At 52.4% G+C, this 57,671-nt stretch carries 56 protein-coding genes and 1 riboswitch (2 of these 57 cut by a window edge); of the genes, 26 read left to right on the plus strand and 30 right to left on the minus strand.

From position 1 onward, the window contains the following. The 5 genes from hybA to yghX form a co-directional block, all read right to left on the minus strand. On the minus strand, window positions 1-769 hold the 5' portion of the coding sequence (hybA, locus tag N7268_RS01775; protein ID WP_260861603.1) for a hydrogenase 2 operon protein HybA. It extends 218 nt beyond the left edge of the window; only the first 769 of its 987 coding nucleotides appear in the window; the start codon lies at window positions 767-769; its stop codon lies off the left edge, out of view. 2 nt (window positions 770-771) lie between these two features. Continuing rightward, the gene (hybO, locus tag N7268_RS01780; RefSeq protein ID WP_198905792.1) at window positions 772-1,890 is read right to left on the minus strand and encodes a hydrogenase 2 small subunit; all 1,119 of its coding nucleotides are present in this window, start codon (window positions 1,888-1,890) and stop codon (window positions 772-774) included. 190 nt (window positions 1,891-2,080) lie between these two features. Then, on the minus strand, window positions 2,081-2,368 hold the full coding sequence (locus N7268_RS01785; RefSeq protein ID WP_198905790.1) for a DUF2623 family protein: 288 nt from the start codon (window positions 2,366-2,368) through the stop codon (window positions 2,081-2,083). 95 nt (window positions 2,369-2,463) lie between these two features. Next, the gene (locus N7268_RS01790; protein ID WP_260861604.1) at window positions 2,464-4,104 is read right to left on the minus strand and encodes a methyl-accepting chemotaxis protein; all 1,641 of its coding nucleotides are present in this window, start codon (window positions 4,102-4,104) and stop codon (window positions 2,464-2,466) included. 214 nt (window positions 4,105-4,318) lie between these two features. Then, window positions 4,319-5,206 (minus strand): YghX family hydrolase, encoded by an 888-nt coding sequence (yghX, locus tag N7268_RS01795; protein WP_260861605.1) that lies wholly within the window; start codon window positions 5,204-5,206, stop codon window positions 4,319-4,321. A 155-nt stretch (window positions 5,207-5,361) separates the two neighbouring features. On the opposite strand from yghX, the gene N7268_RS01800 reads away from it, so the two are divergent. Beyond that, window positions 5,362-6,402 (plus strand): aldo/keto reductase, encoded by a 1,041-nt coding sequence (locus N7268_RS01800; protein ID WP_260861606.1) that lies wholly within the window; start codon window positions 5,362-5,364, stop codon window positions 6,400-6,402. Between the two features lie 64 nt (window positions 6,403-6,466). On the opposite strand, the gene N7268_RS01805 is transcribed toward N7268_RS01800, so the two are convergent. After that, entirely contained in the window at window positions 6,467-6,970 is a 504-nt protein-coding gene (locus N7268_RS01805) for an ESA_00282 family adhesion-associated protein (protein WP_260861607.1), read from the minus strand. Between the two features lie 104 nt (window positions 6,971-7,074). On the opposite strand from N7268_RS01805, the gene N7268_RS01810 reads away from it, so the two are divergent. Together N7268_RS01810 and N7268_RS01815 are read left to right on the plus strand one after the other, a co-directional pair. After that, a complete protein-coding gene (locus N7268_RS01810; RefSeq protein ID WP_260861608.1) occupies window positions 7,075-7,479 on the plus strand; it encodes a hypothetical protein in 405 nt (134 codons plus the stop codon). Window position 7,480: 1 nt separating this feature from the next. Then, window positions 7,481-7,900, plus strand: a complete 420-nt coding sequence (locus N7268_RS01815) for a cytoplasmic protein (protein ID WP_260861609.1) — start codon at window positions 7,481-7,483, stop codon at window positions 7,898-7,900. Between the two features lie 64 nt (window positions 7,901-7,964). On the opposite strand, the gene exbD is transcribed toward N7268_RS01815, so the two are convergent. Next, entirely contained in the window at window positions 7,965-8,390 is a 426-nt protein-coding gene (gene exbD / locus N7268_RS01820) for a TonB system transport protein ExbD (RefSeq protein ID WP_198905783.1), read from the minus strand. Between the two features lie 6 nt (window positions 8,391-8,396). Next, window positions 8,397-9,131: a tol-pal system-associated acyl-CoA thioesterase gene (gene exbB / locus N7268_RS01825; protein ID WP_198905781.1), complete on the minus strand. Its 735-nt coding sequence runs from the start codon at window positions 9,129-9,131 to the stop codon at window positions 8,397-8,399. A gap of 250 nt (window positions 9,132-9,381) precedes the next feature. Here exbB and metC point away from each other — a divergent pair, with 250 nt between their 5' ends. Together metC and yghB are read left to right on the plus strand one after the other, a co-directional pair. Next, window positions 9,382-10,569: a cystathionine beta-lyase gene (metC, locus tag N7268_RS01830; RefSeq protein WP_260861610.1), complete on the plus strand. Its 1,188-nt coding sequence runs from the start codon at window positions 9,382-9,384 to the stop codon at window positions 10,567-10,569. A gap of 131 nt (window positions 10,570-10,700) precedes the next feature. Further along, window positions 10,701-11,360, plus strand: coding sequence for a DedA family general envelope maintenance protein YghB (yghB, locus tag N7268_RS01835; RefSeq protein WP_260861611.1), 660 nt, complete (start codon window positions 10,701-10,703; stop codon window positions 11,358-11,360). A gap of 55 nt (window positions 11,361-11,415) precedes the next feature. On the opposite strand, the gene N7268_RS01840 is transcribed toward yghB, so the two are convergent. Then, a complete protein-coding gene (locus N7268_RS01840) occupies window positions 11,416-12,315 on the minus strand; it encodes an AraC family transcriptional regulator (RefSeq protein WP_260861612.1) in 900 nt (299 codons plus the stop codon). 193 nt (window positions 12,316-12,508) lie between these two features. Here N7268_RS01840 and yqhD point away from each other — a divergent pair, with 193 nt between their 5' ends. The 3 genes from yqhD to N7268_RS01855 all read left to right on the plus strand — a co-directional run bounded on the left by yqhD (window position 12,509) and on the right by N7268_RS01855 (window position 16,248). Further along, on the plus strand, window positions 12,509-13,672 hold the full coding sequence (gene yqhD, locus N7268_RS01845) for an alcohol dehydrogenase (RefSeq protein ID WP_260861613.1): 1,164 nt from the start codon (window positions 12,509-12,511) through the stop codon (window positions 13,670-13,672). 104 nt (window positions 13,673-13,776) lie between these two features. Next, window positions 13,777-14,604 carry a 2,5-didehydrogluconate reductase DkgA gene (gene dkgA, locus N7268_RS01850; protein WP_260861614.1) on the plus strand — a complete coding sequence of 276 codons (828 nt, stop codon included), beginning with the start codon at window positions 13,777-13,779 and terminating at the stop codon, window positions 14,602-14,604. A gap of 162 nt (window positions 14,605-14,766) precedes the next feature. Next, the gene (locus N7268_RS01855) at window positions 14,767-16,248 is read left to right on the plus strand and encodes a DASS family sodium-coupled anion symporter (protein WP_409929193.1); all 1,482 of its coding nucleotides are present in this window, start codon (window positions 14,767-14,769) and stop codon (window positions 16,246-16,248) included. Between the two features lie 90 nt (window positions 16,249-16,338). Here N7268_RS01855 and N7268_RS01860 read toward each other — a convergent pair whose 3' ends face one another. After that, window positions 16,339-18,564, minus strand: a complete 2,226-nt coding sequence (locus N7268_RS01860) for a YgiQ family radical SAM protein (protein WP_260861616.1) — start codon at window positions 18,562-18,564, stop codon at window positions 16,339-16,341. A gap of 199 nt (window positions 18,565-18,763) precedes the next feature. Between N7268_RS01860 and N7268_RS01865 the strand changes: the two genes are divergently transcribed. Continuing rightward, window positions 18,764-20,239, plus strand: coding sequence for a TrkH family potassium uptake protein (locus N7268_RS01865; RefSeq protein ID WP_313958366.1), 1,476 nt, complete (start codon window positions 18,764-18,766; stop codon window positions 20,237-20,239). Between the two features lie 16 nt (window positions 20,240-20,255). Here the strand turns inward: N7268_RS01865 and ftsP are convergent, their stop codons facing one another. From ftsP to N7268_RS01890, 5 genes are all read right to left on the minus strand, one after another. Then, the gene (ftsP, locus tag N7268_RS01870; protein WP_198905765.1) at window positions 20,256-21,668 is read right to left on the minus strand and encodes a cell division protein FtsP; all 1,413 of its coding nucleotides are present in this window, start codon (window positions 21,666-21,668) and stop codon (window positions 20,256-20,258) included. Window positions 21,669-21,739: 71 nt separating this feature from the next. Next, a complete protein-coding gene (gene plsC / locus N7268_RS01875) occupies window positions 21,740-22,477 on the minus strand; it encodes a 1-acylglycerol-3-phosphate O-acyltransferase (RefSeq protein WP_260861617.1) in 738 nt (245 codons plus the stop codon). Between the two features lie 195 nt (window positions 22,478-22,672). Further along, on the minus strand, window positions 22,673-24,931 hold the full coding sequence (parC, locus tag N7268_RS01880; RefSeq protein WP_260861618.1) for a DNA topoisomerase IV subunit A: 2,259 nt from the start codon (window positions 24,929-24,931) through the stop codon (window positions 22,673-22,675). A 155-nt stretch (window positions 24,932-25,086) separates the two neighbouring features. Next, window positions 25,087-26,694: an ABC transporter substrate-binding protein gene (locus N7268_RS01885; protein WP_260861619.1), complete on the minus strand. Its 1,608-nt coding sequence runs from the start codon at window positions 26,692-26,694 to the stop codon at window positions 25,087-25,089. 116 nt (window positions 26,695-26,810) lie between these two features. Continuing rightward, window positions 26,811-27,203 carry a YgiW/YdeI family stress tolerance OB fold protein gene (locus N7268_RS01890; RefSeq protein ID WP_045447592.1) on the minus strand — a complete coding sequence of 131 codons (393 nt, stop codon included), beginning with the start codon at window positions 27,201-27,203 and terminating at the stop codon, window positions 26,811-26,813. Between the two features lie 152 nt (window positions 27,204-27,355). Here N7268_RS01890 and qseB point away from each other — a divergent pair, with 152 nt between their 5' ends. From qseB to N7268_RS01910, 4 genes are all read left to right on the plus strand, one after another. Then, window positions 27,356-28,015 (plus strand): quorum sensing response regulator transcription factor QseB, encoded by a 660-nt coding sequence (gene qseB, locus N7268_RS01895; protein WP_260861620.1) that lies wholly within the window; start codon window positions 27,356-27,358, stop codon window positions 28,013-28,015. After that, window positions 28,012-29,361, plus strand: a complete 1,350-nt coding sequence (gene qseC / locus N7268_RS01900; protein WP_260861621.1) for a quorum sensing histidine kinase QseC — start codon at window positions 28,012-28,014, stop codon at window positions 29,359-29,361. Before qseB ends, qseC begins: the two co-directional genes overlap by 4 nt. A 106-nt stretch (window positions 29,362-29,467) precedes the next feature. Continuing rightward, window positions 29,468-30,049, plus strand: a complete 582-nt coding sequence (locus tag N7268_RS01905; protein WP_198905755.1) for an NAD(P)H-dependent oxidoreductase — start codon at window positions 29,468-29,470, stop codon at window positions 30,047-30,049. Window positions 30,050-30,079: 30 nt separating this feature from the next. Beyond that, entirely contained in the window at window positions 30,080-30,394 is a 315-nt protein-coding gene (locus tag N7268_RS01910) for a putative quinol monooxygenase (RefSeq protein WP_198905754.1), read from the plus strand. Between the two features lie 114 nt (window positions 30,395-30,508). Here the strand turns inward: N7268_RS01910 and parE are convergent, their stop codons facing one another. The 5 genes from parE to nudF are packed head-to-tail and all read right to left on the minus strand — an operon-like array spanning window position 30,509 to window position 34,914. Further along, window positions 30,509-32,401, minus strand: coding sequence for a DNA topoisomerase IV subunit B (gene parE, locus N7268_RS01915; protein ID WP_137360701.1), 1,893 nt, complete (start codon window positions 32,399-32,401; stop codon window positions 30,509-30,511). A gap of 28 nt (window positions 32,402-32,429) precedes the next feature. Further along, window positions 32,430-33,011: an esterase YqiA gene (yqiA, locus tag N7268_RS01920; RefSeq protein WP_198905753.1), complete on the minus strand. Its 582-nt coding sequence runs from the start codon at window positions 33,009-33,011 to the stop codon at window positions 32,430-32,432. Then, a complete protein-coding gene (gene cpdA / locus N7268_RS01925) occupies window positions 33,011-33,838 on the minus strand; it encodes a 3',5'-cyclic-AMP phosphodiesterase (RefSeq protein WP_198905752.1) in 828 nt (275 codons plus the stop codon). Before cpdA ends, yqiA begins: the two co-directional genes overlap by 1 nt. Before the next feature lie 24 nt (window positions 33,839-33,862). Further along, window positions 33,863-34,285, minus strand: a complete 423-nt coding sequence (locus tag N7268_RS01930) for a DUF1249 family protein (protein ID WP_260861622.1) — start codon at window positions 34,283-34,285, stop codon at window positions 33,863-33,865. After that, window positions 34,282-34,914 (minus strand): ADP-ribose diphosphatase, encoded by a 633-nt coding sequence (gene nudF / locus N7268_RS01935; protein WP_260861623.1) that lies wholly within the window; start codon window positions 34,912-34,914, stop codon window positions 34,282-34,284. The genes N7268_RS01930 and nudF overlap by 4 nt, the downstream gene beginning before the upstream one ends. A 205-nt stretch (window positions 34,915-35,119) precedes the next feature. Here nudF and tolC point away from each other — a divergent pair, with 205 nt between their 5' ends. The 3 genes from tolC to N7268_RS01950 all read left to right on the plus strand — a co-directional run bounded on the left by tolC (window position 35,120) and on the right by N7268_RS01950 (window position 38,596). Next, entirely contained in the window at window positions 35,120-36,604 is a 1,485-nt protein-coding gene (tolC, locus tag N7268_RS01940; RefSeq protein WP_260861624.1) for an outer membrane channel protein TolC, read from the plus strand. 148 nt (window positions 36,605-36,752) lie between these two features. Next, window positions 36,753-37,430: a DUF1190 family protein gene (locus N7268_RS01945; protein WP_260861625.1), complete on the plus strand. Its 678-nt coding sequence runs from the start codon at window positions 36,753-36,755 to the stop codon at window positions 37,428-37,430. Window positions 37,431-37,435: 5 nt separating this feature from the next. Beyond that, window positions 37,436-38,596, plus strand: a complete 1,161-nt coding sequence (locus N7268_RS01950; RefSeq protein ID WP_198905748.1) for a glutathionylspermidine synthase family protein — start codon at window positions 37,436-37,438, stop codon at window positions 38,594-38,596. A gap of 61 nt (window positions 38,597-38,657) precedes the next feature. On the opposite strand, the gene ygiD is transcribed toward N7268_RS01950, so the two are convergent. Next, window positions 38,658-39,446: a 4,5-DOPA dioxygenase extradiol gene (gene ygiD, locus N7268_RS01955; RefSeq protein ID WP_198905746.1), complete on the minus strand. Its 789-nt coding sequence runs from the start codon at window positions 39,444-39,446 to the stop codon at window positions 38,658-38,660. 147 nt (window positions 39,447-39,593) lie between these two features. Between ygiD and zupT the strand changes: the two genes are divergently transcribed. After that, window positions 39,594-40,367 (plus strand): zinc transporter ZupT, encoded by a 774-nt coding sequence (gene zupT / locus N7268_RS01960; RefSeq protein ID WP_260861626.1) that lies wholly within the window; start codon window positions 39,594-39,596, stop codon window positions 40,365-40,367. Window positions 40,368-40,435: 68 nt separating this feature from the next. Here zupT and N7268_RS01965 read toward each other — a convergent pair whose 3' ends face one another. Both N7268_RS01965 and ribB read right to left on the minus strand, forming a co-directional pair. Next, a complete protein-coding gene (locus N7268_RS01965; protein ID WP_260861627.1) occupies window positions 40,436-40,612 on the minus strand; it encodes a hypothetical protein in 177 nt (58 codons plus the stop codon). Window positions 40,613-41,070: 458 nt separating this feature from the next. Then, complete coding sequence (gene ribB, locus N7268_RS01970) at window positions 41,071-41,724, minus strand: 3,4-dihydroxy-2-butanone-4-phosphate synthase (RefSeq protein WP_038633931.1); 654 nt, start codon at window positions 41,722-41,724, stop codon at window positions 41,071-41,073. 106 nt (window positions 41,725-41,830) lie between these two features. Continuing rightward, window positions 41,831-41,980: riboswitch (FMN riboswitch) on the minus strand. A 132-nt stretch (window positions 41,981-42,112) separates the two neighbouring features. Between ribB and ubiK the strand changes: the two genes are divergently transcribed. Beyond that, a complete protein-coding gene (gene ubiK / locus N7268_RS01975) occupies window positions 42,113-42,409 on the plus strand; it encodes a ubiquinone biosynthesis accessory factor UbiK (protein WP_198905740.1) in 297 nt (98 codons plus the stop codon). Window positions 42,410-42,442: 33 nt separating this feature from the next. Here ubiK and glgS read toward each other — a convergent pair whose 3' ends face one another. Continuing rightward, window positions 42,443-42,649, minus strand: a complete 207-nt coding sequence (gene glgS / locus N7268_RS01980; RefSeq protein WP_198905738.1) for a cell surface composition regulator GlgS — start codon at window positions 42,647-42,649, stop codon at window positions 42,443-42,445. A gap of 363 nt (window positions 42,650-43,012) precedes the next feature. Between glgS and N7268_RS25155 the strand changes: the two genes are divergently transcribed. After that, a complete protein-coding gene (locus N7268_RS25155; RefSeq protein WP_409929194.1) occupies window positions 43,013-43,072 on the plus strand; it encodes a type I toxin-antitoxin system Ibs family toxin in 60 nt (19 codons plus the stop codon). Between the two features lie 121 nt (window positions 43,073-43,193). Here the strand turns inward: N7268_RS25155 and hldE are convergent, their stop codons facing one another. From hldE to N7268_RS01995, 3 genes are all read right to left on the minus strand, one after another. Next, the gene (gene hldE / locus N7268_RS01985) at window positions 43,194-44,630 is read right to left on the minus strand and encodes a bifunctional D-glycero-beta-D-manno-heptose-7-phosphate kinase/D-glycero-beta-D-manno-heptose 1-phosphate adenylyltransferase HldE (RefSeq protein ID WP_260861630.1); all 1,437 of its coding nucleotides are present in this window, start codon (window positions 44,628-44,630) and stop codon (window positions 43,194-43,196) included. Window positions 44,631-44,689: 59 nt separating this feature from the next. Beyond that, on the minus strand, window positions 44,690-47,530 hold the full coding sequence (gene glnE / locus N7268_RS01990; protein WP_260861631.1) for a bifunctional [glutamate--ammonia ligase]-adenylyl-L-tyrosine phosphorylase/[glutamate--ammonia-ligase] adenylyltransferase: 2,841 nt from the start codon (window positions 47,528-47,530) through the stop codon (window positions 44,690-44,692). 83 nt (window positions 47,531-47,613) lie between these two features. Next, window positions 47,614-48,915, minus strand: coding sequence for an inorganic triphosphatase (locus N7268_RS01995; RefSeq protein ID WP_260861632.1), 1,302 nt, complete (start codon window positions 48,913-48,915; stop codon window positions 47,614-47,616). 241 nt (window positions 48,916-49,156) lie between these two features. Here N7268_RS01995 and N7268_RS02000 point away from each other — a divergent pair, with 241 nt between their 5' ends. After that, on the plus strand, window positions 49,157-49,777 hold the full coding sequence (locus N7268_RS02000) for a TIGR04211 family SH3 domain-containing protein (RefSeq protein WP_137382547.1): 621 nt from the start codon (window positions 49,157-49,159) through the stop codon (window positions 49,775-49,777). Window positions 49,778-49,838: 61 nt separating this feature from the next. Next, complete coding sequence (locus N7268_RS02005) at window positions 49,839-51,074, plus strand: multifunctional CCA addition/repair protein (protein ID WP_198905729.1); 1,236 nt, start codon at window positions 49,839-49,841, stop codon at window positions 51,072-51,074. Between the two features lie 60 nt (window positions 51,075-51,134). On the opposite strand, the gene bacA is transcribed toward N7268_RS02005, so the two are convergent. Beyond that, window positions 51,135-51,953: an undecaprenyl-diphosphate phosphatase gene (bacA, locus tag N7268_RS02010; protein ID WP_260861633.1), complete on the minus strand. Its 819-nt coding sequence runs from the start codon at window positions 51,951-51,953 to the stop codon at window positions 51,135-51,137. Window positions 51,954-52,037: 84 nt separating this feature from the next. Then, window positions 52,038-52,406 (minus strand): bifunctional dihydroneopterin aldolase/7,8-dihydroneopterin epimerase, encoded by a 369-nt coding sequence (gene folB, locus N7268_RS02015; RefSeq protein ID WP_198905725.1) that lies wholly within the window; start codon window positions 52,404-52,406, stop codon window positions 52,038-52,040. Window positions 52,407-52,512: 106 nt separating this feature from the next. Here folB and plsY point away from each other — a divergent pair, with 106 nt between their 5' ends. Further along, window positions 52,513-53,130, plus strand: a complete 618-nt coding sequence (plsY, locus tag N7268_RS02020; protein ID WP_198905723.1) for a glycerol-3-phosphate 1-O-acyltransferase PlsY — start codon at window positions 52,513-52,515, stop codon at window positions 53,128-53,130. 30 nt (window positions 53,131-53,160) lie between these two features. On the opposite strand, the gene N7268_RS02025 is transcribed toward plsY, so the two are convergent. Next, window positions 53,161-54,102, minus strand: a complete 942-nt coding sequence (locus tag N7268_RS02025) for a LysR family transcriptional regulator (RefSeq protein WP_260861634.1) — start codon at window positions 54,100-54,102, stop codon at window positions 53,161-53,163. A gap of 210 nt (window positions 54,103-54,312) precedes the next feature. On the opposite strand from N7268_RS02025, the gene ttdA reads away from it, so the two are divergent. The 4 genes from ttdA to N7268_RS02045 form a co-directional block, all read left to right on the plus strand. After that, window positions 54,313-55,224, plus strand: a complete 912-nt coding sequence (gene ttdA / locus N7268_RS02030; protein WP_260861635.1) for a L(+)-tartrate dehydratase subunit alpha — start codon at window positions 54,313-54,315, stop codon at window positions 55,222-55,224. Next, complete coding sequence (gene ttdB, locus N7268_RS02035; protein WP_260861636.1) at window positions 55,221-55,826, plus strand: L(+)-tartrate dehydratase subunit beta; 606 nt, start codon at window positions 55,221-55,223, stop codon at window positions 55,824-55,826. Before ttdA ends, ttdB begins: the two co-directional genes overlap by 4 nt. A 49-nt stretch (window positions 55,827-55,875) precedes the next feature. Further along, window positions 55,876-57,339, plus strand: coding sequence for an L-tartrate/succinate antiporter (ttdT, locus tag N7268_RS02040; protein WP_260861637.1), 1,464 nt, complete (start codon window positions 55,876-55,878; stop codon window positions 57,337-57,339). Window positions 57,340-57,461: 122 nt separating this feature from the next. Further along, window positions 57,462-57,671, plus strand: the beginning of a protein-coding gene (locus N7268_RS02045) for an urease accessory protein UreD (RefSeq protein WP_260863517.1). 615 nt of this gene lie beyond the right edge of the window; the window shows 210 of its 825 coding nt (coding positions 1-210); the start codon lies at window positions 57,462-57,464; the stop codon falls past the right edge of the window.

Here is a 57,671-nt window from a genome sequence, read left to right on the forward strand (position 1 = left end):
CACCTTCCTTCTCACCGTACAGGTGCGGATAGTACTTCGGTACCGTATGCAGATAGGTATCGTTAGTCTGCAAGGTCTGGCGCGGATAGTGGTATTCGCTACCAGGCTTCAGTGCCAGACGTTTTTTCGCCTCAGCCATCAGCTCTTCACGGGTACCAAAAATCACTGCACCGGCAGGACAGACTTCAACACACCCAGGTAAACCGCCCTTATCCAGACGTTCAACACCTTTTTGGTTACACAGTTCACATTTGTGAAGCGCACCAAACGGGTTGTTGTAGTCATATTTCGGCACGTTGTACGGACAGGCAACCATGCAGTAGCGACAACCCGTACAGACATCTTTGTCATAGTGGACGATGCCGGTTTTCGGATCTTTTTTCAGTGCGGAGACCGGGCAAACGGAAACGCAGTTAGGATCGACGCAGTGCATACATTGCTTCTTAATGTATGCGTAGCCGTTCTCTTCCTGGTCTTTGTTAACGCCTGTTCCGCTACGCCACACCTGGATGATGTTATTGGTATACGGTGACAGTTTGTCGTTGTTTGACCAGGTCTGCTCACCTTCCGGGTTACGCGCCGGGAAGTTGATATCCTGACACTTCGTGACGCAGGCCTGGCAGCCTACGCACAGCGTTGAGTCATAGAGCATCCCCAGAGACCCTGGGATCGGCGGACGGTTTTCTGCAGCCGCATGGCTGACAGACGGCGCAGCGCCCAACAGCAATGCCCCGCTGGAGGCTGCTTTAATAAAGTTACGTCTGTTCACGGTTATTCTCCCCGTGAGTCAGCGTTATCTTTCTTTTGCTGACGCCCCAGTTCACGTACCGCCATCACACTGACGCCGGCAACCAGTCCTACTACGCCGCCCAGCAGCCCAATAGCCCCGGCAGAAACGTTGCCACCTTCTTTCATGTTGACATCCGGCTTCTCTGAACGCGGTGTCTGGTTTTCTACATGAGCGAGTTGGTGAATACCTTTGTGGAAACCGACGCCTTCTTCGTTACAGCCGTAGCAAGGGTGACCGATAGCCACTGGCCATACGCCGCCAACATCGCAGAACTGCAATGTCGAGCAGTTGCCGTAAGTTTCGGGTCCTTTACAGCCCAGATGGTAGAGGCACCAACCTTCACGGTGGCCTTCATCGCCAAATTCTTTAGCAAAGCGGCCAGCATCAAAGTGAGGGCGACGTTCGCAATGCTCGTGAATCAAGCGGCCATAGGCAAAGGTCGGACGATTTTTCGCATCCAGCTTAGGTGGCTTACCGTAGGTGATGATATGCGCGACCGTCGCGAGGAAGTTATGCGGGTTCGGCGGACAACCGGGGATATTGATGATGGTTTTGCCTGGCAGAACTTCTTGCAGGCCAACGGCACCCGTTGGGTTAACGCCTGCAGCAGCAACCCCACCCCATGCGGCACAAGAGCCGATAGCAATGATAGCTGCTGCACCTTCTGCCGCTCTACGGATGTGATCCACAATGGGCTCACCGGCAACCATGCAGTAAATACCATTATCTTTTAGTGGGATAGAACCATCTACCACCAAAACATACTGCCCTTTGTACTTCTCAAGAGCGTGATGTTTATTCTCTTCGACCTGATGGCCAAAGGCGGCGGAGAGCACCTCATGGTATTCCAGAGAGATCGTTTCCAGAACGAGGTTTTCCACTGTCGGGTGTGTCGCACGAAGCAGTGATTCAGTACAACCCGTACACTCCTGAGCACCGATCCAGATAACCGGCGGGCGCTGGGGATGGGAAACTGATTCTGCCATTTGAGCGGCGGCTTTGCTACTGAGCCCCATGGTAGCGGCCAGTGCTGCACAAAGCTTCATGAAATCACGGCGATTAATGCCGTTCGAATTGATGAGAGAATTATCTCCAGTCATTTTATTGTTATTCCGTTGCGAAGACCTGGCTTTTTATTTTGCACCATTCGCAAGTTGCTTATTGCGATCAGCGCGCCATTTACCACACTTTTTATATGGTTATGTGCATTATAATACGTCGGCAGGGCAACAAAACGAAGGTGTTAGGCCATAGTGTAATTAATTAAAGCAACGCAATACCCCTTTCGGATCAAGCTTCGAGCCGATAGCCGGCCATGAAAAACCGAATTGTTGTACTGGACTGGTTCTCTTTGAAGAAGTCCATCACCATCTCTTTATCCAGCCCGTAGCGGCGCGTCAAAATTCCTGCTTCCCACGCACTGAGCTGCCTGTCGCCCGTTTTTTCGAACATACGATGCGAGAATCCCAGAACAAAACCACGCTTGTAATCAGCACAAAAATTCGCTACTGAACGCGCGCTGTCCGCACTTGAAGCATTTAATCCGGCCATCAGGCCCTTGCCAAAATGGTTGTTCATGCTGAGTCTCCATTAGCCTTCAATCGCTATATAATAAATTATATAGCGATTTTTTAAGCAAAGACCAGCGGTATCACCGACTTTTTTACGCCAGATTAAAAGGCCACCCATTCGTCCGTTTTAGGTGTCGCAGGCGTTTTGCTTTCTTCTGAAGAGGAAGCGGTATGGGTTGAGGTGTATTGCACGTCATTTTCTGCAAGCCGGAACTGCTGTACAGCACGTTGCAGCTCTTCCGTTTGCCGCTCCAGCGCGACCGCCGCAGCGGAGACCTGTTCCACCAGCGCGGCGTTCTGTTGAGTCACGCTGTCCATTTGCGTAATGGCTACGCTCACTTGCGAGATGCCTTTGTTCTGTTCTTCAGAGGCAGAAGCGATTTGCTTCATAATGACCGTCACTTCGGTTGCGCCACGCAGAATGGCTTCCATCGTTAGTCCAGTCTCTTTGACCAGACGCGCCCCCTGATCGACACGGCGTACCGATTCGCCAATCAATGTCTCAATCTCTTTCGCCGCTCCGGCGCTGCGACTGGCGAGATTGCGCACTTCACCGGCAACCACCGCAAATCCACGCCCCTGTTCACCCGCCCTGGCGGCTTCGACGGCCGCGTTGAGCGCCAGAATGTTCGTCTGGAATGCGATGCTATTAATGACCGAGGTGATTTCTGCAATCTGTTTAGAGCTGGCCGCAATCCCGTCCATCGTATCGACCACCTGCGAAACCAGCGTGTTACCTTTACCTGCCGTTTCTGTCGCCGTGTCGGCAAGCTGGCTTGCCTCGCGCGCATTTTCAGCGTTCAGTTTTACCGTAGCGGTGAGCTGTTCCATGCTTGCCGCGGTCTCTTCCAGTGCCGCGGCCTGTTCTTCCGTGCGAGACGAGAGATCGTTATTGCCCGTAGAGATCTCCGTTGCGCCTCGCCAGATATTGTCGCTTCCCGCACGAATCGTACTCACGGCTTCACGCAGACTGTCCTGCATCGCACGCAGTAAAGGCACCAGTTGTCCCACACAGTTACGCCCAAGCTCTTCGATGGGATGGCTGAGATCACCCTGCGCAATCTGGCGGAATTGCTGGCGAATACGCGCTAACGGCTTCACCATCATTGAAACAAGGTAGCGATCGGTAAAGATAAGGATCGCAATCCCCAGGATAACAGCCGTAATAATTAAGGTCCGGATGATCGACGTTTTGCTGTCTACCATCATTCGCGTCGCGTCCAGTCTCTCGCCCGCTGTGGTATTAAACCGCTCGGCACTCGCACCAAATTCGCGACTCAACGCAGGTGTAACGGTACTGGCATGTTCCGACCACGCCGTGAGCGATCCCTGCTGAGCCATTTGCATTTGCGGGATCACGCCTTTGTCCAGCAGCGCTTGCCACTTCGCCAGTACTGCTGCTGCAACCTCAGGATCCATCGGCCCCGGAGAGAGTGTCTTCATCTCCTGGAGTTTTTTACTCATGTTATCCAGCGACTGTTGAGCCGGGGCAAAGTCTGGCGTACCCCCGCCAATTTTGACATCCACTGCACGACTTAAACGCGTCACGAAGCGAAAATACTGATCGTTCCCCTGACTGAGAACGGTCATCTGCTTAACGAGATGACGGTCAATATCATTTCCTTCTGATATGTTGGATAAAGCGTGAAGACTAAATAAACCCACTCCTGACCAGAGCAGACAAAAAAGCCCCAGTATTGCCAGCATGACAATACGGATAGTGAAGTTTTTCAGCAAATGCATAATCATTTCCTTGCCGTTGATGAGGAATTCGCCATCAGGCGAGACTTACCCTTGTTATCGGCAGGAAGCAGAGAAGATATAATGCGTTCTATATTTTTTTAGTTTTTTAAGTGCAATCCGCCCCCTTCAGGTCATATCAGTATGAATGCTAATGAAATCGGGTAGCATTATTATTCAGATAATTAATTCAATATATTAAATAATATATTGTTTTTTATCGCAAATATTTATCAAACCATGAAATAGTGCGTTTCCAGGCTAAATCAGCAGCCGCTTTATCATAACGAGGCGTTGAATCATTATGAAAGCCATGATTACCCCCAGGATAGATATACGCCTCAAAGACTTTTTTATTGGCCTTAAGCGCCGCTTCATAAGCCGGCCAGCCCTCATTAATACGCTCATCCAATGCTGCATAGTGCAATAATAAAGGCGCATTAATTTTAGGGACATCTGACGCGGGCACCTGACGGCCATAAAAAGGAACCGCACAAGCCAGTTCAGGGAAAGCGACAGCCGCGGCATTCGATACGCCGCCACCGTAGCAAAATCCGGTGATACCGACCTTTCCTGTCGCGGTTGGAAAACGCTGCATAAACTCAATCGCCGCAAAAAAGTCGTTCATCAGTTTTACGGGATCAACCTGCTGCTGCAACTCCCGGCCTTTATCATCATTCCCCGGATAACCACCAACCGAGCTTAATCCATCCGGTGCGAGAGCAATATACCCCGCCTTCGCTACCCGACGTGCAACATCCTCAATATACGGATTCAACCCGCGGTTTTCGTGTACGACAACCACGGCAGGTACTTTCCCTGTCACGTTCACGGGTTTCACCAGATAACCCCGCACATCGCCATGTCCCTCAGGTGATGGGTAAGTAATGTATTCAGCCAGAATATCAGGATCGGTAAATTCCACCTGAACCGCCTGGGCATAATTCGGTTTCAACATATTGAATAATGCCAGCGCCGTCATGCCGCCAACCGCATATTTCGCAGCAAGATTGAGGAACTCACGTTTCGATATTTTGCCGTGCGCGTAATAGTCATAGTAATCGAGTAATTCCTGCGGAAAATCTTTGGCGGTCAAACGCGGCATCGCTTCACTCCTGTTTGATGTTTTTTTAATCAAAGCACAGCGGCCTGTTTTTGCCCAGTTTTTCATCCCAGTGTGACCTGGTGAACGGGATATTCATCACCAACCCGCTAGAATAGAAACGTTGTTTCGAAATTCACCTGCACTAAGGAGATCTCATGGCCTGGTTTGCCAACCCTGAACGTTATGAGCACATGCTCTATCGCTACTGCGGTCGCAGCGGTTTACGTTTGCCCGCGCTGTCGCTGGGTTTATGGCACAGTTTTGGACACGTTCAAGCATTAGATTCACAGCGTGCCCTGCTGCGCAAAGCATTTGATTTGGGGATCACCCATTTTGATTTAGCCAATAACTACGGACCGCCTCCGGGCAGCGCAGAAGAGAATTTTGGCCGATTACTGCGCGAGGATTTTGCACAGTATCGTGACGAATTGATCATCTCCACCAAGGCAGGCTATGACATGTGGCCGGGCCCGTATGGTTCTGGCGGATCGCGTAAGTACCTGATCGCCAGCCTCGACCAGAGCCTGAAACGGATGGGGATTGATTACGTCGATATCTTCTATTCTCACCGCGTCGATGAAAACACGCCAATGGAAGAAACCGCCGCTGCGCTGGCTCATGCCGTACAAAGCGGCAAAGCGTTGTATGTCGGCATTTCGTCCTATTCACCTGAACGTACCCAACAAATGGCCGACCTGCTGCGGGAATGGAAAATCCCCCTGTTGATCCACCAACCCTCTTACAACCTGCTTAACCGCTGGGTAGACAGTAGCGGCCTGCTGGATACGCTGGAATCCAACGGCATGGGCTGTATTGCCTTCACGCCACTGGCTCAGGGTTTGCTGACGGGGAAATACCTCAATGGCATCCCGGAAGGTTCTCGCATGCAACGCGAAGGGAAAAAAGTCCGTGGGCTGACGGAGAATATGTTGTCAGAAGAGAATCTCAACAGCCTGCGTTTGCTTAATGAGATGGCGCAACAGCGTGGACAATCGATGGCGCAGATGGCGTTAAGCTGGTTACTGAAGGATAACCGGGTAACGTCAGTGTTGATTGGTGCCAGCCGCCCTGAGCAACTGGAAGAAAACGTTCAGGCATTGCACAACCTGACGTTCAGTGCCGAAGAACTGGCGCAGATCGATAAACACGTCGCCGATGGTCAGCTTAATCTGTGGCAGGCCTCATCAGACAAATAAACGTTATTCGGTAACATTGTGCCGGGGAGCGGCGTTGCCGCCCCGGCCAGAGTGAGATGAGACCTTAAACGTCTTGCGCCGTAATCTGTGGCCGCTGGTAATCCGGCCACACCAGGGCGACAAGTGTGGGATACGCTTCCAGACTGAACTCTCTGAAGCATTGGCGTAAATTGAGGACATCCAGATCGGCGTGTGGGACTTTCTCGCCGCTCAGACAGCGTTTTTTGATATTGTCGTAATACTTATAGACCGCAGAATTCAGATCGCTACAGCGCCGTTGCGCATCGAATAACCCTGGTGTTTCATTCAACTCCACCATTGTCATGCGCTTTATCGTCGAGTGGATAAAATCGATATATTCATGATTAACTCGCCAGTACCAAACCGGGGTGATCGAATTCATCAGGACTGCAAAATGATCTTCTCCCTCTTCTTTACTAAGCGTTTCAGATTGATTTACGGATGTACGGCTCTGCGCATTTTGGTTTTTATTTGCACTGCGCATCAGGAAAAGCACCCCGCCGGTAAGCAATAGCAGGGTAATAACAGAATAAAATATACTGTTCATGTACTGGCTCCATTTTTTTTGATTTTAAAATTACGCCATGCTATTGTCAACGCGACCTCTCTTATTAAAAACATCCCCTTACTGGCAGCAAAGGATATATCAACATGCTTCCCGAGCATCTTGTTCCCTCTCGTTTTCATTTATCCTCATCCCCGAATACAAATAATAACGCAGAAAATAGTGAAAATTTGACTCAGGGAAAGAAAGCGTTAAGCGATTATGAAGCTGATATTTTTATTAGCTCCACATCGACTGGCCAGCCGCGAAACATGTTATTCGATGAATGTGACCGTCATTTAAAAGAACGTCTTTTTTGTGCAGCAAAAATCGAATCCTTCGCTCGCTTGCTAAATACTCTGCAGGCGGAGGGGGACATTAACGCGCAAGAATTAAGTGAAATTTTGGCCCTGAAAACAGCGATGATAAATGAACAAGGCAATAAAATTTGGCTTAATTTAATTACGCGTGAATCGAATGCCCCCATTTTTTATTCTCTGGAACAGAAATAAAATGAAAGATGTTGAGGATAATAATGTTTATTTGGCTTTAGATAACCACAAAAGTGATGAATTTGTCTTAAAGCAAAATCTAGCCGTGTTAATCGCGAATAAAAACGCAACGCTGGAGAGCGTAGCCCAGGAAATGGGCTCAATACCCGCAGCGCTGGTGCGAATGAAATGGCAAAACCGCCGGGAAATCTATGCCCTGCAGGCGAAAGAAGAGATTTACGGAGCCGCTATAGAAGCCATCATGGCCCGACAACCAGAGTTACGTGACAAAATGATGGCCCGCCTGGAAAGTACGTACCAACATATACTCGCACGCGAAACGGCCACATTGCGCCTGACACGCAAGTTGTCTGAAGGGAGCTACGAAGCCACCAGAATCACCGCTGTCGCACTGGACGAGAACAGGCAGAGCAAGGAATAGCGAAGGGAAAAACAGCAGAAGTGAGAAGCCGGGTAAGGTGACAAGCACCACCCGGCAACGGCAATTATTTCGCTTTTACGACTTCTTCACCCACCAGTCCAATTTTCAGGAATCCAGCCTGGTGCAGCGAATCCATGACTTTCATCATCGTTTCATAGTCAACGGTCTTATCGGCACGGAAGAAGATAGTGGTATCTTTCTTCCCTTCCGTCAGCGCGTTTAATTCGCTGATCATGGTTTCATCTGTCACCTGATTGTTGCCAATAAACATAGAGTTATCAGCTTTAACTGACAGATAAACCGGTTTTTCCGGACGCGGTTGCGGTGTGCTGGTGGAGGCAGGGAGATTCACCTTCACATCCACGGTTGCCAACGGCGCAGCCACCATAAAGATAATCAATAAAACCAGCATGACGTCGATAAACGGCGTCACGTTGATTTCGTGCATTTCACCGTTATCGTCCAGGTTTTCATTAAAACTCATTGCCATGGAACATTATCCTACACGTAATTTCTGCGCAGCGCGTACCGGATGCGCAGCAGCACTTGCGCTCAGGTCCAGATCACGGCTTTGCAGCAACAGCACCTGCGCCGCGACATCGCCCAGCATCGCTTTATAGCTACCAATCTGACGTGCGAAAATGTTGTAAATGACAACTGCAGGAATTGCCGCAACCAGACCAATCGCAGTCGCTAACAGCGCTTCTGCAATACCCGGTGCCACAACGGCCAGGTTAGTCGTTTGCGTTTGAGCAATACCGATGAAGCTATTCATGATGCCCCATACCGTACCGAACAGCCCAACAAAAGGAGAGATTGCCCCAATTGTCGCCAGGTAGCCATTACCACGCCCCATCTGACGCCCCACGGCGGCAACACGACGCTCCAGACGGAATCCGGTACGCTCTTTAATCCCTTCGTTATCATCACTGCCTTCAGACAGTTCCAGTTCGTTCTGCGCTTCGTTAATCAACAACGCGCCCAGGCTTTTGCCATCGAATCCAGCGGCAATCTCACTTGCCATTTCTAAAGAGCGGGCATCAGCCAGCATTTGCTGTTCACGCTTAAGGCGGCGCTTCTGGGTAAAGAACTCAAGGCTCTTACTAAAGAAGATCGCCCAGGTGACCACTGACGCCAAAATCAGCCCAATCATCACGCACTTAACCACGATATCGGCGTGCTGATACATACCCCAGACGGAAAGATCCGTCTGCATCAAATTATTACCCACTCTGTATCTCCAGGACGCAAATCACAAAATCTGAGCGTAATCATATCAAAACGACGTCGAATTGATAGTCGTTCTCATTACTATTTACATAGTGCCGCACCTTTGGTTTCTTTTCCTTGCGCTTACGCAGTAAAAAAGTCACCAGAATCATTTTGAGATTATTTTCTTCTTTATGGCGATTCTGCAGGATGCATCCTCCTGGATTCATGGTAGTTTAGACATCCAGACGTATAAAAACAGGTAATACAACATGGCAGACAAGCATCTTGAGACCAAACTCGTTCACGCAGGACGCAGTAAAAAGTACACGCTGGGCTCCGTTAACAGTGTGATCCAACGCGCTTCTTCACTGGTATTTGAATCCGTGGAGGCCAAAAAGCAGGCCACGCATAACCGCGCGAACGGCGCGCTCTTCTATGGTCGTCGCGGAACGCTTACCCATTTCTCACTCCAGGAAGCCATGTGCGAACTGGAAGGCGGTGCGGGTTGTGCCCTTTTTCCCTGTGGCGCGGCCGCCGTTGCCAACACGATTCTGGCTTTTGTTGAACACGGCGATCATGTCTTGATGACGAACACCGCCTATGAACCCAGTCAGGATTTCTGCACAAAAATTCTTGGCAAGCTTGGCGTGAGCACGGGCTGGTTCGATCCCTTGGTTGGCGCCGATATAGTGAAATATATCCAACCGAACACTAAAGTGGTTTTTCTGGAATCACCTGGCTCCATCACCATGGAAGTACATGATGTGCCTGCAATTGTGTCTGCCGTAAGAAGCGTGGCGCCTGATGCCATCATCATGATTGATAACACCTGGGCTGCCGGCGTACTGTTCAAAGCATTGGATTTTGATATCGACATTTCTATCCAGGCGGGCACCAAATACCTGATTGGTCATTCCGATGGCATGGTAGGTACGGCGGTCGCCAATGCGCGTTGCTGGGATCAATTGCGTGAGAACGCTTATCTGATGGGGCAAATGCTGGACGCAGATACCGCTTACATGACCAGTCGCGGCTTACGCACGTTGAGTGTTCGCTTGCGTCAGCATCATGAAAGTAGCCTGCAAGTGGCTGAGTGGCTGGCAAACCATCCACAGGTCGCCCGCGTGAATCACCCTGCGCTCCCCGGCAGTAAAGGCCACGAATTCTGGAAACGCGATTTTACCGGCAGCAGCGGCCTGTTCTCGTTTGTACTGAATAAGAAGCTGAACCATGAGGAACTGGCGGCTTATCTGGATCACTTTAGCCTGTTCAGCATGGCCTATTCCTGGGGCGGTTTTGAATCACTGATTCTGGCAAACCAACCTGAACACATCGCAGCCATCCGCCCGGAAGGTGAGGTGGATTTCAGCGGAACGCTCATTCGTCTGCACATTGGTTTAGAGAATGTTGACGATCTGATTGCGGATTTAGCCGCAGGATTCTCGCGAATCGAGTAATATTGCTGCAGGTGGACATATATGCAGACACTTCTGGTGGAAAAGTCTGCAATTGTTGCGTCCGGGATCAAGGCATCCCGGACAATTCAGGAGTACAATCGCCACATAAACGCTGTTCCACAGGAAAGTCCATGGTAGTCATTCAAGATATAATCTCCGCGCTCTGGCAGCATGATTTTGCCGCGCTGGCGGATCCGCATGTTGTAAGCGTTGTGTACTTTGTGATGTTTGCCACACTGTTTTTAGAAAATGGCCTGCTGCCCGCCTCCTTTTTACCCGGAGACAGCCTGCTATTACTGGCAGGAGCACTGATCGCGCAGGACGTAATGAGCTTTTTACCTACCATCGCTATTCTGACGGCCGCAGCCAGCCTGGGCTGTTGGTTGAGCTACATTCAGGGACGCTGGCTGGGCAACACACGTACGGTGAAGGGCTGGCTGGCGCAATTACCCGAGAAATACCATCAGCGTGCGACCTGTATGTTTGACCAACATGGTCTGGTGGCGCTACTCGCCGGGCGTTTCCTGGCATTTGTACGCACCCTGCTGCCGACCATGGCGGGGATCTCAGGTCTGCCTAACCGTCGCTTCCAGTTTTTTAACTGGCTGAGCGGACTGCTGTGGGTCACGGTGGTCACCAGCTTTGGCTACGCGCTTAGCATGATCCCATTCGTTAAACGTCATGAAGATCAGGTCATGACTTTTTTGATGATCCTGCCACTTGCCCTGTTAACCGCAGGCCTGCTGGGAACCTTATTCGTGGTGATTAAAAAAAAATGCTGTAGTGCCTGAGCCACAGCGTTTACAGGCCGGATAAAGCGCCACAGCGTCGCCATCCGGCCCGCATTTAACTCCCCTGCATCGTCCGAATTCTTGCCGCATCCTCCCCTGGCGTCACGCCAAAGTAACGCTTGAACTCACGACTGAATTGCGAAGCGCTCTCGTAGCCGACCCGCATTGCCGCCGCACTGGCCTTCATGCCGTCGTGAATCATCATCATCCGCGCCTTATGCAGGCGATAGCTCTTCAGATACTGCAGCGGCGAGGTACTGGTCACCGATTTGAAATTATGATGAAACGCCGACACGCTCATATTGGCTTCCGCCGCCAGTTGCTCGACGCTGAGGTTCTCGGTGTACTTGTTTTCAATTCGCTTTAACACGCGGCTGATCAAACTGAAATGCGTCTGGCGACTGACCAATGCCAGCAATGCGCCGCCGCGCGGGCCGGTCAGGACGTGATAAAGGATCTCGCGGATAATCTGTTTACCCAGAATACGCGCATCCAGCGGCCGCTCCATCACATCCAGTAAACGTTCCGCAGCACAAAGAATTTCGTCCGAAAGCGTGGCAGAGTTGATCCCGCTCGCCGCCATTGAAGGTTGAAACAACTCATCCTCACCAATGTCCATCAGTAGCTCCTGCAGTTGCAGGATATCGACATTCAATCGGATCCCGGCCAGGGGAATCTCCGGTGTCGCATAGGTTTCACATTCAAAGGGTAAAGGTACGGTCAGTAGCAGATATTCATTGGCGTCATAACGAAATATGCGTTCATTGATGTAACCAATTTTATGCCCCGAGAAGAGAAATATGATGCCGGGCTGATACATCACCGGCGTACGTAAACCCGGCTCAACGCCATACAGCAAGCGAACATCAGGCAGTAACTCACTGAGTTTATTTTCATTATTTTTCAGCTTCTTAACTTTATCCGTCAGCAGGAGACAGATCTCATCACGGTTCATAGAGCACCATTTCATCATCGGTTTTCGACACTGATATAGTGCGCACTTTTATCCGTTTTCTCCAGTGGTCTGTAGAAATGGGCAAGACATTGGCAGAAATGAGCATTGAGAGGAGCGCCGCTGACGACCACAATATTCTCCATCAGGCAGACACTCGACTGCCCTCTTTCTTACCCACATAAGGGAACGAGCAATGAACAACTTTAATCTACATACTCCTACTCGCATTTTGTTCGGTAAAGGCGCCATTGCAGAACTGCGCGGTCAAATCCCTCAGGATGCTCGCGTGTTAGTCACCTATGGTGGCGGCAGTGTGAAAAAAACCGGTGTTCTGGCGCAGGTACAAGACGCCCTGAAAGGGCTGGACGTCCTGGAGTTTGGCGGCATTGAACCCAACCCGTCTTATGAAACGCTGATGAATGCAGTAAAAATAGTACGTGAAGAGAAAGTGACGTTCCTGCTGGCAGTCGGCGGCGGCTCTGTACTGGATGGCACCAAATTCATCGCGGCAGCAGCGCATTACGCTGACGGCGTCGATCCGTGGCGCATTCTGGAAACCCACGGTAATGATGTCAAAAGCGCCGTACCTATGGGCTCCGTGCTGACGCTGCCGGCAACCGGTTCAGAATCTAACTCCGGCGCGGTGATCTCCCGCAAAACCACGGGCGACAAACTGGCCTTTATGACCCCGTTCGTACAGCCGGTATTTGCCGTGCTGGATCCGGTTTATACCTATACGCTACCGCCACGCCAGGTCGCTAACGGTGTTGTCGATGCATTCGTCCACACCGTTGAACAGTATGTCACTTACCCGGTTGACGCGAAAATTCAGGATCGCTTTGCCGAAGGCATTCTGCTGACACTGATTGAAGAAGGTCCGAAAGCCCTGCAGGAACCGGAAAACTATAATGTTCGTGCCAACGTCATGTGGGCGGCAACGCAGGCACTGAATGGTTTGATCGGCGCGGGCGTACCGCAGGACTGGGCAACCCATATGCTGGGTCACGAGCTGACCGCGATGCACGGTCTTGATCACGCGCAAACACTGGCTATCGTCCTGCCGGCTCTGTGGAATGAAAAACGCGACACCAAACGTGCCAAATTACTGCAATACGCAGAGCGTATCTGGAACATTACCGAAGGTGATGATGACCAGCGTATCGACGCCGCTATTGCCGCGACACGTCATTTCTTCGAGCAAATGGGCGTACCAACCCGTCTGTCAGATTACGGTCTGGACGGTAGCTCTATTCCTGCGTTGCTGGAAAAACTGGACGCACACGGTTGTACGAAACTGGGCGAACATCAGGACATTACGCTGGATGTCAGCCGCCGTATTTACGAAGCAGCGCGCTAAGCTTTTTTCGCCTCTGACTTTCGTTTTTGGGCATTTAGTCCAGACTTAAGTCACACAAACCTCACCGGAGCATGCTCCGGTGAGTTCATATAAAGGAGGAACGCATGGCTAATCCAACCGTTATCAAGCTACAGGATGGTAACGTAATGCCCCAACTGGGTTTGGGTGTCTGGAAGGCAAGCAACGAGGAAGTTATCTCCGCCATTCATAAAGCGCTGGAGGTCGGGTATCGCTCTATCGATACCGCTGCGGCGTACAAGAATGAAGAAGGTGTCGGGAAAGCGCTAAAAAATGCAGGTGTAGCCCGGGAAGAGTTGTTCATTACGACCAAACTGTGGAATGACGATCAGAAACGTCCCCGTGAAGCCCTGCTGGAAAGCATGGAGAAACTCCAACTCGATTACCTCGACCTTTACCTGATGCACTGGCCTGTTCCGGCTATCGACCATTACGTTGAAGCATGGGAAAACATGATTGACCTGCAAAAACAGGGACTGATCAAAAGCATCGGCGTGTGCAACTTTCAAATCAATCACCTCCAGCGCCTGATGGATGAAACAGGCGTCGCACCGGTCATTAACCAGATAGAGCTGCATCCCCTCCTGCAGCAACGTCAACTTCATGCCTGGAACGCAACACATAAGATTCAGACCGAATCCTGGAGCCCACTGGCGCAAGGCGGGAAAGACGTCTTTGACCAAAAGATCATTCGCGACCTCGCCGATAAGTACGGAAAATCACCGGCACAAATTGTCATCCGCTGGCATCTGGATAACGGTTTAGTGGTTATTCCGAAATCGGTAACCCCTTCCCGCATTGCTGAAAACTTTGATGTCTGGGATTTCCGTCTGGACAAAGATGAGTTAGGTGAAATTGCCAAACTCGATCAAGGGAAACGTCTGGGACCAGACCCGGATCAGTTCGGCGGTTAATCCTCCTCACTTCAGCCCGGCATTCTGCCGGGCTTTTTCATATCTTGAAACATTAAGAAACAATAAACGCCTATTTACATGTGTATTTCTGACAAGCACAAGCGCAGCATTACCCACATATAACCACCTAATTATTAATGGTTATTATACTTAAAAATACACATATTCATTTTTTGTAGGTGTCAAACCGTGGCGAAAAATAAACCTAATGGAGTCAGTTGGCTCCCATTGATTCTTATAATATTAATCTCTTTCGGTCTATGGCAACTTACCCCACCAACGGGATTAAGTGCACCAGCATGGCATTCGGCGATCATCTTTGTCGCCACTATCGCCGCTATTGTGGCAAAAGTACTGCCCATCGGCGCTGTCGGTATTATTGGTATTACTGTATTTGCACTCGTCTATGCCGCCGGGGATAAAACCGCCAGCGGCGCGATTACCACCGCGCTGAGCGAGCTGAACAGCTCTTTGATCTGGCTTATCGTCGTCGCCTTTATGATCGCCCGCGGGTTTATCAAAACCGGCCTTGGTCGGCGTATTGCGCTGCAGATGATCCGCCTGCTTGGCAAACGTACTCTGGGGCTCGCCTACGGCCTGGCGTTTGCGGATCTGATCCTCTCTCCCGCCATGCCAAGTAACACGGCGCGCTGCGGCGGTGTCATCTACCCGATTGCCGACTCGCTGGCGCGTAGTTTTCATTCGAACCCGGAAGATGAGTCTCGCAGCAAAATCGGTACCTTCCTCATTACCTGTATTGGTAACGTCAATGACGTGACCGCAGCCCTCTTTATGACCGGCTATACCGGTAACCTTCTGGCGGTAAAACTGGCGGCCAACGCAGGCGTCACACTGACATGGGGAAGCTGGTTTATGGCGGCGTTGCTGCCTTGCCTGGTTTCATTGCTCCTGGTACCGCTGTTGGTGTACTGGTTGGTACGCCCGGAAATCAAACACACGCCGGATGCGCCTAACCTGGCCCGTAAAGAGCTGGCGGAAATGGGCCGTATGTCACGCGGCGAATGGATGATGCTGGCGACCGTCGGTGTCCTGCTGGTGCTGTGGATTTTTGGCGATACGTTAGGCGTAGATGCCACTACCGCCTCATTTGTTGGATTGTCCATTTTATTGCTTAGCGGCGTATTAAGCTGGGAAGACGTCAAAAGCGAAAAAGGGGCATGGGACACACTGATTTGGTTTGCCGCGCTGCTGATGATGGCGAACCAGTTGAAGAAACTGGGTTTTACCACCTGGTTTGGCAATCTGATTGGCGATAGCCTAAGCAGCACCATGCACGGTACCAGCTGGGTGATCGTTCTGCTGCTGCTTAACGCTGCGTACTTCTATACCCACTACTTTTTTGCCAGTGGAAATGCGCAGATTGCCGCACTGTACGCCGTGTTCCTGGGCGTCGGTCTGCATCTGAATATCCCGGCAGTTCCCACGGCGTTAATGCTGGCCTTCACCAGCAGCCTGTACTGCTCTCTCACACAGTACACTCATGCGCGCGGCCCCATTCTGTTTGGCGCAGGATACGTGCCAACGGGCGTCTGGTGGCGAACGGGATTTATTATCAGCTTGTTTAACCAGGCGGTCTTTATCACCGTGGGTTTGATGTGGTGGAAGGTGTTGGGTCTGTACTAAGCTCAACAAACTTGCCGGATGGCGGCTCTCAGGCCGCCATCCTTAGCATTCACGCGGGTCCGGTAAGCATTGCACCACCGGACAACAGAATTAACGTCCTGCTGCAGGTTTCCCGCGTTTTTTCGCACCCGTATTGGCATTTGCCGGGCGCGACGAGGCGGCGGGTGATTTCTTCGCACCGGCAGGCGTCTGACGCTGATGGGCGACAGGCGTGTGTTTGGTCAGAGCCGGACGCGTATGACGATTCTGACGACGCGCTTCACGCATCTCTTCCAGCGTCGGGGCCGGAACCAGACATTCACGACGACCACCAATCAGATGCTTTTTACCCATATCTTCCAGCGCCTGGCGGATTAACGGCCAGTTGGCAGGATCGTGGTAACGCAACAGCGCTTTATGCAAACGACGTTGTTTGTCACCTCTCGGCACCACCACATCTTCACTCTTATAACCAATTTTACCCAGCGGATTTTTCCCGGTGTAATACATGGTCGTGGAGTTCGCGAGCGGCGAAGGATAGAAGTTCTGCACCTGATCCAGACGGAAACGACGCTGCTTCAACCAGAGCGCCAGATTCACCATATCTTCATCGCGCGTACCAGGATGCGCGGAGATGAAGTAAGGGATCAGATACTGCTCTTTACCGGCCTGCTTAGAGTAGGTATCGAACAATTCTTTAAAGCGATCGTAGCTGCCCATACCCGGCTTCATCATCTTCGACAACGGGCCTTCTTCGGTATGCTCTGGGGCAATCTTCAGATAGCCACCCACGTGGTGGGTCGCCAGCTCTTTGATATAGCGAGGATCTTCAACGGCGATGTCATAACGGACACCCGAAGCGATGAGGATCTTTTTAATACCTTTCAAATCACGCGCACGGCGATAGAGGTTAATCGTCGGTTCGTGGTTGGTATCCATATGCGGACAGATATCCGGGTAAACGCACGACAGGCGGCGGCAGGTTTGCTCCGCACGCGGCGACTTACAACGCAGCATATACATATTGGCGGTTGGACCACCCAGATCGGAAATCACGCCGGTAAAACCAGGCACGGTATCTCGGATCGCTTCGATCTCATTGATGATCGAGTCTTCTGAACGACTCTGGATGATGCGCCCTTCGTGCTCAGTGATCGAACAGAAAGAACAGCCGCCAAAACAGCCGCGCATAATGTTGATGGAAAAGCGAATCATCTCATAAGCGGGAATACGACTGTTGCCGTATGCCGGATGTGGTACGCGCTTGTACGGCAGCGCAAAAACGCTGTCCATCTCTTCGGTTGACAGTGGGATCGCGGGAGGGTTAATCCAGATGTAGCGATCGCCATGTTTTTGCATCAGCGCGCGCGCGCAGCCAGGGTTTGTTTCATGGTGCAGAATACGCGATGCGTGTGCGTACAGCACTTTATCGCCCTTCACTTTTTCGAAAGACGGTAGCAGTACGTAGGTTTTCTCCCACGGCTTCGGACGTGGCGGCTGTACGGTTACCGCCTTCGCTTCCTGTTTTTTAGGGGCAACAGGTTTATTATCCGCGCACGGTAAATCTTCACCATAGGGATGCGGGATAGGATCAATTTTCCCCGGCGTATCCAGACGCGTGGAATCCACCCCACTCCAGCCCGGCAGCGCTTCTTTAACCATAATCGCGGTATTACGCACGTCACGGATCTGGTCGATGGTTTCACCCATTGCCAGACGGTGTGCCACTTCCACCAGCGGACGCTCGCCGTTACCAAACATCAGCATATCTGCTTTGGCATCCACCAGCACGGAGCGGCGAACGGTATCGGACCAGTAATCATAGTGCGCGGTACGGCGCAGGCTGGCTTCAATGCCGCCGAGAATGACCGGCACATCTTTCCACGCTTCTTTACAGCGCTGGGTATAGACCAGCGTAGCGCGGTCCGGGCGCTTGCCCGCAATGTTATCCGGCGTGTAGGCGTCGTCATGGCGCAGTCGGCGATCGGCAGTATAGCGGTTGATCATCGAGTCCATGTTGCCTGCGGTCACACCAAAGAACAGGTTCGGTTTACCCAAACGCATAAAATCGTCTTTGGTGTTCCAGTCTGGCTGGGCGATGATGCCCACACGGAACCCCTGAGATTCCAGCATACGGCCGCAAATCGCCATACCGAAACTAGGGTGATCGACATACGCATCGCCGGTCACTAGAATGATGTCGCAGCTATCCCAGCCAAGTTGGTCCATCTCTTCTCGCGACATCGGCAGAAACGGCGCGGGGCCAAAACAGGCGGCCCAGTACTGCGGCCAGGAGAAAAGGTCTCTGTCCGGTTGGATCAGGGATATTGCGCTCATAATGCTTCCAAAAATGGTAAAAAAATAATCAAAGGCCGGGGATTATACGCTGTATGTCGGCAAGAAATGAAGTGGAGTCTGAACCAGACGCATAGAAAGTTGTATAAATTGTTAAATTTTACGACACCCATTTTTATCAATCATAATTAACACCATACCGGCCAGCTGAGATAACTCTTTTTCGGCGGGGGATTTTTCATTGCGACTCAACGAATCACTGCATATTTCCCAGTTACGGGTTGTTGTTCACCTGTGCGGGTTTCTGGTTCTTCTCTACAGCTTCTCCATGCTGCCACCGATGACCATCGCGCTGTTAAATAAAGAGCGGAGCTTTTTCGCTTTTTTCAGCACATTTATGACGTTCTTTGCCCTCGGCGGCGGGGCGTGGCTGGCAACCAAACATGCGGGAATTCAGCTGCGAACCCGGGATGGCTTCGTCATTATCGTTCTGTTCTGGCTGCTGTTTTCGCTTATCAGCGCAATGCCGATGTGGATGGATGATGGCTTAAATCTCTCCTTTGCCGATGCCCTGTTCGAAGGGGTTTCCGGGATCACCACCACTGGCGCAACGGTGATTGACGACGTCAGCGCCTTGCCAAAATCGTATCTGTACTATCGGGCTCAGCTCAATTTTATTGGCGGTCTGGGCGTTATTGTCCTTGCCGTGGCAGTATTGCCGCTGCTGGGTATTGGCGGCATGAAACTGTATCAGTCTGAGATGCCAGGTCCCTTTAAAGAAGAACGCCTCACGCCGAGGCTTGCTGATACCGCACGGACGCTGTGGCTGACCTACGTCATTCTGGGCCTTATTTGTACATTGGCCTACTGGGTTGCCGGGATGTCGTTTTTCGACGCCTTATGCCACGGACTGTCGACGGTCTCTCTCGGCGGATTTTCCACCCGTAGCGAGAGCATCGGCTTTTATAACAGCCACGCTATTGAGTTAGTCGCCGGACTGTTTTCACTGCTCTCTGCGTTTAACTTTACCCTCTGGTACGTTGCTATCGTGAAACGTACCTTCAAGCCCTTTCGTCGTAATGCCGAACTGCGTTTCTTTCTGCTCATTGCGCTGGTTGTCACCTTAATCGCCACCTGGCAGGTCTGGCGTGCGGGTATGTACGGGATCACGGACAGCCTGGTACATGCCTTTTTTCTGGCCAGCTCCATGCTGACAGATAATGGCCTGGCGACAGCGGATTACGCGCAGTGGCCCTCGCACACGATCTTCATGCTGCTCAGCGCCAGTTTCTTCGGCGGTTGTGTGGGCTCGACCTGCGGGGGGATTAAGGTGCTGCGTTTTTTGATTATGTTCAAGCAGTGCCGCCAGGAGCTACACCAGCTCGCGCATCCTCGCGCCCTGTTGAACATCAAAGTGGGCAATAGCGTGGTCAGTGACCGGGTGGTGCGTTCGGTATGGAGCTTTTTCTTTCTCTACGTTTTGTTCACCAGCTTTTTTATCTGGGCGCTCAATCTGATGGGCTACGATCTCTTCTCCTCTTTCGCTACCGTCGCCGCCTGCATCAATAATATGGGGCTGGGATTTGGCGTCACCGCAACGACGTTTGGCACCTTAAACGAGGAGGCAAAGCTTCTGATGTGCGCGGCCATGATCATGGGGCGTCTGGAGATTTACCCCATTCTGATCCTGTTCTCGCGTATGTTCTGGCGGGCGTAACGGAAACGCCGGCGCATTACGGCGCCGGATTCACCAGTAATTGTCCTATCGAGCCACGGTCCGCCATTTCCAGCGTCTGGCTGTTAAAGTAGAACGGGAAATGCGCCCAGGACGGTTGTCCATAATAGACCAGCAGTTCTACCTGCCCATCTACCCAGACGGTATCTTTCCAGCCCCGATCTTCCGGGAATGGCATCGCACCATTCACATTACGGATCAGGAACGAGACACCTTCAATATGGAATGATTGCGGCATATCCGCGCGTACCGTCCAGCGCTCCCAGGAACCTTGCTGAGCCGTAATGTCCATGCGGTTGACATCCCACAACTGCCCGTTAATGCCCGGATCGTCATCGAGACTGATATCACGGCTGCGAATCGGCGTGCCGCTCAAAATTTCTGCAGGCAACAGACGCATCGGCAGGGTGTCAGTCACCAGCGGCAGTAGCCCCGTCGGCCGCAGGGTCAGGACCAGCGTGGAGACCAGAATACTGGACGGTTCAAAGAATCCCCGGATCCGGTCAACAATACTGGCCGCCTCGCCACAGGTGATCGACACTTCATTCCCGTTGGTCATATCCACCAGGATCTCACGACGCTCGCCAGGTGCCAGAGAGAGTTGCTTCACCGACACCGGAGCCGGTAAAAAGCCCTGGTCGCCGGAAATCACATGCAGCGCGCGACCGTCGCTCATTTGCAACTGATAACGACGCGAGTTTGAGGCATTTAACAGACGCAGGCGCACCCAGCCACGTGATACTTCGACATAAGGGCTCTGCGCGCCATTGACCAGTAACGTGTCACCGACAAAACCACCGCTGCCCGGCTCGCTGTATTCTGGCGTACCGAAGTTATCCAGACGTTTGTCCTGAATAATGATGGGGAAATCATCTACGCCATAATGGTTAGGAATGGGCAATGATTTGCTCACCTCATCTTCAACCAGCCACATTCCGGCAAGACCGTTGTAGACCTGCGGCGCGGTACGATTCGGTGTATTGGCGTGGTACCACAACGTCGCCGCGTTCTGGCGAATCGGAAGTACCGGCGCCCAGTCGGCATTCGGCGACATCATTCGCGCCGGCCCGCCCATCAGAGGACCCGGTACCTGTAATCCGGCAACCGTCATCGAGACATTTTCAGTCAGGCGGTTGCTGTAGATGAGCTTAACGTCATCCCCTTTCCAGACACGGATTGTCGGCCCCAGGTAACGCCCGTTAATGCCCCAGACAGGCGCGCGGGTACCTTGCGTAAAGGACCAGTGAGCGCGTTGCAGGGTCATAAATAGCGGCTGTCCCCGGCGGGACTCCAGCAGTGGCGGAACAGGTAACGGCTGTTGCTGACCGGCAGCATTAGCCTTCAGCGGAACAGCACCTGCAACCAGTGCGATCCCCGATGCCTGAATAAACTGACGCCGACTGAATGACATATAAGCTCCATGTAAAACTGGCTATTAACACGCAGGAAATCGTTTCCTGTCAAAAACGCGAAGTGCGCGAATCACACCTTTCCGGCAGCTTCCCGCTCAGCAACTTCTTTATCAAGTTCTGCGATTTTTTGTTCCATCAACGTGCGGCAATGCGCTGCCAGTTCACGAACCTGATCTTTACCAAAATGGCTGATATCCACTGGCGGCAACATCTCTACAATCGCCAGACCATTATTTAAACGGTTAAGTTTAATTTTATTCGACGTCGTGGAAACGCACACCGGGATCACCGGAACGCCCGCAGCAATCGCCGCATGAAACGCACCCGTTTTAAACGGCAGCAGTCCGCGACCACGGCTACGCGTTCCTTCAGGGAACATCCAGATGGAAATACGACGTTTTTTAAAATGGTTCACCACCGCCGCGATGGTACTGTGTGCTTTAGCGCGGTTATTTCTGTCAATCAACAGGTTACCGGTCAGCCAGTACAGTTGACCGAAGAACGGGATCCACAGCAGACTTTTTTTCCCTACCGTGACGGTCGGCGGCTGAACGATATTCGCAGCGGTAACCATGTCGTAGTTATTCTGATGGTTACAAATATAGATAGCATTGCCATAATTCTTTGCGTCTTCCGGCATGCGGCACTCGACCTTCAGGCCATAAAGGGGTGCCAGGCGACCAAACATATGACCGAATGTCGCGACGTGTTTTGGATTTCGTGGACTGAAAAGACAGTATAAACACCCGAAAATACAAACCAGAATGCAGTAAATAACAGTAATAAATAAACGAAAAATATATAGCATAACAACCTCTAACGGCCTAAGAGCCTGGCATTTTACGTCACCTGATACAGAACTCAGCATCAGGTTAGGGCTTTGTTAAGAGCGGCTCTCTGGAAAAGCGTATTGTTAATCGCAACGCACGAATAAACAACGGTTTCACGGGAATTTTTAATGCGGCTCTCCCTTCGTCATAGAAAGGAGAGCCAGACGACAGTGTTATTCTTCGCTGTCGCCACTGCTGGCGCGTCGAGGCGAGTCAATCTCAACACGGTCAATGCGCTGCAGACCGCGCATCAGCGTCCCGCGACGGCCACGTTCACCGGTCACTTTCTGCAACTCTTCAGGGCGAAGTTTAATTTTGCGTTTACCCACGTGAATGGTCAGCGTGCTTTGCGGCGCGAGCACGTAGAGCAGCGCCAGCCCATCTTCACCTTTCGCCGCTTCCGCAGAAGGAATGTTAATGATCTTATTCCCTTTGCCTTTCGACAATTGCGGCAGATCGCTCACCGGGAACATCAACATACGCCCGGCCTGGGTGATCGCCAGCAGCATATCGGTTTCATCTTCAATCACGACTGGCGGCATAACATGCGCATTCTCCGGCAGCGTAATCAGCGCTTTACCTGCACGGTTTCGCGCCACCAGATCATTGAAGGTGCAGACAAAACCATAGCCCGCATCTGACGCCATCAGCAGTTTCTGGTCATCGCCTTCCATCAGCATATGCTCAACCGTCGCGCCTGGCGGCAGCGTCAGTTTACCAGTCAACGGTTCACCCTGACCGCGCGCCGACGGCAGCGTAATCGGATCGATGGCATAGCTACGTCCGGTCGAGTCAACAAAGACGACCGGTTGGTTGCTCTTGCCCTTCACTGCAGCCTTAAAGCTGTCGCCCGCTTTATAGCTTAAGCCCGGCGCATCAATATCATGGCCTTTCGCACTACGCACCCAGCCACTCTGAGACAGCACAATGGTCACCGGCTCAGAGGGCAGCATGTCGTGCTCGCTCATCGCTTTGGCTTCCTCGCGCTCTTTCAGCGGCGAACGGCGATCGTCGCCATAGGCATCGGCATCCGCCTGCAGTTCTTTCTTCAGCAGGTTACTCATTTTGCGTTCAGAGGCCAGAATGCCCTGCAGCTGATCGCGTTCTTTGGACAGTTCATCCTGCTCGCCGCGGATTTTCATCTCTTCGAGTTTGGCAAGATGGCGTAACTTCAGCTCAAGGATGGCTTCAGCCTGCGTTTCAGAAATGTCAAACCGCGACATCAGCACGGGCTTGGGCTCATCCTCATGACGAATAATGTCAATCACTTCGTCGATGTTGAGGAACGCCACCAGCAAACCTTCGAGGATGTGCAGGCGCTTGAGCACTTTCTCCAGGCGATAGTTCAGACGACGACGCACGGTATCACGGCGGAACGCCAGCCATTCGGTCAGGATCTCCAGCAGGTTTTTCACCGCCGGACGACCGTCAAGGCCAATCATGTTCAGGTTGATACGATAGCTTTTTTCCAGATCGGTAGTGGCGAACAGGTGGTTCATCACCTGCTCCATATCCACGCGATTGGAGCGCGGGACGATCACCAGACGGGTCGGATTTTCATGGTCCGATTCGTCACGCAGATCGTCCACCATCGGCAGCTTTTTATTGCGCATCTGAGCCGCGATCTGCTCCAGCACTTTCGCACCGGAGACCTGGTGCGGCAGCGCGGAAATAACCACCGCGCCGTCTTCTTTCGTCCACACCGCACGCATACGCACGGAGCCACGCCCGTTTTCGTAAATCTTACGAATTTCCGCGCGGGGCGTGATGATTTCCGCTTCCGTCGGGTAATCCGGCCCCTGTACGATATCCAGCAGCTCATCCAGCGTCGTTTTCGGCTGCTCAATCAGCGTAATCGCCGCTTTAGCCACTTCACGCAGGTTATGTGGCGGGATATCTGTTGCCATCCCGACCGCAATACCGGTAGTCCCGTTAAGCAGAATGTTCGGCAGACGCGCAGGCAGCATCTTCGGCTCCTGCATGGTGCCGTCGAAGTTCGGCACCCAGTCCGACGTCCCCTGGCCGAGTTCACCCAGCAGGACTTCCGCATATTTAGACAGGCGGGATTCGGTATAACGCATCGCCGCGAAGGATTTAGGATCGTCCGGTGCCCCCCAGTTCCCCTGCCCGTCAACCAGCGGATAACGGTAAGAGAAAGGTTGCGCCATCAGTACCATCGCTTCATAACAGGCGCTGTCGCCATGGGGATGATACTTACCCAGCACGTCACCGACGGTACGGGCGGATTTTTTAAATTTGGCGCTGGCATTCAGCCCCAGTTCGGACATCGCGTAAACGATGCGACGCTGAACCGGTTTCAGACCATCACCAATAAACGGCAACGCCCTGTCCATGATGACGTACATGGAATAGTTCAGATAGGCGTTTTCTGTGAATTCATGCAGCGCAAGGCGCTCTGCCATATCGCTCATTAATCGAGGTTCCTCAACTGTAAGCCTGAACAATACCCGGATCTGTCAGGCAATATTGCCGCAGATACTACCCTATCTGACGTGTTGAGTCACAAAGTTCAGTGGTTTTGCCGCCGCACAGAGGCGGCGACAAGAGTAACCTTAGCACCCGGCACTTAATGCGCCCGGATGTAAAGTTCTTTGCTGTACACATAATCCTGCGGATTCTGCACAGGAAAGCCGCCCACATAGGGTTTGAGCAACTTAATCAACGGCTGGTAATAGAGTGGAATGATGGGAGCCTGCTGATTAATCACGTCTTCCGCTTGTGCATACAGACGGTTTCTCAGCCCGGCATCGGGAGTCTGTGCGGCCTGTGCCAGCAACGCATCGTATTGCGCATTTTGCCAATGGCCAACATTTTCCGCATTTCCGGACTGCAACGTATTCAGGAAGGTTGATGCCTCATTATAGGTCGCATCCCACGACTGGCGGGAGAGCATGAAGTCCCCATCACGACGCGCATCCAGATATGTTTTCCACTCCATGGTACGTAATTTCACATCCGCACCGAGCCATTTTTTCCATTCAGAAGACAAGGCGATAGCCGTTTTCTCATGCAGGTCGTACTTATTGTAAAACAGCTCAAACGTTAAAGGATGCCGCTCATCAAACCCGGCTTCTTTCAATAACGCTTTCGCCTCGGCCACTCGCTCACTCATCGGTGCCTGAAGATCCTTCAGCACAGGCGGCGTGAAACCGGCCACCTGCGGCGGTGTCAGGGTCGCGGCGGGTGTGCGAAGCCCGAGCACTTTCTCCGCAATGAGTTGCCGATTGGCCGTTAAATACAGAGCCCGGCGCACCCGGACGTCGTTAAACGGCGCTTTGTGAGTATTGAAGTTGTAATACTCGCTGTTCAGGCGAGGAATGACCCGCAGTTCTCCCGGCAGATTCTTTTCTATCGCCGGAATTTGTTGGGTCGGAACCCAGGTGAGATCGACCTCCCCGGCACGATAGCGGTTATATCCCGTGACGGCGTTATCTAAAGCCAGATATTCAACCTGCTGTAAGACGGTGTGTTGTGCATCACGATATTTCGGGTTTTTACGCGCCACGATCTTTTCGTTCACGACCCATTTATCCAACACAAAGGCCCCGTTGGAGACCAGATGTTCCGGCTTACTCCACGCATCGCCATACTTCGCAATAGTATGCTGTGGTACAGGGAATAACGTCGGCCAGGCCAGCATAGAGGTAAACCACGGCACCGCTTGTTCAAGAGAAACGTCAAGCGTCACATCATCCAGGGCCTTTACTCCCAGCGCACTCACGGGGGATTTACCGTCAACAATCGCCTGCGCATTTTTAATGTGCGCCGCTGCCAGATACCCGGCAAATGGGCTTATCGTATGGGGATCAACCGCACGCTGCCAGCCTGCCACAAAATCATGCGCGGTCAGCGCCACACCATCTGACCATTGCAGTCCCTGGCGTAAATGGAAAATATAGCGTTTCCCACCGTCCAGCACTTCCCAACTCTGGGCTTGAGCCGGTTGCACTTTCCCCTCGCCATCCATCCAGACCAATCCCTCAAAGAGATCGAGTACAATTTGTGCGGCGGTATTTTCCTCCACCTTTTGCGGGTCGAGAGTGCCCGGATCGCTGTGGTTGTTGTAACGAAAAACTTGTTGTGGGGCGAGTGACGTCCCGTCAGGGATCGTTGCGGCAAAAAGAGAGGGACTGCACATCAGGCTGACCAGCCATAATAATGGACGCGTTTTCATGATATCTCAGTAAGTTAAAATGACTCCGTCACTTTACTCTTTACTCGCGTTTACAGGCTGATTTACATCACATTCCGATGCAAAGAAAAGGGCCGCGTTTGCGGCCCTGATGGGGATTATTTGGCAACTTTGGTAATCTGTTTCACGTCGATTTCCACGGAGTTCCAGTCTTTATCCACTTCACCCTGGATTTCCACCACATCCTGCGGCGTAACCGTGACGCCGTTCCAACGTTTGTGGTCAATATCCACATTCACCGTACCGGTGGCATCTTTAAACAGATACAGATCGTCAGAAATACGTTCAACAATGTTGCCACGCAACGTCACCCAGGTGTCATCACGCAGAGATTTTGCACTTTCTACCGTCGTGCTGCTGCCGTTAGGGCCAACGAACCCACCGCTTTGGCTCTGCGTCGCGGTCGGGCCAGAGAAGCCGCCCTGCTGCGCTGCCAGAACAGGTGCGGAACACAATGCCATCACGGCAACCATTGCAGCTAATTTTTTCATGATCATGTCTCCCTTTCATGTTGTTTCACGACTATTAAATAAGTTAATCCTTAACAACTTCTTAAGGCAAAAAAAGATACTTTTTTTGCTGTACAGCATCCGCCGCCACAAGGTTTACTGACAACCAACAGAGTTATCACAGGGAAGAACGTATGCGTATTTTACTGATTGAAGATGACACGTTGATTGGCGACGGCCTGAAAACCGGTCTGAGTAAAATGGGTTTCAGCATCGACTGGTTTACCGAAGGCAATCAGGGAAAAGAAGCGCTCTACAGCGCACCTTATGATGCGGTGATCCTCGACCTGACGCTGCCGGGCATCGACGGGCGCGATATCCTGCGCGAATGGCGCAGCAAAGGAAAACAGGAACCGGTATTGATCCTGACGGCCCGTGACGCACTGGCGGAACGGGTTGAAGGCTTACGCCTCGGCGCGGATGACTATCTGTGCAAACCTTTTGCGCTCATCGAAGTTGCCGCCAGACTGGAAGCGCTGGTACGCCGCGCCAGCGGTCAGGCCAATAGCGAGTTACACCACGGGCAGGTAACACTCAATCCCGGTGCGCTGGTTGTCACACTCGCGGGCGAGCCCTTACCGCTCAAGCCCAAAGAGTTTGCGTTGCTGGAACTGCTGATGCGCAACAAAGGCCGCGTGCTGCCCCGCAAGCTTATTGAAGAGAAACTGTATAACTGGGATGAGAATGTCTCCAGCAATGCGGTTGAAGTTCACGTCCATCATTTACGCCGTAAGCTCGGCAGCGATTTTATCCGAACCGTGCATGGCATTGGCTACACGCTGGGTGACGCATGAAACTCACACAACGCCTCAGTCTGCGCATCCGGCTCACGCTGATCTTCATGATTTTAGTTTTAGTGACCTGGTTGATTTCCAGCTTTGTCGCCTGGAAGCAAACGACCGATAACGTGGATGAGATGTTTGACACGCAGCTTATGCTGTTTGCCAAACGACTTATTACCCTCGATCTTGACGAGCTAAAAGCCTCAGAGCGCATTGCGCATACGCCGAAAAAATTCAAACACGGTCATATTGATGATGACGTACTCACCTTCGCGGCCTATACGCCAGACGGGAAGATGGTGCTTCACGATGGCGACAACGGTCAGTACATTCCCTATAGCTATCGCAGGGAAGGTTTTGACGATGGTTATCTGACCGGTGACAACGATAAATGGCGCTTTGTCTGGCTGACTTCCGCTGACAAAAAGTACCGTATTGTTGTCGGTCAGGAATGGGAATACCGCGAAGATATGGCGCTGGCGATTGTGACCGCCCAGTTGGTTCCCTGGCTGGTTGCGTTACCCCTGATGCTGTTAATCCTGATTGTGTTGCTCAGTCTTGAACTTAAGCCATTGAAAAAACTGGCACAGGCTTTACGTTTACGCGATCCTGAATCGGAAGAGCCGCTCAGCCTGAAAGGTATTCCCGGTGAAGTCCGTCCGCTGGTTGAATCCCTCAATCAACTTTTTACCCGTATTCACACCACCATGGTACGCGAGCGCCGCTTTACATCAGATGCCGCCCATGAATTACGTAGCCCGCTGACGGCGTTAAAAGTGCAGGCCGAGGTGGCGCAACTTTCTGACGATGACCCGCAGGCCAGACAAAAAGCGTTAATGCAGATGCAAACCGGGATTGACCGCGCCACCCGTCTGGTCGATCAACTGCTGACGCTTTCACGGCTCGACTCCCTCGACAATCTGCAGGATGTGGCTGACATCTCACTGGAGGAGCTACTGCAATCGGCAGTGATGGATGTTTACCACCCGGCGCAGCAGGCACACATCGACGTGCGTTTGCAGATTAATGCGCACGGCATCAAACGGACGGGCCAACCGCTGCTACTCAGTCTGATGGTGCGCAATCTGCTGGATAATGCGATCCGCTATAGCCCGCAGGGTAGCATTGTGGAGGTGACGCTCAACGATCGCTATTTTAGCGTTAAAGATAACGGCCCTGGCGTTGCCCCGGACGTTTTGAGGCATATTGGTGAACGCTTCTATCGTCCACCGGGACAACATGTTACCGGCAGTGGCCTGGGTCTGTCGATTGTCCGTCGTATTGCAACCTTACACGGTATGTCCGCCTCTTTTGACAACGTTGCGCAAGGTGGATTTGAGGCGAAAATCAGCTGGTAGCCACATTATTGCGTTATCAGCAAAAGACTTTGCACATTTTGCTAATTTCACCGCCCCGCTCACGGGCGTAAAATCGTCTTCAAACGTGAGTCTTTGAGGACATAAAATGAGCAATATTCTGATTATCAATGGTGCGAAAAAATTCGCCCACTCAAACGGTCAATTAAACGACACCCTGACCGAGGTCGCGGATGGTCTTCTGCGCGACCTCGGGCATGATGTTAAAATCGTTCGTGCGGAAAGCGATTACGACATCAAAACCGAAGTGCAGAACTTCGTCTGGGCCGATGTGGTCATCTGGCAAATGCCGGGCTGGTGGATGGGTGCGCCGTGGACGGTGAAAAAATACATCGATGATGTATTTACCGAAGGCCACGGTACGCTTTACGCCAGCGACGGCCGTACGCGTTCAGATGCCTCTAAAAAATACGGCTCCGGCGGTTTGATTCAGGGCAAGAAATACATGCTCTCCCTGACCTGGAATGCCCCTATGGAAGCCTTCACCGAAAAAGATCAGTTCTTCCACGGCGTCGGCGTTGATGGCGTTTATTTGCCGTTCCATAAAGCCAACCAGTTCCTGGGAATGGAAGCGCTGCCAACATTCATCACCAATGATGTGATTAAAATGCCGGATGTCCCGCGTTATATCGCAGAATATCGCAAGCATCTGAGCGAGATTTTTGGTTAACTAGTCACCTGGAATTAGAAGGAGTTAACCATGCTTACTGTTATTGCAGAAATCCGTACACGTCCAGGTCAACATCACCGCCAGGCGGTACTGGATCAGTTCGCTAAAATCGTTCCGACCGTACTGAAGGAAGAAGGCTGCCACGGCTATGTGCCGATGGTGGATCATGCTACGGGTGTGAGTTTTCAGACCACAGCACCGGATTCAATCGTCATGGTTGAACACTGGGAAAGCATCGCGCATCTTGAAGCGCATTTGCAGACCCCGCACATGAAAGCCTGGAACGAAGCCGTGAAAGGTGACGTGCTGGACGTGAGTATTCGTATTCTGGAGTCAGGACTTTAATTTATCGTCATAGCCGACAGGTCAGATAAGCAGCGCCATCAGGCATGAAGAGCATGCCGGATGGCGGTCAACCGCCTTATCCGGCCTACATATTACGATCCAACGCCCCCGGGATTACCCCTCGAGATCCGCCAGATCGCCTTTTTCCTGCAGCCAGTTGCGGCGATCTTCAGAACGCTTCTTGGCCAACAGCATATCCATCATCGCATTCGTACGCTGATCATCTTCATCATCAATGATGAGCTGTACCAGACGACGCGTATTAGGATCCAGCGTCGTTTCGCGCAGTTGCATCGGGTTCATTTCACCCAGACCTTTAAAGCGCTGCACGTTCGGCTTGCCTTTCTTACGCTTCAGCTGCTCCAGCACGCCCGCTTTCTCTTCTTCCGTCAGCGCGTAATACACCTCTTTGCCGAGGTCGATACGGTATAACGGCGGCAGCGCCACGTAGACGTGTCCGTGTTTCACCAGCGTACGGAAATGCTTCACAAACAGCGCGCAAAGCAGCGTGGCAATATGCAGACCATCGGAGTCCGCATCCGCCAGAATACAGATCTTGCCATAGCGCAGTTGGCTCAGATCGTCGCTATCCGGATCGATACCGATCGCCACCGAAATATCGTGGACTTCCTGAGATGCCAGCACTTCATCGGAAGAGACTTCCCAGGTATTAAGGATCTTCCCTTTCAGCGGCATGATCGCCTGATATTCACGATCGCGGGCCTGTTTGGCTGAGCCACCCGCCGAGTCACCTTCGACAAGGAACAGCTCGGTACGATTGAGATCCTGTGCGGTACAGTCCGCCAGTTTCCCTGGCAGTGCCGGGCCGCTGGTGAGCTTTTTACGCACGACTTTCTTCGCCGCGCGCAGACGGCGCTGGGCGCTGGAAATAGCCATTTCCGCCAGCAGCTCTGCTGACTGCACGTTCTGGTTCAGCCACAGGCTGAAGGCATCTTTCACCACACCGGACACAAATGCCGCACACTGACGAGAAGACAGACGCTCTTTGGTTTGCCCGGCAAACTGCGGATCCTGCATTTTCACCGACAGCACATAGGCACAGCGATCCCAGATATCTTCTGCCGACAACTTCACGCCGCGCGGCAGAATGTTGCGGTACTCACAAAACTCACGCATTGCATCCAACAGCCCCTGACGCAGACCATTGACGTGCGTACCACCCTGCATTGTCGGGATCAGGTTGACGTAGCTTTCTGTCAGCAACTCTCCGCCTTCTGGCAGCCAGAGCAGCGCCCAATCTACGGTCTCCGTTTCACCGCTAAAATTGCCGATGAACGGTTTTTCCGGCAGCGTGGGTAAACCATTAACAGCTTCGCTCAGATAGTCATTCAGACCATCCTGGTAGCACCAGCGCTGTTCGCTATTGTTGACCTCATCCTTAAACGTGATTTCAACGCCCGGGCACAAAACCGCTTTGGCCTTCAGCACATGCGTTAAGCGAGAGACAGAAAAACGCGGGCTGTCAAAGAAGGTTTCATCCGGCCAGAAGTGCACGCTGGTACCGGTATTGCGTTTACCGCAGGTACCGACAACCTGCAAATCCTGCACTTTGTCGCCGTTTTCAAACGCGATGTTATACACCTGACCATCGCGACGCACGTTCACTTCCACACGTTTCGACAGTGCGTTTACCACGGAGATACCGACCCCGTGCAGACCACCGGAAAACTGGTAGTTCTTATTGGAGAACTTACCGCCCGCGTGCAGACGACAAAGGATCAGTTCGACCGCCGGAACGCCTTCTTCGGGGTGAATATCCACCGGCATGCCGCGTCCATCATCAATGACTTCCAGTGATTGATCGGCATGTAAAATCACGTCCACACGCTTTGCGTGGCCCGCCAGTGCTTCATCGACACTGTTATCAATCACTTCCTGCCCAAGATGGTTAGGGCGGGTGGTATCGGTGTACATCCCAGGGCGACGGCGTACCGGCTCAAGCCCAGTGAGTACCTCAATGGCATCAGCGTTATAAGTTTGCGTCATGGTTTAAATTAGCAATTCGAATTGATCGTCAGAAACTGTGCAGTCCAAGGAAATCGACAATCTGGTTGAAATAATCTTCGAAGCCCGTGAATGCGTGGTTTCCGCCCTCAATAACTGTCTGACGGCAGGAGGCGTAATACGCCACCGCCTGGCGGTAGTCCAACACTTCATCGCCCGTTTGTTGGAGCAACCAGATCAAATCCGGCGCTTCCAGCGGGTCAATCTGCATGACTTTAAGATCGTAAATATGGCGAGACTCTAGCACATATTGCTGCCCCGTGTAGGGGTTCTCGTTTTGACCGAGATAATCGACCAGCAGTTCATAAGGCCGCACAGCAGGGTTCACCACCACTGCGGGCAACATAAAACATTGCGACAGCCAGGTGGCGTAATAGCCCCCTAACGAAGAGCCGACAATACCTAATGACTCACCGCCATGTTCAAGGACAATAGACTCCAACATTTCTGCCGCCTGGGCTGGATATGGCGGCAACTGCGGTACGATCATCTCAACGTGCGGATGATGCTCCGCCAGCCAGTTTTTCAGCAGGCACGCTTTCGCCGAACGCGGTGAGCTATTAAATCCGTGGAGATAGAGAAGCGTAGACATCAGTAGCCTTCTGAAGCGGTATCAGGGTGGAACCGATTACCCTGCAGGCGGCACACCTGGGTTTGCAACGTACCGTCAGCAAAAAGTTCCAGCGTACGCCAGCCGGGGCTTATCGTATCTAACGTGAAGTTGGAACAATGCGGCTTAAACTGCACGCAGGTCGAGGGCGTCGCCAGCAGGCGGCGACCGTTCCAGTCAAGGTCCAGCTCCTGATGAATATGCCCGCACAGCAGGTACTTCACGCGCGGATAATTCACTAACACGTTGTCCAGCTCTGCGGCATTGCGCAAGCTGTGCTGATCGAGCCAGCTGCAGCCCGCAGGCAGGGGATGATGATGCAGAAGCAGCAACGTATGACGTTCCGGGGCGTCGGCAAGTTTACGCTCCAGCCATTCGAGCTGAAATTCGCTTAGCTCTCCGTGGGGAACGCCAAAAACCTGGCTATCCAGCAGCAAAATTTGCCACTGCTCGCCGATGAAAACACGTTTAGCAGGGGAAATTCCCGCATCCTGCAACGAGCTGTACATCGCCGGTTGAAAATCATGGTTGCCCGGCAGCCAAACGCAGGGCGCACGAAAACTTGCGATGCCCTCAGCAAAATGCTGATAAGCCGCAGCAGATTGATCCTGCGCCAAATCTCCCGTCGCAACGATCAGATCGTATTCAAGCGACTCAGCATGAATAGCGTCCAGTACGGACTGATAGCTGTCCCAGGTGTTCACACCCAGCAGCGTCTCATGCTTTTCGGCAAACAGGTGAGTGTCTGTAATTTGTAAGATCCTGACTCTGGCCTCACCAGCCAAAGGAAGGGTTAACAGGCTTTCCAAATGGTGTCCTTAGGTTTCACGACGCTAATAAACCGGAATCGCCATCGCTCCATGTGCTAAACAGTACCGTAACCAGTCAGCCAAAAACTGATTAATTTGATGCTTTTCGTCGCGTTGATGCAACTTTTTATTTGGATAATCATACCGCGCTTTGAAGCGAAAGATCTGCTGGCTTGAACACACTTCAGCCACCCTCGCATCATGATACAGGCGTACAGTCAACGATGGCAGGCTCCAGTAAGTCACAGCAGGCGCCGTCTGTTCGATCGCAACAAGCGTAGTGTATCGGGTCGATTCAATAATCGTTAACCGATATTGTGCGTTTGCCACCTGATAGCTCACTGTTTCGCCAGCTGCGTCATTGCGTGGCAACAGGCAGCGCAATTGCGAAAAATTGGTTTCGCACAGGCGCATCATTTCAGGGAAGTCAGGTGTGTAACGCTTCATTTTTTCCACTCAGTTTTTAACTCTTGATAGTGCAGCTGTAACCATTGCAAAGCGATGACAGAGGCCGCGTTGTCGATAATCCCCTCTTCTACCCACTGGTAAGCCTGTTCCCGACTCACCACATGAACACGAATATCTTCGTTTTCATCCGCCAGACCGTGGATCCCGTTTGCGGTCGTGGCGTCCACTTCGCCTACCAAAATCGACAGGCGCTCACTGGTGCCGCCAGGGCTTGCCAGATAGCTCAGCACAGGCTTTGTCCGTTTCACTTCCAGCCCGGCTTCTTCCATCGCTTCTCGGCGGGCAACGTCCTCAACGGTCTCGCCCTCTTCGATCATCCCGGCCACCATTTCCAGCAGCCATGGGCTTTCGCTGGTATCAAATGCCGCAATACGAATTTGCTCGACCAGGACGACTTCATCCCGCTCAGGGTCAAAGGGTAGCAAGACTGCCGCGTGTCCGCGCTCAAAAATTTCGCGCCTGACCTCACCGCTCATACCACCGTTAAACAGGCGATGGCGGAACCGATAAAGATCCAGTGAAAAAAAACCGCGGTATAGCGTTTCTCGTGCAATAATTTCTACATCATTTTTAGTGAAAGTCATTGGCAAGTTGTCTGGTTTGCGCATTGTGCTGTCCTGATACCAATAGTGATTAAAAGGTGAATTTCAAGGTCGTTAGACTGCTGTTTCGGCGCCCTTGTGTTAAATTGATGCAAATTAACGCCGTATGGCACGTAACGCCAACTTTTTGAAGTGGCGGATTCTGCTAGAATCAGCAATTATTTTTACAATTTGATCAGCGCTAAATACTGCTTCACAACAAGGAATGCAAATGAAGAAATTGCTCCCCATCCTTATCGGCCTGAGCCTGTCGGGGTTCAGTACTTTGAGCCAGGCAGAAAACCTGATGCAGGTTTATCAGCAAGCACGCCTGAGCAACCCGGAATTGCGTAAATCCGCCGCCGATCGCGATGCTGCATTCGAAAAAATTAACGAAGCGCGTAGTCCATTACTGCCGCAGCTGGGTTTAGGTGCCGATTACACCTACAGCAATGGCTACCGTGATTCTAATGGTATCAACTCCAACGCCACCAGCGCGTCGTTGCAACTGACGCAGTCTCTTTTCGATATGTCGAAATGGCGTGCCCTGACGCTGCAAGAAAAATCAGCGGGCATCCAGGATGTGACCTATCAGACCGATCAGCAAACGCTGATTCTGAATACCGCCACAGCCTATTTTAACGTATTGAACGCGATTGACGTGCTCTCTTACACCCAGGCGCAGAAAGACGCCGTCTACCGTCAGTTAGATCAAACGACCCAACGTTTTAACGTTGGCCTCGTCGCCATCACTGATGTGCAGAACGCCCGTTCACAATACGATACCGTACTGGCGAACGAAGTCACTGCGCGTAACAATCTGGACAACGCGGTAGAGCAACTGCGTCAGGTGACCGGTAATTACTACCCGGAACTGGCCTCGCTCAACGTTGATGGGTTTAAAACCAACAAACCGCAGGCGGTGAATGCGCTGCTGAAAGAAGCCGAAAACCGCAACCTGACGTTACTGCAGGCACGTTTAAGCCAGGACCTGGCGCGTGAACAAATTCGTCTGGCGCAGGACGGTCACTTGCCGACGCTGGATTTAACCGCGTCTACCGGTGTTTCTGATACCTCTTACAGTGGTTCTCAAACCCATGGCGGCCCTGATAGTAAGGCATATGACGACAGCAATATGGGCCAGAACAAAATCGGTCTGAGCTTCTCTTTGCCACTGTACCAGGGCGGAATGGTTAACTCGCAGGTGAAACAAGCGCAGTACAACTTTGTTGGCGCGAGCGAACAACTTGAAAGCGCACACCGTAGCGTGGTGCAAACCGTTCGTTCTTCCTTCAACAACATTAATGCGTCTATCAGCAGCATTAACGCCTATAAACAAGCGGTTGTTTCTGCCCAAAGTTCTTTGGACGCGATGGAAGCCGGTTATTCCGTGGGTACACGTACGATCGTCGATGTGTTGGATGCTACCACCACGTTGTACAACGCCAAGCAGCAGTTGGCTAACGCGCGTTATACCTATCTGATCAACCAGTTAAACATCAAGTCTGCGCTTGGTACGTTGAACGAGCAGGATCTGGTGGCGTTGAACAATACGCTGGGCAAACCGATTTCTACCGCCCCTGAAGCGGTAGCACCGGAAAACGCACAGCAAGACGCGGCGGCAGATGGTTACACTGCCAACAACGCGGCGCCCGCTGCCCAGCCGGTTGCTACGCATACCACCACCAGCAACGGTAACAATCCGTTCCGTAACTGATGTTGATGACGGGGCTTCGGCCCCGTCTGAACGTAAGACAACGTAAAGATCAGCCCCTTCCCGCGCATTCTGGCCTCTTCCCGCTTCAATTTCGACCAGCCATCCACTATTCTGAGCAGTATTTACCACTGGGTCCTGGAAGACACACATGAAACGGACAAAATCTATACATCACGCAGCGTTCCGTAAAAGCTGGAGCGCACGCCACCTGACTCCTGTCGCCCTGGCAGTAACCGCGGTATTTATGCTTGCGGGCTGTGAAAAGAGCGACGAAACGGTATCGCTTTACCAAAATGCGGATGACTGCTCTGCGGCGAATCCGGGTAAAAGCGCCGAATGTACGACCGCATTCAACAACGCGTTGAAAGAAGCTGAGCGTACTGCCCCTAAATACGCCACGCGCGAAGACTGCATCGCTGAGTTCGGTGAAGGTCAGTGCCAGCAGGCACCTGCACAGGCCGGTATGGCACCGACCGGTGAAGGCCAGGCTCAGGCGCAGAATCAAAGCAGTGGCAGCTTCTGGATGCCGTTGATGGCCGGCTACATGATGGGCCGATTGATGGGCGGTGGAATGGGCGCTCAGCAGCCGCTGTTCAGCTCGAAAAACCCGGCCAGCCCGGCATACGGCAAATACACCGATGCGGCGGGTAAGAACTATGGCGCCGCGCAGCCAGGCCGTACGATGACTGTGCCGAAAACCGCGATGGCACCGAAACCAGCAACCACGTCAACCGTTACGCGCGGCGGTTTTGGTGAGTCTGTGGCAAAACAGAGCACCATGCAGCGTAGCGCAAGCGGCACTACCACGCGTTCAATGGGTGGCTGATCCACATGGAAAGAATCAGTATTGTTGAGCGCCCGGACTGGCGCGAAAAAGCCACCGAATACGGTTTTAATTTTCACACCATGTACGGCGAGCCGTACTGGTGCGAAGATGCCTACTACAAGTTAACGCTGGCTCAGGTTGAGAAGCTGGAAGAGGTCACCGCTGAGCTGCATCAGATGTGCCTCAAGGTGGTGGAAAGAGTCATCGCCAGCGATGAGCTGATGACCAAGTTTCGCATTCCTAAGCATACCTGGGGCTTTGTCCGTCAGTCCTGGCTGACCCAGCAACCGTCGCTCTATTCTCGCCTTGATCTGGCATGGGATGGTACCGGCGAACCCAAACTGCTGGAAAACAACGCCGATACGCCGACCTCACTGTATGAAGCCGCCTTTTTCCAGTGGATTTGGCTGGAAGACCAGCTGAATGCAGGCAACCTGCCAGAAGGTAGCGATCAGTTTAACAGTCTGCAAGAAAAGCTGATTGAACGGTTCACCGAGCTGCGCGAGCAGTATGGTTTTCAGCTTCTGCATCTGACCTGCTGCCGCGATACGGTCGAAGATCGCGGGACGATCCAGTATCTGCAGGATTGTGCGGCTGAAGCAGAAATCGCCACCGAGTTCCTCTATGTCGAAGATATTGGCCTGGGCGAAAAAGGTCAGTTTACGGACTTAGAAGATCAGGTGATTGCCAACCTGTTCAAGCTCTATCCGTGGGAGTTCATGCTGCGCGAGATGTTCTCCACCAAGCTGGAAGACGCGGGCGTTCGCTGGCTGGAACCGGCATGGAAAAGCATTATCTCAAACAAAGCGTTATTACCTTTGCTGTGGGAAATGTTCCCGAACCACCCGAATCTGCTGCCTGCGTATTTCGCCGAAGATGACTATCCGCAGATGGAAAAATTCGTCGTGAAGCCGATCTTCTCCCGTGAAGGCGCTAACGTGTCCATTATTGAGAACGGTAAAACGATCGAAGCAGTGGAAGGACCGTACGGTGAAGAAGGTATGATCGTGCAGCAGTTCCATCCGCTGCCGAAGTATGGCGACAGCTATATGCTGATCGGCAGCTGGCTGATTAACGATCAACCGGCCGGGATCGGTATTCGTGAAGACAGAGCGTTGATCACTCAGGATCTTTCCCGCTTCTATCCGCATATTTTTGTCGAATAATGCGTGTGCCGGGCGGCGATTTCGCCTGACCCGGCTTTCACTCAACGCCTGCAGGCAAAAATCATCCTACCTGCACCGACAACATACTCAGACTGCCCATCTCAATGCCGTCCACCGGGATCGTAACCGGCTCTTTGCCATCCCACGCCCCTAATACATACAGTAACGGCAGGAAGTGATCCGGTGTTGGGTTCGACAGCGATCCACCTTCATGCTCCAGGTAATTAACCAGAGGATGCTGCTCAACTGGCCCCTGCCAGGTCAGATTTGCTTTCACATACTCATTGAATGAAGTCGCCCACGGATACGGCGTGTTCTCACCGTGCCAGCGTGCTGTACGCAGGTTATGCACCACGTTACCACTGGCCACCAGCATAATCCCCTCATCACGCAGTGCCGCCAGTTTACGGCCAATGTCGAAATGCCAGGCTGCAGGTTTCGTACTATCAATGCTGAGCTGTACCATTGGAATATCCGCATTCGGGTACATCTTGATCAGCACACCCCATGAACCATGGTCAAATCCCCACGCTTCTTTGTCCAACGTAACGGGTACGGGAGCAAGCAAATCCACCAAATGTTGCGCCAGTTCAGGCGAACCAGGCGCCGGGTAATGGGTGTCATACAGCGCCTGCGGAAAACCACCAAAATCGTGAATGGTTTTTGGCGCTTCCATCGCCGTCACGCCTGTGCCGCGTGTGAACCAGTGTGCCGACACGACAACAATCGCTTTCGGGCGCGGCAACGTTTCCCCCAGCTGCTGCCACGCACGGGTATAAACGTTATCTTCCAGAACATTCATCGGGCTGCCATGGCCCAAAAACAATGCTGGCATACGAGTTGAAGACATGATGATATCCTTACTGAGGGAGTCATTTTGATATCATCACAATACGCTTTTTCGGTTGATGAAGAACTCAGATAACCATGATGAAGATCATCAGTTATTTTGACGATCTGGCCCGGACAGCAGATTGATAAGGAGTTGGATTTGTCGATGTCAGTACCTTTACTTCTGACTTTACTGGCGGGGGCCGCCACCTTTATTGGCGCGTTTCTTGGCGTGCTGGGACAAAAGCCCTCTAATCGCCTTCTCGCCTTTTCTCTGGGCTTTGCGGCAGGGATCATGCTGCTTATCTCCTTGATGGAGATGTTACCCGCCGCACTGGCCGCTGAAGGAATGTCGCCGGTGCTCGGCTACGGAATGTTTATTGTTGGCCTGTTGGGTTATTTTGGACTGGATCGCCTGCTGCCGCATGCGCATCCTCAGGATCTGGTGCAAAAGACAAAACAGCCTTTACCCGGCTCTATTAAACGCACCGCTATTTTATTAACGCTCGGCATCAGTCTGCACAACTTCCCGGAAGGGATCGCGACGTTTGTAACGGCCAGCAGCAACCTCGAACTGGGCTTTGGTATTGCCCTGGCGGTTGCGTTACATAATATTCCTGAAGGACTCGCCGTTGCCGGTCCCGTCTATGCCGCAACAGGTTCTAAACGTATCGCGATATTCTGGGCTGGCATTTCAGGCATGGCGGAAATACTGGGTGGCGTACTGGCATGGTTAATTTTGGGCAGTCTGATTTCACCCGTAATCATGGCGGCAATAATGGCTGCGGTAGCCGGTATTATGGTCGCGTTATCCGTTGATGAACTGATGCCACTGGCGAAAGAGATCGATCCCAATAATAATCCCAGCTATGGCGTGCTCTGTGGAATGTCCGTAATGGGACTCAGCCTAGTTATTTTACAATCGATGGGGATCGGATAATACAGGTGGCGGATGTGATTCTGCTGCTCTGAGCATCCGCCTCAACGACCGCACAATGGCGATAGGAATTATTCGGGATCCCTTGCCGTACGCTCACCCTCGTTCGCACCACGAAACAGCTTGTTGCGTGCCTCAAGTAACGCATCTCTGTCTTGCCGAAAGGCTTTGCAATAACGTTTCATATGGCAATAATAACCCACCGCAACGAGTGCAATTAAGACAATCCAATACCAGGCAATAAACATTCTTTTACCCTTAAAATTTAACATCATTAAACATTTAACGTTAAAATTTTACACAATTTAATTCTGACCTACCTATATAGTGGCATATTACAGAAACAAACCTATGATTTCGATCATATAAATCAGTAGCTAAAGCCAATCAATTCAATCCTTATTAAAAAGAAAAAATCTACGTAATCATATTTCGGAATAATATTTACAGACAGTTCGAACAATACGAATCTTCACGAAAACGAATAACCCCATTAAATATGGCTACTCATCTATTTTCAGACAGGAAATACGGTCAGTGTAAAACTGATATTCATAATACTCTTTAAATAGACAATCCCTACTGACAAATAGAATGTTGAGATGCGGGAACGATGTCGAACGTGATCATTGGATAATAAAAAACCGAAGCCAGAAAACGGACTTCGGTTTTTTTACACATCGCCACGACAGGCGCGGCAAAGTACTTAGCTGGCTTTGCGCTCGTGCGCCTGACGGTAAGCCACTAAATCTTCGATAGTGACAACAGCCATATTGTGCTTGCCTGCAAATTCGATGCACTCCGGCGCGCGAGCCATGGTGCCGTCATCGTTGGTCAGTTCGCACAGTACACCTGCGGGTTTAAACCCTGCCAGTGTCATCAGGTCGATAGTGGCTTCAGTGTGACCACCGCGGGTCAATACACCACCAGCCTGAGCACGCAACGGGAAAACGTGTCCCGGACGGTTCAAATCGGAAGGTTTCGCGCCATCCTTAATCGCCGCGCGAACCGTAGTAACACGGTCAGCAGCGGAAACACCGGTAGTCACGCCTTCTGCAGCTTCAATCGTCACAGTAAAGCCCGTGCCGTATGCGCTGGTGTTATTTTCCACCATCATAGGCAGATCGAGCTGTTTGCGTCGGTCTTCAGTGATGCACAGGCACACAATACCGCTACCGTGACGGATGGTCAGCGCCATCTGTTCAACGGTCATGGTTTCTGCCGGAAACACCATATCGCCTTCGTTTTCGCGATCTTCGTCGTCCAGCACCATGACACCGCGTCCTTCACGCAGCGCAGACAGCGCATGTTCAACACGTTCGAAAGGCGTACCAAAAGAGGAAAGTAGCGTCTGATTCATGGTAAAAAAACCTCACTAAAATTATGGTTACCAGAATCAGGGCAGTCTTAGGAGTACCGTCTAAGCGGCAAAAAAATAACGTGAGCGGGTCCATGCCCGACTGGATCGTTACTCTCTCCCATCCGGACTCTAACCGTCGGCCCCGGAATTACACCGGATCTGCTGACCTTTTTACTTTCGCAAAAAGCGCTCGCGGGCTTTCAACCTGAGTTGATTTACCGCCGGTGGGGAATTTCGCCCCGCCCTGAGAATAAGCGGGTTAACTATAACGCTATTGATTACCTTCATCAACGCATTTACTCGACTTAGCTTCACACAATTCTGGTTTATGCCTGTGCCATATCGCACTACAATAGGCAGCATCACGTACCAGTTCAGGGAAACCACAATGATTGACCCGAAAAAAATTGAGCAGATTGCTCGTCAGGTTCACGAGTCGATGCCGAAAGGGATCCGGGAGTTTGGGGAAGACGTCGAGAAAAAAATCCGTCAAACGTTGCAGTCTCAGCTGACGCGCCTGGATTTGGTAAGCCGCGAAGAATTTGATGTGCAAACCCAGGTTTTACTGCGTACCCGTGAAAAGCTGGCGCTGCTTGAGCAACGCCTGACAGACCTGGAAGCGCGTGAAAAAGTGGCCGAAGTTAAGCCAGCGCCCGCTATCCCCCCTGTCGATCCGCAAGAATAAAAACAACAACGGGCCGCAAGGCCCGTTAATCGGTTAGTGTTCCAGTTCTAATTTCTTCGCTTCTGTTGCCTGCTGGCAATAGAGTGCATACCGTTTGCAAAACCAGCTGCGATGCTCTTCATCCATGTTTCCCGTTACAGCCTGGATATCAACAGGGTGGCCCTCAGCCTCCATCCTGGCAAAACTCCGGGCCAGGAAATCGAAATTGTTCAGTGAATACATATTGCTGTTCATGAGCATACCCTCCAGTTATTGAATATCTGTTAAGGCCATATGCTTTTTCTGATTTCAGTATTTCCCTATACGCAAAGTGGTTATGTACATAATGTGCGCAAATCGATAGCCAGGTTCACATTTTCCTGCGAAATCTGCGAGGGGATAACCGTTGAACCAATAAAGTCCATCACCGGAATTAAGATCACGCACTGTTCGACGTTCAGTTAACCAGGAGAACCGCTGTTTTGCGTAGTCGATCCAGCAATAGAAAGGCGAGGCGAGAAAGCCCTTGCGCCAGTATGGGCACACACCAACAATCGCTTCGTCAGCAAGGGGCTGCAACGAGAAAGCCCCTCTCGAAGAAGGGGCTTTAATAAGGAAAGGGTTATGATGAAGCGAGTCATCATACTGGTTGTGCTGTTACTGATAAGTTTCCACGCTTACTAACAGTCAATCAGAGGGGGGAGAAATCCCCTCTCACCCTTATTCCTGTACTTTAGGTTGAAAAAACAACAGCGTCAACAGGAGGAAGTGCACCGCAACGAAAAGTTCGATGCATTTCCAGCATTCACGCTTTATCGCTGTCTTTCTGGATCTTTTTGATGATATTGGTCGTTGAGCAACCGTCTTCGAAGTTGAGCACCAACACTTCGCCACCGTTAGCCCACACCTCTTCGCTGCCGGCAATTTCTTGCGGCTTATAATCGCCGCCTTTCACCAGCAGATCCGGCAGGATGCCAGCAATCAGCCGCTGTGGAGTATCTTCTTCAAACGAGACCACCCAATCGACGGATTCCAGCGCCCCCAGCACGATCATTCGCTGTTCAAGTGGGTTAACCGGACGCGTTTCGCCTTTCAGACGTTTAGTGGAAGCATCGCTGTTTACCGCAACGATCAGACGATCGCCCAGCTTGCGCGCATTCGCCAGATAAGAGACGTGGCCTGCGTGCAGGATATCGAACACACCATTCGTCATCACCACTTTCTCACCGCGCTTACGCGCGCTGGCCACGGCGTGTTTCAGCTCAGCTTCGCTCATCACGCCAAAGCCGGTTTCCGCACGACCACGCACGGCGTTTTCCAGTTCAATGGGAGAAACGGTAGATGTCCCCAATTTACCGACAACAACACCGGCTGCCGCATTCGCAAAATAGCACGCCTCTTCCAGCGTATTACCTGCCGCCAGCGTTGCCGCCAGCACGCCAATGACCGTATCACCCGCACCGGTCACGTCATACACTTCCTGCGCCTGGGTCGGCATATGCAGCGGCGCTTTACCTGGTTGCAGCAGCGTCATACCTTGCTCGGAACGCGTGATCAGCAGTGCAGAAAGGTCAAAATCAGCAATCACCTTCATGCCACGCTCAACCAGTTCGTCCTCGCTTTTACACTTACCCGCCACCGCTTCAAATTCGGAAAGGTTCGGTGTTAACAGCGTTGCGCCGCGATAGCGTTCAAAATCCGTCCCTTTAGGATCGATAAGCACCGGCACGCCAGCTTTACGGGCCAGGGTAATCATCTGCTGTACGCTGGCCAGCGCCCCTTTGGCGTAGTCAGAAAGCACCAGTGCACCGATTGAACCCAGCGCCTGGTTAATACGATCATGCAGCGGCTGCGGATCGACGCCTTCAAAACCTTCCTCAAAATCCAGGCGAATCAGTTGCTGGTTACGGGAAAGTACGCGCAGTTTGGTGATTGTCGGATGCGTCGGCACAGAAACGAAGTCACATTTTACATTCACGTCCGCCAGCGTTTTACTGAGCGCACGTGCTGCGTCATCAATACCCGTCAGGCCCACCAGACGCGAATTCGCTCCCAGAGAGGCAATGTTCATCGCCACGTTTGCCGCGCCACCGGGACGTTCTTCAATGGTGTCCACTTTGACCACCGGTACCGGCGCTTCAGGTGAAATACGGCTGGTAGGTCCGTACCAGTAGCGATCCAGCATCACATCACCGACAACCATGACTCCTGCACGTTCAAACTCTGGCAGCGTTACTTTCATTCCTGTCTCCTGAGAGATTCTCTGAGGGTCTTAAAATTTGCGCGCGATAATAGCATACTTCACTCGGCAACCAGCCACTTCTGCCAGCTGTTACGCACCAGCGTACGCTCAGCATTGAAGCACTCCGGCGCGACATGCCCCGGAAGTTCCTGCAGTGCAAGGTGGTGAAGTTCATCACGCAGCGTCGTATAAGCACGGGTAAGCGCCAGCGCTTCCTGCTCATCCATAATGTCGTTTTGCGCCAGCAACTCCAGAATGCGCACGTTATCCGACCAGCGTGTCAGCTTCGGTTTTTCATGGGCATAGCGCAGCACCAGATATTGCGTAATAAACTCAATGTCGGTGATCCCGCCTTCATCGGCTTTAATATCAAAACGATCGCGATGCTTATTACCCAGGTGCGTACGCATTTTCTCACGCATTTCACGCACGTCAGTCTGTAATGTTTTTCCGTCACGGGCGAGCGTCATAATATCGCGACGCACCGTGTCAAACTGAGAGGTCAGTTGCGGGTCGCCATATACCACGCGGGCGCGCACCAGCGCCTGATGCTCCCACGTCCAGGCTTCATTGCGTTGATAATCGGAGAACGCTTCCATAGATGTCACCAGCATACCCGCAGCACCGGACGGACGCAGACGCGCATCCACCTCATACAAAATACCGGAGGAGGTGCGGGTACTGAAAAGATGCATAATGCGCTGTGACAGGCGCAGATAAAACTGCCGCCCGTCAATTTCACGCTCACCGTCCGTCATGACATCCATCGGACAGTCATGCAGGAAGATCAAATCGAGATCGGAACTGTATCCCAACTCCCAACCGCCCAGCTTGCCATAACCGACAACGGCAAAACCGCGACCTTCGCGATCGCTAAGGTGCGTTGGCTGACCGTAACGGGCGACCATTTGCGTCCAGGCCTGCTGAACCACCGCGTCAATAATGGCTTCCGCCAGCCAGGTCAGATGATCACTCACTTTCATCACCGGCAGAGTTCCGGCAATATCAGCCGCCGCAATACGCAACAACTGTGTTTGCTTAAACTGGCGCAGCGCTTCCAGCTGCTGCTCCTCGTCATCTTCCGGTACTCGCAACAAATACTGACGTAACTCATCACGATAAGCATCCGTCGCGGTCGGCTGATATAGCGTATTCGGATCAAGCAGTTCGTCGAGTAGCAATGGATAACGCGCCAACTGGCTGGCCACCATCGGTGAAGCCGCGCACAGAGAAATGAGATGTTTCAGCGCGCCGGGAAACTCGCTGAGAAGCTCCAGATAAGTAGTGCGGGTCACAATCCCCACCAGCAGCGGGGTAATACGCGACAGCGGCACTGAAGCATCATCACGGGAACAAACATCGCTCAGCAGATGCGGCATTAAATGATCCAGCACCTGGCGTCCACGTGGGCCAATCGTTCGTTTATCCAGCTCTTTGCGGAAATCGGCAATTAGGGTTAACACACGGCGGCGATCGTCATCCGCCAGATGCATCAATACCGGCGTGGTGTCATCTTCCTGCAATGCATCCTGCCACAACTCGCGCCACTGCTCTGACAACGACTCTTCCTGGGTATCGGTTTCGTCATCGCCAATTAATTCGTTAAAGACCCGGCGCACGTTACTCATATGTACTGCCAACACGTCGCTCAACGATTGCCAGTCATCTGCGGCCATACCCCACGCCAGGCGAGCACGATTTAACTCATCACCCGGCAGCGTTTGGGTCTGTTCGTCGTTGATACTTTGCAGCAGGTTTTCCAGACGGCGCAGATAAAGATAGGCCGCGCGCAGTTGTTCCGCGTCGTTATCAGACAGCAGATTAAGCGTATTGATGGCGCTGAGCGTCGGTAAGAGCGAGCGGGACTGCAGCGATGGCTCACGACCGCCGCGAATAAGCTGGAAGACCTGAACGATAAATTCAATTTCCCGAATACCGCCCGCGCCCAGTTTGATATTGTCTTTCAGGCCACGGCGGCGCACTTCACGGGCAATCATCCCTTTCATGTTACGCAGAGACTGGATGACGCTGAAGTCGATATAGCGACGGAAGACAAACGGTCGCAGCATAGCGCGCAGCTCACTGACATAAGTCCCGTCAGCATCCCCCATAATGCGCGCTTTAACCATGGCGTAGCGTTCCCAGTCGCGGCCTTGCTCCTGATAGTAATCCTCCAGCGCGGAGAAACTCAGCACCAGCGGCCCACTGTCGCCAAACGGGCGCAAGCGCATATCCACGCGATAGACAAACCCATCCATTGTCGGCTGATCTAACACTTTGATCAGTCGCTGCCCCATGCGGGTAAAAAACTGCGCGTTATCCAGTTCGCGCCGTCCACCCTGCGTACAGCCATGTTCCGGCCAGGCGAAAATCAGGTCGATATCGGAGGAAAAGTTCAGCTCGCCGCCGCCCAGTTTTCCCATGCCTAAAATTAACAGCGGCTGCGCAACACCCTCCGGGTTACAGGGCGTGCCCCACTCGCGGCAGCAGGCGTCATACAACCAATCCCGGGCAGCAATAATCAGTGTTTCAGCCAGATGGCTTAACTGCTGCAAAATACTCTCTTCCGTCACCAGCGACAGCGTCTGCGCCCAGGCGATACGCACCATGATGCGACGACGAAACAGACGAAGTTCGCGCATCAGCGCCGTTTCATCATTAACTTCACTTAATGCTTGCTGTAGCCAGTCGGCATAGTGCTGCCATTCATCAGCCTGAGGCGGCGCGCTTTCCAGCTCAGCCAGCCACTCAGGGTGAGCAATAAGGCTATCGCGGACAAAATCACTGAATGTAAGCACTGACTTCGCCTGAATGCTAAGTGAAGCCTCAGAAATTGCTGCTGGCAGCCGCTCGACAACGGTTGGCCAGTACTGCTGTAACGGTGAAGAGAGCTGCTTCATTTAAGGGGTATCCTTTGAATGATGCCGGATGGCGGCGCATCGCCTTATCCGGCTTACACACTGTTCTGGCCCCAGAGGCCTGATTATCGTTTTCCGCTATGCAGCCAGAACGGTTCCTGAGAGATTGCTTCGTTACGGAAGTGTTCAATTTCAATATGTTGGCGGGTCGAAATGGCGTGACGCAAGCCCTGCCAGTTGGCAATCCATTCCGATGCAACCATCTCGTCGTAGTATCCCGCCAGCATGAGAATGCTATCGATATTGCGATTCAGGCGTGGGATCTGGTCAGCATACTGATCGCCTAACGGCTGACCAAACGTCGTTTTCAGTTCAGCAGCGTGGCGTGAGAGATGGGTATCGGAAAAACGTTTAAAGGAGTCAGCAATTTTTCCCTGCGCCTTCGCATCCAGGAACGGTTGCCACGCTTTGGTCACCAGCCATTCCGTCAGCGCCAGTTTTGCCATCGCCGTTTGCGTGTTGTAAACCGCCGAGACAGCAGAAACCTCTGAGGCAATGGTGGCTTCCGACTGCGTCAGCAAATCACGTAAGTGAGCGCTCGCTTTACGCGGGACATTACCGCCAAACAGCATCAGGATATGACGAACCAACCCCATTGCCGCCAGCACCTCGGCTTTCGCCCCTTTAACACCGCGTACCCACAACTCTTCATGGTATTGCCATTGCGATAATGCCAGTTCCAGCGCCGCTTCCAGTCCTTGCTCAATGCTCGCCTTCGCAGGGACCTTCAAAATACCCGTCGGTTTGAGTTCGCGCGGCAAATTCCCCTGCGCCAGATGATAACCACGTGCCGCCTTGCTCAGACTCCCCTGGCGTAAACCCGTTTGCGACACCAGCCGGTTAGCCAGCTTCAGCACCGCGCGGGTATCACCGCTTAATAGCTCAAGCTCCAGTTCACAGATAGGTTCAGCAAACTCACCGGCTTTCACTTCCCCCTGGTCGAGGGCGATTTCAATCTGGCTACCCTCCACGTTAACCAGCCATTTCTCGCGATAAAAATCGGTGCTGAACAGCGGTTGCACCTGCGCCGCAAGATCGGCGGGTAGCTCGCCATTCGGCCACACCTCGGCAGGAAACTGCGCGAGATCCAGCTCCGGCGCGTTGAGCGCGATGTTGTATTCCGGTCGCTGATGTAATCCGCCCGTCACGCGCCCGGCAATTTTCAGGGTCATTTCGTATTGACCCTTCTCGCCTCGAATACGCAGCCCCATATCATGACCGCGCAACCACGCATCCGGCGTTTCGTAATAAATATTCAACAGCTGGCTGGGCGCATGATGCTCTCCCCCCAGCGTATTTAAACGTTCACGTAGCGCATCTACAGCATCATGATTGACGATAAATTTTAATTCGATTTCCTGGGCCATGGTCTTGTACTTATGGGTTATGTCACAGTTGAGAAAACAGACTGCGAACTTAGTGCATTCTTAATTGTCAGTAGATAGTATTTTGCGCCAAATTGCCATGCAACGAGCAATTTGACGGGCGTAAAAGTTTCGAGTGGTGGCAAAAAGGACACAGATGATTCCGATTGATGTCGAATGCTTTGCGTAGAGACACTGATGCCACTACTATCGTTCCACTTTCTATGACAATAACGACAGCCTGATGCCAAAATTACGCCTGATTGGATTAACTTTACTTGCACTTAGCGCCACTGCAGTCTCCCATGCCGAAGAAAAGCGCTATGTCTCTGATGAACTGAACACCTGGGTCCGCAGCGGTCCGGGGGATAATTATCGCCTCGTGGGTACGGTGAACGCAGGCGAGGAAGTCACGCTATTACAAACCGATGCCAACACCAACTACGCTCAGGTGAAAGACAGCACCGGGCGTACGGCCTGGATCCCGCTGAAAGAGCTGAACAGTACGCCAAGCCTGCGTACCCGCGTCCCGGATTTAGAAAACCAGGTCAAAACGCTGACGGACAAGCTCAATAATATCGACACCACGTGGAACCAGCGTACCGCCGATATGCAGCAAAAAGTGGCGCAAAGCGACAGCGTTATCGACGGACTGAAAGAAGAAAATCAGAAGCTGAAGAACGAGCTTATCGTGGCGCAAAAGAAAGTCAGCGCAGCCAACCTTCAGCTTGATGACAAGCAGCGTACCATCATCATGCAGTGGTTTATGTATGGTGGCGGCGTGTTAGGGCTTGGCCTGTTGCTGGGTCTGGTTCTGCCGCACATGATCCCAAGCCGTAAGCGCAAAGACCGCTGGATGAACTAAATCGCCTTCTCCGCCACACTGACATATGATTAAGGGATATTTTTTTCAAAAGGAAAGTGGCGTGAAGATTTATCTGGTCGGTGGTGCTGTTCGGGATGCGTTATTAGGGCTACCGGTTAAAGATAAAGATTGGGTCGTTGTCGGCGCCACGCCGCAGGAGATGCTTGACGCGGGCTACCAGCAGGTAGGTCGCGATTTTCCCGTGTTTCTTCACCCGCAAACGCGGGAAGAATATGCGCTGGCGCGCACTGAGCGAAAATCAGGTTCAGGTTACACAGGATTCGTCTGCTACGCCGCGCCAGATGTGACGCTGGAAGCCGATCTCCAACGCCGTGATCTGACCATTAACGCGCTGGCTCGCGATGACGACGGAGAGATTATCGATCCCTATCACGGGCGTCAGGATCTGGAAAACCGTCTGCTACGCCATGTCTCCCCAGCCTTTAGCGAAGATCCCCTACGCGTGTTGCGTGTCGCGCGCTTTGCCGCCCGCTATGCGCACCTCAGTTTCCGTATTGCCGATGAAACCATGGCGCTGATGCGCGACATGACCGCCGCTGGCGAGCTGGAACACCTAACGCCAGAACGGGTATGGAAAGAGACAGAAAATGCCCTTACGACCCGTAATCCGCAGGTATTTTTCCAGGTTCTGCGCGACTGTGGCGCACTGCGCGTTCTGTTCCCGGAAATCGATGCCCTGTTTGGCGTTCCGGCACCGGCTCAATGGCACCCGGAAATCGATACAGGCATTCACACGCTGATGACGCTGTCGATGGCTGCCATGTTAAGCCCGAACGTTGATATCCGTTTCGCGACGCTTTGTCACGACCTCGGCAAGGCATTAACGCCACCTGCGCTTTGGCCGCGTCATCATGGTCACGGTCCGGCGGGGGTTAAGCTGGTAGAACAGCTGTGTCAGCGCCTGCGCGTCCCCAATGACATCCGTGATTTAGCCAAACTGGTCTGTGAGTTTCACGATCTCATTCATACCTTCCCGATCCTGCAACCGAAAACCATCGTTAAGCTATTTGATTCCATTGATGCCTGGCGCAAACCGCAGCGCGTGGAGCAAATCGCCCTGACAAGTGAAGCCGACGTACGCGGTCGAACCGGTTTTGAAGCGGCAGATTACCCACAAGGCAGACTGCTGCGCGAAGCCTGGCAGGTTGCGCAGTCTGTGCCAACAAAAGATGTCGTCGAGGCGGGATTCAAAGGTCCGGAAATTCGTGAGGAGCTGACCCGACGCCGTATTGCGGCGGTGGCCAGTTGGAAGGAACAGCGTTGCCCGAAAGCATAAAACGTCTGTGATGCCGTGCCGGATAAGACGTTTACGCCCCTGTCCGGCACGGCATCATGATCAGAAGAACACCACGTAAACCGCAGCCGCCACGATAAAACGGTAAATCGCAAACGGGATAAACGAGATACGTTTGATCAGTTGCAGGAACGTTTTGATCGCCACCAGCGCCACGATAAACGCCGTCACAAAGCCCACAGTAAACATCGGAATATCTGACGCGCTCAGGAATGACCAGCTCTTGTAGAGATCCAACGCCGTCGCGCCCATCATCATCGGCACAGCCAGCAGGAACGAAAACTCAGACGCCGCGTAACGGCTCACGCCCATTAGCATGCCACCCGAGATGGTCGCACCGGAGCGGGAAAAACCCGGCCACAGCGCCAGACACTGGAAGCAGCCGATCATAAACGCCTGGCGATACGTCATATCATCCAGACCCGGTGCGCGTGGCTCTTTAGGTTTCAGGCATTCAGCGGCAATCAGCAACACGCCACCCACAACCAGCGCATACATCACGTTGATTGGGTTAAACAGTGACTTAATGGTGTCGTGGAACACCAGACCCAGTACCACTGCCGGAATCATCCCCAACAGGATGTGCCCCAACGTCAACCGCCCTTTTCCCGTGCCTTCATGCGGGGTTCTGCCAAAGTGAATACCAATCAGGCCAAACAGACGTCGCCAGAACATCACCACGACCGCCAGAATGGACCCCAGTTGGATCACGACTTCAAATGTTTTTGCGGTATCACCTTCAAAACCCAGCAGGTGGCCAACAATAATCATATGGCCCGTACTGGAGACAGGTAAAAACTCCGTCAACCCTTCGACCACACCCAAAATTGCCGCCACCAGCAGCGAGTGCATATCACTCATCAATAAACCCCTAGATAGAAAGCCACGGTCAAAAAGAACCGACGTCAGGCCCTTTTATACCTGTTTGATTTAGAAATTATTAAATTAATTATTTTCTTTCAGATTATTGCTACGCTCAATGATAACGCCGACGTTTGCCGCCCGGGCTACCGCCCCAGGTTTACTGAGTTTGATACGTACCCACGGAGAATTAAAACGGCTAAGCAGGAGATCCGCCACTTCTTCCGCCACACGTTCAACCAGCGCGAAACGCCCGCCTTCCACATGGCTGACAACCGTTTGAGCGATATCAGCATAGCTCAGGCAGTCGGCAACATCATCGCTTTTGGCTGATTTACGGTTATCCCACGCCATTTCGATATCGAACACCAGTTTTTGTTCAATCGTTTGTTCCCAGTCGTAAACACCGATAGTGGTGATTACTGAAAGTTGCTCTATAAATACAATATCCATCACGACCTGCCTGCTTTTTGGCTAACCCGGATACCACTTCCGGCGAAATATGCGTATTATCCACGGAAGTAGCGTTTTACACGACATTTTCAAAACGGAACAGCTTATGAGTGCAATCGCGCCTGGAATGATCATCTTCGCGTACCTCTGCGGCTCAATTTCCAGTGCCATTCTGGTATGCCGCCTCGCTGGATTGCCGGACCCGCGTGACAGCGGTTCTGGGAATCCGGGCGCGACAAACGTGTTGCGAATCGGTGGCAAAGGAGCCGCTCTCGCCGTGCTGATTTTCGACGTCCTGAAGGGTATGTTACCCGTGTGGGGCGCATACGCGCTAGGCGTGAGTCCCTTCTGGTTGGGATTGATTGCCATTGCTGCCTGCCTGGGCCACATATGGCCGGTATTCTTCGGCTTTAAAGGTGGGAAAGGCGTCGCCACCGCTTTTGGTGCAATTGCGCCAATTGGCTGGGACTTAACGGGTGTGATGGCCGGAACCTGGCTACTGACCGTCTTGTTGAGCGGCTATTCATCGTTAGGAGCCATCGTCAGCGCCCTGATCGCGCCATTCTATGTCTGGTGGTTCAAACCCCAGTTCACCTTTCCGGTTTCCATGCTATCGTGCTTAATTCTCCTCCGCCACCATGACAACATCCAACGTCTGTGGCGTCGTCAGGAGACTAAGATATGGACCAAGCTGAAGAAAAAGCGCGAAAAAGATCCCGAGTAATGGTATTGCCGGATAGCGACGTTAAATGTCTTATCCGGCGTGGGGAACCTGGTATCCTTCATTAGGTTTACCCAGGCGGTGCTGGCACCACGTTGCCAGAAACTCCACACATACACGCAGCTTCACACTGCGATACAAAGGCTCCTGGTAAACCGCCCAGATATTGGCGCTTTGCGCATATTCTGGCAGTACACGAACCAGTTCACCGCTTGCCAGAAACGGCTGCACATCCCATTCAGAGCGCAGCATTATCCCTTTTCCCTGTAGCGCCCACTGCAACACAATCTCACCGCTGTTGGAAGAAAGATGCCCCGCAACTTTGACCGACTTTTTCTCCTGCCCGTTATCCAGTTCCCATACGCCGTGGGTCATATCGCGTTCTTTTGTCACCAGACAATCATGGCGACTTAATTCCTGCAACGTCACTGGCTCACCATATTTTTGCAAATACGCGGGTGCGGCACACAATATTCTTTTATTTTTCGTTAACAAATGCGCAATATAATAGTCCGGGATATCATCATTAATACGAATATCCAGATCAATATTATCCTGCGCTAAATCAATTTGCCGATCGAAGAGTTCGAAATGTACCTGTAATTCAGGGTAACAATGCATCAATTCGGTAATTGCGGGAGCAATATAGCTTCGCCCAAAACCAAAACTACAGCCAATGCGAATCATGCCTTCCGGGCGCGTTTTGATTTGTGTAACGTCATCCACCAGATGCTGATAGCGGGCGAGGATCTCCTGCGCATGCTCATAGCAACGCTGCCCGCTTTCGGTTAACGCTACGCCGCGAGCGGAGCGGCTGAGCAGCGTTGTGCCAAGCGCGGACTCAAGGATCTGAATGCGTTTGGTCACAAATGCGGGCGTTTGTCCGAGCGTCGCTGCCGCTGCGCTAAAGCTTCCACTATGCACAATTTCAACCAGCACCTGCAGGTCTTTCGCCAGAGGATATGTATTCAGCATATTCGGTTTATCCATGATGTTGTTAGCCGCAGTGTAATTCCCTGTGGCGACGTAAACCCTGCCTTTGCGCAATTTTTATTGCCTTATTTCGTCATCATTCACGAACTGTTAATTGGATATTCACGGCGGCAAAAAATATAAACCCATACATTTAGTGGTAGCTTGTGCCGGAGAATTTATTTCCAGATAAATAAAAGAACTGGAGTTGACATGATGAGCAATCAAAATAACCAACACGCGGTCAATACGCTGACGAACATTGTCGCTAACTTTACCGCCATGATTTCTACCCGGATGCCCGACGATGTCGTGGATAAATTAAAACAGCTACGGGAAGGTGAAACTTCGCCGATGGGTAAAATCATCTACCACACCATGTTCGATAACATGCAGAAAGCTATCGACCTGAATCGCCCGGCGTGTCAGGACACCGGCGAAATCATGTTCTTTGTGAAAGTCGGATCACGCTTTCCGCTGCTGGGCGAACTCCAAAGCATTCTCAAACAGGCCGTTGAAGATGCGACGGTGAAAGCGCCGCTGCGCCACAATGCGGTGGAGATTTTTAACGAAATCAATACCGGCAAAAACACCGGTACCGGTGTGCCGTGGGTCACCTGGGACATCATCCCGGACGGTGACGATGCAGAAATCGAAGTCTACATGGCGGGCGGCGGTTGTACGCTGCCAGGGCGCTCCACCGTGTTAATGCCTTCCGAAGGCTACGAAGGCGTCGTGAAATTTGTCTTTGAAAACATCTCAACGCTGGCGGTGAACGCCTGCCCGCCGGTGCTGGTTGGCGTCGGTATTGCCACGTCGGTGGAAACCGCCGCCGTGCTCTCACGTAAAGCGGTTCTGCGCCCCATCGGCACACGCCACCCGAACCCGAAAGCGGCCGAGCTGGAACAGCGCCTGGAGGACGGTCTTAATCGTCTGGGTATTGGTCCACAAGGACTGACCGGCAACAGTTCCGTCATGGGTGTGCATATCGAATCCGCCGCGCGCCACCCCTCAACGATTGGCGTTGCCGTTTCTACCGGCTGCTGGGCGCATCGTCGCGGCACGCTGCGGGTTCATGCCGACCTCTCCTTCGAAAATCTGTCTCATACCCGGAGCGCGTTATGAAAAAGATCCTGACAACCCCGATCAAAGCCGAAGATCTGGAAGACATCCGCGTTGGCGATGTGATTTACCTGACCGGGACATTAGTCACCTGTCGCGACGTCTGTCATCGCCGGTTAATCGAACTTAAGCGCCCCATTCCTTTCGATCTGAAGGGGAAAGCCATTTTCCACGCCGGGCCGATCGTGCGTAAGAACGGTGAAAAATGGGAGATGGTCTCCATCGGCCCCACCACCAGCATGCGTATGGAAGCCTTTGAAAAAGAGTTTATCGAGCAAACCGGCGTGAAGCTGGTGGTCGGCAAAGGCGGTATGGGACCGCTGACTGAAGAGGGATGTAAGCAGTTCAAAGCACTGCATGTGATCTTCCCGGCAGGCTGTGCGGTGGTTGCCGCAACGCAGGTCGAAGAGATCGAAGAAGTGCACTGGACGGAGCTCGGGATGCCGGAATCCCTGTGGGTTTGTCGGGTAAAAGAGTTCGGCCCGCTGATTGTCTCCATCGACACCCACGGCAACAACCTGATCGCTGAAAACAAAAAGCAGTTCGCTGAACGTCGCGGCCCTATCGTGGACGAAATCTGCGAGCACGTGCACTACATCAAATAACCCTCCCGGAGAGGCGCAATGCCTCTCCCTCTTTCGCAGGGATACAACAATGGCACCTTTAGCTGGTTGGTGGCGATACCTGGCTCCGCTGGTGGTCATCGCCATTATTGCTGTTTTGCCCGTTCCCACCGGTCTTGAGAGCCATACCTGGCTCTATTTTGCCGTCTTTACCGGTGTGATTGTGGGACTCATTCTGGAACCTGTGCCGGGCGCAGTGGTGGCCATGATCGGCATTTCGGTGATTGCAGTGCTCTCGCCGTGGCTACTGTTCAGCCCTGAACAACTCGCGCAGGACGGTTTTAAATTTACCGCCAAATCATTGTCATGGGCGGTGTCTGGTTTTTCCAACTCGGTTATCTGGCTGATTTTCGCCGCCTTTATGTTCGGGACGGGCTATGAAAAAACCGGTCTGGGTCGGCGCATTGCACTGTGGCTGGTGAAAAAAATGGGGCATCGCACACTGTTTCTCGGCTATGCGGTGATGTTTTCTGAGTTGATCCTTGCCCCTGTTACCCCCTCTAACTCGGCGCGTGGTGCAGGCATTATCTATCCGATCATTCGTAACCTTCCACCGCTCTATCACTCGCAGCCAAATGATTCCAGTTCTCGCTCTATTGGTTCTTATATTATGTGGATGGGGATTGTCGCCGACTGTGTCACCAGCGCGATTTTCTTAACCGCGATGGCGCCAAACCTGCTGCTGATTGGCCTGATGAAAGGGGCTTCTCATACTGCGCTGAGTTGGGGCGACTGGTTCTTAGGCATGCTGCCACTGAGTATTTTACTGGTGTTGTTAGTGCCGTGGCTGGCGTATGTGTTGTACCCGCCAGTGCTGAAATCAGGCGATCAGGTTCCTCGCTGGGCTGAATCCGAACTTAACGCGATGGGGCCACTCTGCGCACGCGAAAAAAAGATGCTGGTACTGATGGTTGGTGCGTTGGTGCTGTGGATCTTTGGCGGCGATTACATCGATGCCGCCATGGTCGGCTACAGCGTTGTCGCACTGATGCTGGTGTTACGCATCATCAGTTGGGATGACATTGTCAGCAACAAAGCGGCATGGAACGTCTTCTTCTGGCTGGCTTCGCTGATTACTTTAGCCACCGGACTGAACAATACCGGCTTTATCACCTGGTTTGGCAAGCTGCTGGCAAACGGACTCAGCGGTTACTCGCCAACAATGGTGATGGTCGCGCTGATCGTGGTGTTTTATCTCTTGCGCTACTTCTTTGCCAGCGCCACGGCCTATACCTCTGCGCTGGCACCGATGATGATTGCCGCCGCACTGGCAATGCCAGAAATCCCACTGCCAGTGTTCTGTCTGATGGTGGGAGCGGCAATTGGTCTGGGCAGCATACTCACCCCGTACGCAACCGGTCCAAGCCCTATCTACTACGGCAGCGGATATCTGCCGACGGTGGATTACTGGCGGCTGGGCGCCATTTTTGGCCTGATTTTCCTGGTACTACTGGTCATCACAGGTCTGGTCTGGATGCCTCTCGTTTTGCTGTAAACCTCGTTGGGGCGACATGACGCGCCCCTTTTTTCCATAAGCTTCTCGTATGACCGTTTTGCCAGAGCGCTGAGGCATACTTTTTGGTATGCACACATTCTCATAGTGATGAGGGAAACGCTCTGGATACTGCGGCGCACGGGACACTCACACGGGGCTGGCAGGCCGAACTGGACCTGCGGTTTACCCGAAGCGAGCACAAAACGGTGCTCGCTTCGGCTCGCCATGTGGGTCCCCTGACGGTACAACGCCCGTTCTATCCGGAAAAAGACGTTTGCCATCTCTATTTGCTTCATCCTCCTGGCGGGATTGTCGGTGGCGACGAACTGCGT

It is taken from the genome of Citrobacter sp. Marseille-Q6884, assembly GCF_945906775.1.
Classification (GTDB): Bacteria; Pseudomonadota; Gammaproteobacteria; order Enterobacterales; family Enterobacteriaceae; genus Citrobacter.

What these genes read in the sequence shown, in the direction of transcription:
- folB (WP_198905725.1), bottom strand. Translation starts at nt 52,406, where the DNA reads ATGGATATTGTATTTATAGAGCAACTTTCAGTAATCACCACTATCGGT.
- plsC (WP_260861617.1), bottom strand. Translation starts at nt 22,477, where the DNA reads ATGCTATATATTTTTCGTTTATTTATTACTGTTATTTACTGCATTCTG.
- tolC (WP_260861624.1), top strand. Translation starts at nt 35,120, where the DNA reads ATGAAGAAATTGCTCCCCATCCTTATCGGCCTGAGCCTGTCGGGGTTC.
- qseB (WP_260861620.1), top strand. Translation starts at nt 27,356, where the DNA reads ATGCGTATTTTACTGATTGAAGATGACACGTTGATTGGCGACGGCCTG.
- N7268_RS01945 (WP_260861625.1), top strand. Translation starts at nt 36,753, where the DNA reads ATGAAACGGACAAAATCTATACATCACGCAGCGTTCCGTAAAAGCTGG.
- N7268_RS02000 (WP_137382547.1), top strand. Translation starts at nt 49,157, where the DNA reads ATGCCAAAATTACGCCTGATTGGATTAACTTTACTTGCACTTAGCGCC.
- yqiA (WP_198905753.1), bottom strand. Translation starts at nt 33,011, where the DNA reads ATGTCTACGCTTCTCTATCTCCACGGATTTAATAGCTCACCGCGTTCG.
- N7268_RS01890 (WP_045447592.1), bottom strand. Translation starts at nt 27,203, where the DNA reads ATGAAAAAATTAGCTGCAATGGTTGCCGTGATGGCATTGTGTTCCGCA.
- N7268_RS01930 (WP_260861622.1), bottom strand. Translation starts at nt 34,285, where the DNA reads ATGAAGCGTTACACACCTGACTTCCCTGAAATGATGCGCCTGTGCGAA.
- N7268_RS01885 (WP_260861619.1), bottom strand. Translation starts at nt 26,694, where the DNA reads ATGAAAACGCGTCCATTATTATGGCTGGTCAGCCTGATGTGCAGTCCC.
- ttdA (WP_260861635.1), top strand. Translation starts at nt 54,313, where the DNA reads ATGATGAGCAATCAAAATAACCAACACGCGGTCAATACGCTGACGAAC.
- nudF (WP_260861623.1), bottom strand. Translation starts at nt 34,914, where the DNA reads ATGCGCAAACCAGACAACTTGCCAATGACTTTCACTAAAAATGATGTA.
- yqhD (WP_260861613.1), top strand. Translation starts at nt 12,509, where the DNA reads ATGAACAACTTTAATCTACATACTCCTACTCGCATTTTGTTCGGTAAA.
- dkgA (WP_260861614.1), top strand. Translation starts at nt 13,777, where the DNA reads ATGGCTAATCCAACCGTTATCAAGCTACAGGATGGTAACGTAATGCCC.
- N7268_RS01950 (WP_198905748.1), top strand. Translation starts at nt 37,436, where the DNA reads ATGGAAAGAATCAGTATTGTTGAGCGCCCGGACTGGCGCGAAAAAGCC.
- N7268_RS02025 (WP_260861634.1), bottom strand. Translation starts at nt 54,102, where the DNA reads ATGCTGAATACATATCCTCTGGCGAAAGACCTGCAGGTGCTGGTTGAA.
- N7268_RS01805 (WP_260861607.1), bottom strand. Translation starts at nt 6,970, where the DNA reads ATGAACAGTATATTTTATTCTGTTATTACCCTGCTATTGCTTACCGGC.
- N7268_RS01815 (WP_260861609.1), top strand. Translation starts at nt 7,481, where the DNA reads ATGAAAGATGTTGAGGATAATAATGTTTATTTGGCTTTAGATAACCAC.
- N7268_RS01905 (WP_198905755.1), top strand. Translation starts at nt 29,468, where the DNA reads ATGAGCAATATTCTGATTATCAATGGTGCGAAAAAATTCGCCCACTCA.
- ribB (WP_038633931.1), bottom strand. Translation starts at nt 41,724, where the DNA reads ATGAATCAGACGCTACTTTCCTCTTTTGGTACGCCTTTCGAACGTGTT.
- exbD (WP_198905783.1), bottom strand. Translation starts at nt 8,390, where the DNA reads ATGGCAATGAGTTTTAATGAAAACCTGGACGATAACGGTGAAATGCAC.
- yghX (WP_260861605.1), bottom strand. Translation starts at nt 5,206, where the DNA reads ATGCCGCGTTTGACCGCCAAAGATTTTCCGCAGGAATTACTCGATTAC.
- N7268_RS01910 (WP_198905754.1), top strand. Translation starts at nt 30,080, where the DNA reads ATGCTTACTGTTATTGCAGAAATCCGTACACGTCCAGGTCAACATCAC.
- bacA (WP_260861633.1), bottom strand. Translation starts at nt 51,953, where the DNA reads ATGAGTGATATGCACTCGCTGCTGGTGGCGGCAATTTTGGGTGTGGTC.
- qseC (WP_260861621.1), top strand. Translation starts at nt 28,012, where the DNA reads ATGAAACTCACACAACGCCTCAGTCTGCGCATCCGGCTCACGCTGATC.
- N7268_RS01840 (WP_260861612.1), bottom strand. Translation starts at nt 12,315, where the DNA reads ATGAACCGTGATGAGATCTGTCTCCTGCTGACGGATAAAGTTAAGAAG.
- glnE (WP_260861631.1), bottom strand. Translation starts at nt 47,530, where the DNA reads ATGAAGCAGCTCTCTTCACCGTTACAGCAGTACTGGCCAACCGTTGTC.
- glgS (WP_198905738.1), bottom strand. Translation starts at nt 42,649, where the DNA reads ATGCTCATGAACAGCAATATGTATTCACTGAACAATTTCGATTTCCTG.
- ubiK (WP_198905740.1), top strand. Translation starts at nt 42,113, where the DNA reads ATGATTGACCCGAAAAAAATTGAGCAGATTGCTCGTCAGGTTCACGAG.
- N7268_RS01860 (WP_260861616.1), bottom strand. Translation starts at nt 18,564, where the DNA reads ATGAGCGCAATATCCCTGATCCAACCGGACAGAGACCTTTTCTCCTGG.
- N7268_RS01995 (WP_260861632.1), bottom strand. Translation starts at nt 48,915, where the DNA reads ATGGCCCAGGAAATCGAATTAAAATTTATCGTCAATCATGATGCTGTA.
- N7268_RS01790 (WP_260861604.1), bottom strand. Translation starts at nt 4,104, where the DNA reads ATGCATTTGCTGAAAAACTTCACTATCCGTATTGTCATGCTGGCAATA.
- plsY (WP_198905723.1), top strand. Translation starts at nt 52,513, where the DNA reads ATGAGTGCAATCGCGCCTGGAATGATCATCTTCGCGTACCTCTGCGGC.
- ygiD (WP_198905746.1), bottom strand. Translation starts at nt 39,446, where the DNA reads ATGTCTTCAACTCGTATGCCAGCATTGTTTTTGGGCCATGGCAGCCCG.
- ftsP (WP_198905765.1), bottom strand. Translation starts at nt 21,668, where the DNA reads ATGTCATTCAGTCGGCGTCAGTTTATTCAGGCATCGGGGATCGCACTG.
- N7268_RS01810 (WP_260861608.1), top strand. Translation starts at nt 7,075, where the DNA reads ATGCTTCCCGAGCATCTTGTTCCCTCTCGTTTTCATTTATCCTCATCC.
- parC (WP_260861618.1), bottom strand. Translation starts at nt 24,931, where the DNA reads ATGAGCGATATGGCAGAGCGCCTTGCGCTGCATGAATTCACAGAAAAC.
- parE (WP_137360701.1), bottom strand. Translation starts at nt 32,401, where the DNA reads ATGACGCAAACTTATAACGCTGATGCCATTGAGGTACTCACTGGGCTT.
- ttdT (WP_260861637.1), top strand. Translation starts at nt 55,876, where the DNA reads ATGGCACCTTTAGCTGGTTGGTGGCGATACCTGGCTCCGCTGGTGGTC.
- hybO (WP_198905792.1), bottom strand. Translation starts at nt 1,890, where the DNA reads ATGACTGGAGATAATTCTCTCATCAATTCGAACGGCATTAATCGCCGT.
- metC (WP_260861610.1), top strand. Translation starts at nt 9,382, where the DNA reads ATGGCAGACAAGCATCTTGAGACCAAACTCGTTCACGCAGGACGCAGT.
- N7268_RS01785 (WP_198905790.1), bottom strand. Translation starts at nt 2,368, where the DNA reads ATGAACAACCATTTTGGCAAGGGCCTGATGGCCGGATTAAATGCTTCA.
- hldE (WP_260861630.1), bottom strand. Translation starts at nt 44,630, where the DNA reads ATGAAAGTAACGCTGCCAGAGTTTGAACGTGCAGGAGTCATGGTTGTC.
- N7268_RS01965 (WP_260861627.1), bottom strand. Translation starts at nt 40,612, where the DNA reads ATGTTTATTGCCTGGTATTGGATTGTCTTAATTGCACTCGTTGCGGTG.
- ttdB (WP_260861636.1), top strand. Translation starts at nt 55,221, where the DNA reads ATGAAAAAGATCCTGACAACCCCGATCAAAGCCGAAGATCTGGAAGAC.
- yghB (WP_260861611.1), top strand. Translation starts at nt 10,701, where the DNA reads ATGGTAGTCATTCAAGATATAATCTCCGCGCTCTGGCAGCATGATTTT.
- N7268_RS01800 (WP_260861606.1), top strand. Translation starts at nt 5,362, where the DNA reads ATGGCCTGGTTTGCCAACCCTGAACGTTATGAGCACATGCTCTATCGC.
- zupT (WP_260861626.1), top strand. Translation starts at nt 39,594, where the DNA reads ATGTCAGTACCTTTACTTCTGACTTTACTGGCGGGGGCCGCCACCTTT.